The organism is Planobispora longispora (assembly GCF_016863135.1).
Classification (GTDB): Bacteria; Actinomycetota; Actinomycetes; order Streptosporangiales; family Streptosporangiaceae; genus Planobispora; species Planobispora longispora.
Map to the genome: position 1 here is coordinate 113,210 of NZ_BOOH01000045.1, position 54,269 is coordinate 167,478.

The 54,269-nt window shown below is 71.8% G+C and carries 62 protein-coding genes (1 of these 62 cut by a window edge); 33 read left to right on the plus strand and 29 right to left on the minus strand.

All coding sequences use genetic code 11. The features are described 5' to 3' along the window. Positions 1-257 carry the 5' end (the start) of a pyridoxamine 5'-phosphate oxidase family protein gene (locus Plo01_RS27105; protein WP_203893514.1) on the minus strand. It extends 268 nt beyond the left edge of the window, so only the first 257 of its 525 coding nucleotides appear in the window; it begins with the start codon at positions 255-257; its stop codon lies beyond the left edge, outside the window. Between the two features lie 209 nt (positions 258-466). On the opposite strand from Plo01_RS27105, the gene Plo01_RS27110 reads away from it, so the two are divergent. Together Plo01_RS27110 and Plo01_RS27115 are read left to right on the plus strand one after the other, a co-directional pair. Next, positions 467-928: a DoxX family protein gene (locus Plo01_RS27110; RefSeq protein WP_203893515.1), complete on the plus strand. Its 462-nt coding sequence runs from the start codon at positions 467-469 to the stop codon at positions 926-928. Between the two features lie 336 nt (positions 929-1,264). Then, positions 1,265-1,789: a chemotaxis protein CheB gene (locus tag Plo01_RS27115; RefSeq protein WP_203893516.1), complete on the plus strand. Its 525-nt coding sequence runs from the start codon at positions 1,265-1,267 to the stop codon at positions 1,787-1,789. Here Plo01_RS27115 and Plo01_RS27120 read toward each other — a convergent pair. The 5 genes from Plo01_RS27120 to Plo01_RS41235 form a co-directional block, all read right to left on the minus strand. Then, positions 1,726-3,285 carry an alpha/beta hydrolase gene (locus tag Plo01_RS27120; protein ID WP_203893517.1) on the minus strand — a complete coding sequence of 520 codons (1,560 nt, stop codon included), beginning with the start codon at positions 3,283-3,285 and terminating at the stop codon, positions 1,726-1,728. The two genes, Plo01_RS27115 and Plo01_RS27120, sit on opposite strands and share 64 nt — an antisense overlap. A 172-nt stretch (positions 3,286-3,457) precedes the next feature. Then, on the minus strand, positions 3,458-4,486 hold the full coding sequence (locus tag Plo01_RS27125) for an RNA polymerase subunit sigma-70 (RefSeq protein ID WP_203893518.1): 1,029 nt from the start codon (positions 4,484-4,486) through the stop codon (positions 3,458-3,460). Continuing rightward, a complete protein-coding gene (locus Plo01_RS27130; protein WP_203893519.1) occupies positions 4,483-6,087 on the minus strand; it encodes an MFS transporter in 1,605 nt (534 codons plus the stop codon). Before Plo01_RS27130 ends, Plo01_RS27125 begins: the two co-directional genes overlap by 4 nt. Continuing rightward, the gene (locus tag Plo01_RS27135; RefSeq protein ID WP_203893520.1) at positions 6,087-6,704 is read right to left on the minus strand and encodes a TIGR03086 family metal-binding protein; all 618 of its coding nucleotides are present in this window, start codon (positions 6,702-6,704) and stop codon (positions 6,087-6,089) included. The genes Plo01_RS27130 and Plo01_RS27135 overlap by 1 nt, the downstream gene beginning before the upstream one ends. A 421-nt stretch (positions 6,705-7,125) precedes the next feature. After that, the gene (locus Plo01_RS41235) at positions 7,126-8,337 is read right to left on the minus strand and encodes a DUF5994 family protein (RefSeq protein WP_307837408.1); all 1,212 of its coding nucleotides are present in this window, start codon (positions 8,335-8,337) and stop codon (positions 7,126-7,128) included. Here Plo01_RS41235 and Plo01_RS27145 point away from each other — a divergent pair. The 5 genes from Plo01_RS27145 to Plo01_RS27165 all read left to right on the plus strand — a co-directional run bounded on the left by Plo01_RS27145 (position 8,336) and on the right by Plo01_RS27165 (position 12,143). After that, complete coding sequence (locus tag Plo01_RS27145) at positions 8,336-8,935, plus strand: DUF5994 family protein (RefSeq protein WP_275415425.1); 600 nt, start codon at positions 8,336-8,338, stop codon at positions 8,933-8,935. The genes Plo01_RS41235 and Plo01_RS27145 overlap by 2 nt on opposite strands. A 122-nt stretch (positions 8,936-9,057) precedes the next feature. Continuing rightward, positions 9,058-9,381: an STAS domain-containing protein gene (locus Plo01_RS27150; protein ID WP_203893523.1), complete on the plus strand. Its 324-nt coding sequence runs from the start codon at positions 9,058-9,060 to the stop codon at positions 9,379-9,381. A gap of 341 nt (positions 9,382-9,722) precedes the next feature. Beyond that, positions 9,723-10,046, plus strand: a complete 324-nt coding sequence (locus tag Plo01_RS27155; protein ID WP_203893610.1) for a UBP-type zinc finger domain-containing protein — start codon at positions 9,723-9,725, stop codon at positions 10,044-10,046. A 19-nt stretch (positions 10,047-10,065) separates the two neighbouring features. Continuing rightward, the gene (locus Plo01_RS27160; protein WP_203893524.1) at positions 10,066-11,043 is read left to right on the plus strand and encodes an acyl-CoA desaturase; all 978 of its coding nucleotides are present in this window, start codon (positions 10,066-10,068) and stop codon (positions 11,041-11,043) included. Between the two features lie 140 nt (positions 11,044-11,183). Further along, the gene (locus tag Plo01_RS27165) at positions 11,184-12,143 is read left to right on the plus strand and encodes a LysR family transcriptional regulator (RefSeq protein ID WP_203893525.1); all 960 of its coding nucleotides are present in this window, start codon (positions 11,184-11,186) and stop codon (positions 12,141-12,143) included. Positions 12,144-12,193: 50 nt separating this feature from the next. Here the strand turns inward: Plo01_RS27165 and Plo01_RS27170 are convergent, their stop codons facing one another. Beyond that, a complete protein-coding gene (locus Plo01_RS27170; RefSeq protein WP_203893526.1) occupies positions 12,194-12,394 on the minus strand; it encodes a hypothetical protein in 201 nt (66 codons plus the stop codon). A gap of 624 nt (positions 12,395-13,018) precedes the next feature. Here Plo01_RS27170 and Plo01_RS27175 point away from each other — a divergent pair. The 4 genes from Plo01_RS27175 to Plo01_RS27190 all read left to right on the plus strand — a co-directional run bounded on the left by Plo01_RS27175 (position 13,019) and on the right by Plo01_RS27190 (position 15,765). Next, the gene (locus Plo01_RS27175) at positions 13,019-13,207 is read left to right on the plus strand and encodes a hypothetical protein (protein WP_203893527.1); all 189 of its coding nucleotides are present in this window, start codon (positions 13,019-13,021) and stop codon (positions 13,205-13,207) included. Positions 13,208-13,319: 112 nt separating this feature from the next. Continuing rightward, positions 13,320-13,661, plus strand: coding sequence for an STAS domain-containing protein (locus Plo01_RS27180; protein ID WP_203893528.1), 342 nt, complete (start codon positions 13,320-13,322; stop codon positions 13,659-13,661). Between the two features lie 4 nt (positions 13,662-13,665). Continuing rightward, a complete protein-coding gene (locus Plo01_RS27185; protein WP_203893529.1) occupies positions 13,666-14,787 on the plus strand; it encodes an acyl-CoA desaturase in 1,122 nt (373 codons plus the stop codon). A gap of 423 nt (positions 14,788-15,210) precedes the next feature. Continuing rightward, a complete protein-coding gene (locus tag Plo01_RS27190; protein WP_203893530.1) occupies positions 15,211-15,765 on the plus strand; it encodes a hypothetical protein in 555 nt (184 codons plus the stop codon). A gap of 21 nt (positions 15,766-15,786) precedes the next feature. Here Plo01_RS27190 and Plo01_RS27195 read toward each other — a convergent pair whose 3' ends face one another. From Plo01_RS27195 to Plo01_RS27205, 3 genes are all read right to left on the minus strand, one after another. Beyond that, positions 15,787-16,893 (minus strand): CU044_5270 family protein, encoded by a 1,107-nt coding sequence (locus tag Plo01_RS27195; RefSeq protein WP_203893531.1) that lies wholly within the window; start codon positions 16,891-16,893, stop codon positions 15,787-15,789. Further along, positions 16,890-17,402 carry an RNA polymerase sigma factor gene (locus Plo01_RS27200; RefSeq protein ID WP_239317144.1) on the minus strand — a complete coding sequence of 171 codons (513 nt, stop codon included), beginning with the start codon at positions 17,400-17,402 and terminating at the stop codon, positions 16,890-16,892. Before Plo01_RS27200 ends, Plo01_RS27195 begins: the two co-directional genes overlap by 4 nt. 148 nt (positions 17,403-17,550) lie before the next feature. Then, positions 17,551-18,210, minus strand: a complete 660-nt coding sequence (locus Plo01_RS27205; protein WP_203893532.1) for a TetR/AcrR family transcriptional regulator — start codon at positions 18,208-18,210, stop codon at positions 17,551-17,553. A 39-nt stretch (positions 18,211-18,249) separates the two neighbouring features. Here Plo01_RS27205 and Plo01_RS27210 point away from each other — a divergent pair, with 39 nt between their 5' ends. The 7 genes from Plo01_RS27210 (at position 18,250) to Plo01_RS27240 (ending at position 27,342) form a co-directional block, all read left to right on the plus strand. Beyond that, entirely contained in the window at positions 18,250-19,707 is a 1,458-nt protein-coding gene (locus Plo01_RS27210) for an MFS transporter (RefSeq protein WP_203893533.1), read from the plus strand. Then, complete coding sequence (locus Plo01_RS27215; protein WP_203893534.1) at positions 19,704-20,687, plus strand: saccharopine dehydrogenase NADP-binding domain-containing protein; 984 nt, start codon at positions 19,704-19,706, stop codon at positions 20,685-20,687. The genes Plo01_RS27210 and Plo01_RS27215 overlap by 4 nt, the downstream gene beginning before the upstream one ends. 57 nt (positions 20,688-20,744) lie before the next feature. Beyond that, on the plus strand, positions 20,745-20,882 hold the full coding sequence (locus Plo01_RS27220; protein WP_203893535.1) for a hypothetical protein: 138 nt from the start codon (positions 20,745-20,747) through the stop codon (positions 20,880-20,882). Next, positions 20,879-24,097 carry a DUF7824 domain-containing protein gene (locus Plo01_RS27225; RefSeq protein WP_203893536.1) on the plus strand — a complete coding sequence of 1,073 codons (3,219 nt, stop codon included), beginning with the start codon at positions 20,879-20,881 and terminating at the stop codon, positions 24,095-24,097. Before Plo01_RS27220 ends, Plo01_RS27225 begins: the two co-directional genes overlap by 4 nt. A gap of 139 nt (positions 24,098-24,236) precedes the next feature. Continuing rightward, the gene (locus Plo01_RS27230) at positions 24,237-25,439 is read left to right on the plus strand and encodes a sensor histidine kinase (protein WP_203893537.1); all 1,203 of its coding nucleotides are present in this window, start codon (positions 24,237-24,239) and stop codon (positions 25,437-25,439) included. 11 nt (positions 25,440-25,450) lie between these two features. Beyond that, positions 25,451-26,155 (plus strand): response regulator, encoded by a 705-nt coding sequence (locus Plo01_RS27235; protein ID WP_203893612.1) that lies wholly within the window; start codon positions 25,451-25,453, stop codon positions 26,153-26,155. 383 nt (positions 26,156-26,538) lie between these two features. Beyond that, positions 26,539-27,342 (plus strand): hypothetical protein, encoded by an 804-nt coding sequence (locus tag Plo01_RS27240; RefSeq protein ID WP_203893538.1) that lies wholly within the window; start codon positions 26,539-26,541, stop codon positions 27,340-27,342. 35 nt (positions 27,343-27,377) lie between these two features. Here Plo01_RS27240 and Plo01_RS27245 read toward each other — a convergent pair whose 3' ends face one another. After that, positions 27,378-28,919: an MFS transporter gene (locus tag Plo01_RS27245; protein WP_203893539.1), complete on the minus strand. Its 1,542-nt coding sequence runs from the start codon at positions 28,917-28,919 to the stop codon at positions 27,378-27,380. 162 nt (positions 28,920-29,081) lie between these two features. Between Plo01_RS27245 and Plo01_RS27250 the strand changes: the two genes are divergently transcribed. Next, positions 29,082-29,990, plus strand: coding sequence for a helix-turn-helix transcriptional regulator (locus Plo01_RS27250; RefSeq protein WP_239317147.1), 909 nt, complete (start codon positions 29,082-29,084; stop codon positions 29,988-29,990). Positions 29,991-30,037: 47 nt separating this feature from the next. On the opposite strand, the gene Plo01_RS27255 is transcribed toward Plo01_RS27250, so the two are convergent. The 9 genes from Plo01_RS27255 to rpmG all read right to left on the minus strand — a co-directional run bounded on the left by Plo01_RS27255 (position 30,038) and on the right by rpmG (position 34,793). After that, positions 30,038-30,943 (minus strand): LLM class flavin-dependent oxidoreductase, encoded by a 906-nt coding sequence (locus Plo01_RS27255; protein ID WP_203893541.1) that lies wholly within the window; start codon positions 30,941-30,943, stop codon positions 30,038-30,040. A gap of 167 nt (positions 30,944-31,110) precedes the next feature. Further along, positions 31,111-32,202 (minus strand): NAD(P)/FAD-dependent oxidoreductase, encoded by a 1,092-nt coding sequence (locus tag Plo01_RS27260; RefSeq protein ID WP_203893542.1) that lies wholly within the window; start codon positions 32,200-32,202, stop codon positions 31,111-31,113. Positions 32,203-32,285: 83 nt separating this feature from the next. Continuing rightward, the gene (locus tag Plo01_RS27265; RefSeq protein WP_203893543.1) at positions 32,286-32,750 is read right to left on the minus strand and encodes a MarR family winged helix-turn-helix transcriptional regulator; all 465 of its coding nucleotides are present in this window, start codon (positions 32,748-32,750) and stop codon (positions 32,286-32,288) included. Between the two features lie 59 nt (positions 32,751-32,809). Further along, on the minus strand, positions 32,810-33,562 hold the full coding sequence (locus Plo01_RS27270) for a class I SAM-dependent methyltransferase (RefSeq protein ID WP_203893544.1): 753 nt from the start codon (positions 33,560-33,562) through the stop codon (positions 32,810-32,812). A gap of 110 nt (positions 33,563-33,672) precedes the next feature. Further along, positions 33,673-33,840, minus strand: coding sequence for a 50S ribosomal protein L32 (rpmF, locus tag Plo01_RS27275; protein ID WP_203893545.1), 168 nt, complete (start codon positions 33,838-33,840; stop codon positions 33,673-33,675). 3 nt (positions 33,841-33,843) lie between these two features. Then, positions 33,844-34,143, minus strand: coding sequence for a 30S ribosomal protein S14 (gene rpsN, locus Plo01_RS27280; protein ID WP_203893546.1), 300 nt, complete (start codon positions 34,141-34,143; stop codon positions 33,844-33,846). After that, positions 34,143-34,379: a 50S ribosomal protein L28 gene (rpmB, locus tag Plo01_RS27285; RefSeq protein ID WP_203893547.1), complete on the minus strand. Its 237-nt coding sequence runs from the start codon at positions 34,377-34,379 to the stop codon at positions 34,143-34,145. The genes rpsN and rpmB overlap by 1 nt, the downstream gene beginning before the upstream one ends. Further along, complete coding sequence (locus Plo01_RS27290; RefSeq protein ID WP_203893548.1) at positions 34,379-34,624, minus strand: type B 50S ribosomal protein L31; 246 nt, start codon at positions 34,622-34,624, stop codon at positions 34,379-34,381. Before Plo01_RS27290 ends, rpmB begins: the two co-directional genes overlap by 1 nt. Positions 34,625-34,628: 4 nt before the next feature. Continuing rightward, positions 34,629-34,793, minus strand: coding sequence for a 50S ribosomal protein L33 (gene rpmG / locus Plo01_RS27295; RefSeq protein ID WP_203893549.1), 165 nt, complete (start codon positions 34,791-34,793; stop codon positions 34,629-34,631). Between the two features lie 117 nt (positions 34,794-34,910). On the opposite strand from rpmG, the gene Plo01_RS27300 reads away from it, so the two are divergent. Both Plo01_RS27300 and rpsR read left to right on the plus strand, forming a co-directional pair. Further along, entirely contained in the window at positions 34,911-36,053 is a 1,143-nt protein-coding gene (locus tag Plo01_RS27300) for a CobW family GTP-binding protein (RefSeq protein WP_239317149.1), read from the plus strand. Then, positions 36,050-36,277 (plus strand): 30S ribosomal protein S18, encoded by a 228-nt coding sequence (gene rpsR, locus Plo01_RS27305; protein ID WP_203893551.1) that lies wholly within the window; start codon positions 36,050-36,052, stop codon positions 36,275-36,277. Before Plo01_RS27300 ends, rpsR begins: the two co-directional genes overlap by 4 nt. 152 nt (positions 36,278-36,429) lie before the next feature. On the opposite strand, the gene Plo01_RS27310 is transcribed toward rpsR, so the two are convergent. Next, positions 36,430-37,137 carry a sensor domain-containing protein gene (locus Plo01_RS27310; protein ID WP_203893552.1) on the minus strand — a complete coding sequence of 236 codons (708 nt, stop codon included), beginning with the start codon at positions 37,135-37,137 and terminating at the stop codon, positions 36,430-36,432. A gap of 185 nt (positions 37,138-37,322) precedes the next feature. Between Plo01_RS27310 and Plo01_RS27315 the strand changes: the two genes are divergently transcribed. Then, positions 37,323-37,880 carry an AAA family ATPase gene (locus tag Plo01_RS27315; RefSeq protein WP_203893553.1) on the plus strand — a complete coding sequence of 186 codons (558 nt, stop codon included), beginning with the start codon at positions 37,323-37,325 and terminating at the stop codon, positions 37,878-37,880. A gap of 58 nt (positions 37,881-37,938) precedes the next feature. Here the strand turns inward: Plo01_RS27315 and Plo01_RS27320 are convergent, their stop codons facing one another. Continuing rightward, complete coding sequence (locus Plo01_RS27320) at positions 37,939-38,238, minus strand: hypothetical protein (protein ID WP_203893554.1); 300 nt, start codon at positions 38,236-38,238, stop codon at positions 37,939-37,941. A 927-nt stretch (positions 38,239-39,165) separates the two neighbouring features. Further along, on the minus strand, positions 39,166-40,014 hold the full coding sequence (locus tag Plo01_RS27325; protein ID WP_203893613.1) for an NmrA family NAD(P)-binding protein: 849 nt from the start codon (positions 40,012-40,014) through the stop codon (positions 39,166-39,168). A 169-nt stretch (positions 40,015-40,183) separates the two neighbouring features. Between Plo01_RS27325 and Plo01_RS27330 the strand changes: the two genes are divergently transcribed. The 3 genes from Plo01_RS27330 (at position 40,184) to Plo01_RS27340 (ending at position 41,994) form a co-directional block, all read left to right on the plus strand. Continuing rightward, complete coding sequence (locus Plo01_RS27330) at positions 40,184-40,588, plus strand: winged helix-turn-helix transcriptional regulator (RefSeq protein ID WP_239317151.1); 405 nt, start codon at positions 40,184-40,186, stop codon at positions 40,586-40,588. 234 nt (positions 40,589-40,822) lie between these two features. Next, entirely contained in the window at positions 40,823-41,593 is a 771-nt protein-coding gene (locus Plo01_RS27335) for an aquaporin (RefSeq protein ID WP_203893555.1), read from the plus strand. Continuing rightward, entirely contained in the window at positions 41,590-41,994 is a 405-nt protein-coding gene (locus tag Plo01_RS27340; protein ID WP_203893556.1) for an arsenate reductase ArsC, read from the plus strand. Before Plo01_RS27335 ends, Plo01_RS27340 begins: the two co-directional genes overlap by 4 nt. Before the next feature lie 117 nt (positions 41,995-42,111). Here Plo01_RS27340 and Plo01_RS27345 read toward each other — a convergent pair whose 3' ends face one another. Genes Plo01_RS27345 through Plo01_RS27355 form a run of 3 tightly spaced genes read right to left on the minus strand, consistent with a single transcriptional unit; the run spans position 42,112 to position 45,243 of the window. Further along, a complete protein-coding gene (locus Plo01_RS27345; RefSeq protein ID WP_203893557.1) occupies positions 42,112-42,459 on the minus strand; it encodes an ArsR/SmtB family transcription factor in 348 nt (115 codons plus the stop codon). A 12-nt stretch (positions 42,460-42,471) separates the two neighbouring features. Further along, positions 42,472-43,740 carry an MFS transporter gene (locus Plo01_RS27350; protein ID WP_239317153.1) on the minus strand — a complete coding sequence of 423 codons (1,269 nt, stop codon included), beginning with the start codon at positions 43,738-43,740 and terminating at the stop codon, positions 42,472-42,474. A gap of 30 nt (positions 43,741-43,770) precedes the next feature. Then, positions 43,771-45,243: an FAD-dependent oxidoreductase gene (locus Plo01_RS27355; RefSeq protein WP_203893558.1), complete on the minus strand. Its 1,473-nt coding sequence runs from the start codon at positions 45,241-45,243 to the stop codon at positions 43,771-43,773. A gap of 189 nt (positions 45,244-45,432) precedes the next feature. Here Plo01_RS27355 and Plo01_RS27360 point away from each other — a divergent pair, with 189 nt between their 5' ends. Both Plo01_RS27360 and Plo01_RS27365 read left to right on the plus strand, forming a co-directional pair. Beyond that, positions 45,433-45,597 carry a hypothetical protein gene (locus Plo01_RS27360; RefSeq protein ID WP_203893559.1) on the plus strand — a complete coding sequence of 55 codons (165 nt, stop codon included), beginning with the start codon at positions 45,433-45,435 and terminating at the stop codon, positions 45,595-45,597. A 64-nt stretch (positions 45,598-45,661) separates the two neighbouring features. After that, the gene (locus tag Plo01_RS27365; RefSeq protein ID WP_203893560.1) at positions 45,662-46,240 is read left to right on the plus strand and encodes a sigma-70 family RNA polymerase sigma factor; all 579 of its coding nucleotides are present in this window, start codon (positions 45,662-45,664) and stop codon (positions 46,238-46,240) included. 112 nt (positions 46,241-46,352) lie between these two features. Here the strand turns inward: Plo01_RS27365 and Plo01_RS27370 are convergent, their stop codons facing one another. After that, positions 46,353-47,645 carry an ArsB/NhaD family transporter gene (locus tag Plo01_RS27370; RefSeq protein WP_203893561.1) on the minus strand — a complete coding sequence of 431 codons (1,293 nt, stop codon included), beginning with the start codon at positions 47,643-47,645 and terminating at the stop codon, positions 46,353-46,355. 194 nt (positions 47,646-47,839) lie between these two features. Here Plo01_RS27370 and Plo01_RS27375 point away from each other — a divergent pair, with 194 nt between their 5' ends. The 3 genes from Plo01_RS27375 (at position 47,840) to Plo01_RS27385 (ending at position 50,197) form a co-directional block, all read left to right on the plus strand. After that, positions 47,840-48,007 (plus strand): hypothetical protein, encoded by a 168-nt coding sequence (locus tag Plo01_RS27375; RefSeq protein WP_203893562.1) that lies wholly within the window; start codon positions 47,840-47,842, stop codon positions 48,005-48,007. Positions 48,008-48,151: 144 nt separating this feature from the next. After that, a complete protein-coding gene (locus tag Plo01_RS27380; protein WP_203893563.1) occupies positions 48,152-49,681 on the plus strand; it encodes a hypothetical protein in 1,530 nt (509 codons plus the stop codon). A gap of 75 nt (positions 49,682-49,756) precedes the next feature. Further along, positions 49,757-50,197 carry a hypothetical protein gene (locus Plo01_RS27385; RefSeq protein WP_203893564.1) on the plus strand — a complete coding sequence of 147 codons (441 nt, stop codon included), beginning with the start codon at positions 49,757-49,759 and terminating at the stop codon, positions 50,195-50,197. 114 nt (positions 50,198-50,311) lie between these two features. Here Plo01_RS27385 and Plo01_RS27390 read toward each other — a convergent pair whose 3' ends face one another. Next, positions 50,312-50,923, minus strand: a complete 612-nt coding sequence (locus Plo01_RS27390; RefSeq protein WP_203893565.1) for a TetR/AcrR family transcriptional regulator — start codon at positions 50,921-50,923, stop codon at positions 50,312-50,314. 92 nt (positions 50,924-51,015) lie between these two features. On the opposite strand from Plo01_RS27390, the gene Plo01_RS27395 reads away from it, so the two are divergent. Further along, positions 51,016-51,753: an SDR family NAD(P)-dependent oxidoreductase gene (locus Plo01_RS27395; RefSeq protein WP_203893566.1), complete on the plus strand. Its 738-nt coding sequence runs from the start codon at positions 51,016-51,018 to the stop codon at positions 51,751-51,753. Between the two features lie 31 nt (positions 51,754-51,784). Here Plo01_RS27395 and Plo01_RS27400 read toward each other — a convergent pair whose 3' ends face one another. After that, positions 51,785-52,396 carry a TetR/AcrR family transcriptional regulator gene (locus tag Plo01_RS27400; protein ID WP_203893567.1) on the minus strand — a complete coding sequence of 204 codons (612 nt, stop codon included), beginning with the start codon at positions 52,394-52,396 and terminating at the stop codon, positions 51,785-51,787. Positions 52,397-52,484: 88 nt separating this feature from the next. On the opposite strand from Plo01_RS27400, the gene Plo01_RS27405 reads away from it, so the two are divergent. Together Plo01_RS27405 and Plo01_RS27410 are read left to right on the plus strand one after the other, a co-directional pair. Continuing rightward, on the plus strand, positions 52,485-53,111 hold the full coding sequence (locus Plo01_RS27405; protein WP_203893568.1) for an NAD(P)-dependent oxidoreductase: 627 nt from the start codon (positions 52,485-52,487) through the stop codon (positions 53,109-53,111). A gap of 184 nt (positions 53,112-53,295) precedes the next feature. Continuing rightward, on the plus strand, positions 53,296-54,210 hold the full coding sequence (locus tag Plo01_RS27410; protein ID WP_203893569.1) for an ABC transporter ATP-binding protein: 915 nt from the start codon (positions 53,296-53,298) through the stop codon (positions 54,208-54,210). Positions 54,211-54,269 lie beyond the last annotated feature (59 nt).

Here is a 54,269-nt window from a genome sequence, read left to right on the forward strand (position 1 = left end):
GAACACCGCGGATCGCGCGCGACGTTGCGCCCCTTGCGTGTACCCGCGCCTGTCTGGAACCAGAAGGCGCCGTCCACCCAGAGGGCGCCCACCGCGGTCACGTGCGGGCTGCCGTCCTCGTTGACGGTGCACAGCCACGTCGTACGGGCGTTCGCCGCGTCCGGTCGCGGTGCCGACCCCGCATCGAGCTTCTCGACGACGGCGGCCCAATCCACCGGCGGCAGGCCATCCGCCTCACCCAGATTGATGGTCTCCATATCCAGAACCTAGCTGCCCGCCCTCCCCCGGCAAGCGCAGTCCGCAACGAAACCCCGGATCACATGGTGGAGAAGTCGGGCGGCACGTCGCCGGGCAGCGGCGGCGCCGGCAGGGTGCCGCCGCCGATCGGGCGGACATGTGTCCCTGCGGCCTCGCCGCAGGACCCGGGGACGGAGAGGCGGACCCGTCGGGCGGCGGAGGAGGGGCCATGGTGCCCACCGCAATACGGGATGCAGCGCTCCTGCTCGCCCGTCTGGGCCTCGGCGTGGTGTTCGTCGCCCACGGCTGGCAGAAAATCGCCACCAACGGCATCGCCGGCACGGCGGCGTTCTTCGAGCAGGTCGGAGCACCTCTGCCGACCTTGTCGGCCTGGTTCGCCGCGCTGGTGGAGCTGGTGGCCGGCGCTGCACTGATCATCGGCCTGGCGGTGCCCGTCGCCGGTCTGCTGCTGGCCCTCGACATGCTCGGCGCCTACGTGTTCGTCCACGCAGGCAAGGGCCTGTTCATCGATACCGGCGGCGCCGAGCTGGTCATGGCGCTCGGCGCGGGAAGCCTGGCGCTGGCCGCGGCCGGTTCCGGCCGGTTCGGCCTGGACCACCTGCTCGCGCCCCGGCTGCGGCCCCGGCAACGCGATCGGGAACGCCACCGCGAGCACGCCGGTCGCTCCTGAGGCCGGCCCCAGGCCGCCCCGGCGGACCGTGACGTGCCGGTGCACGATCAGAACTGCCCTGTACCGCTTCAGAACTCTCCGCATGAGGCTCGGCCTGGCGTTTCGGTGCCGTAGGAGTGGATGCCGGTGCCGGTCAGGGCTTGTGCGGGATCCGGCGGGAACCCGCCTCTGGCCGGGGGCGCGGTGCGGTGGCAGGCCGTCAGTGCGCCCGGGTATCGAAGACAGTGCCCGTCGGTGTGGAGGCAGGGTGGCCGGGCCCGCTTCGCACGGAAGCAGGTGGCCGGAGTCGGACTCGCTCGGGCTGGCGTTCATATCGTCGCGCCATGTGAGGTTCACGTGGACATTCCCGAGTCGCAGCCCGCCGTCGAGGTGGTGGCGCTGGTGGCGTCGGCCGGGGGGCTGGAGGCGTTCACCGCGGTGCTGAAGGACCTGCCGCCGGATCTGCCCGCGGCGGTGGTGGTGCAGCACCACTTGGGCGGTCAGGCCAGCGTGCTACCGCGGATACTGGCCAAACGGACAGGTCACGACATGGTGTGGGCGGTGGACGGCGAGCCGGTCTCGCCGGGCCGGATCCTGTTCTGCCCGCCACGTGTGCAACTCGAGATCCTGCCGGACCGGACCTGCTCACTCACTCCGCTGGCGCCGTCCGGGAATCGTCCGCACGACGCGCTGCTGACGTCGCTGGCGGACTCCTTCGGGCCGGCGGCTCTCGGGGTCGTGCTGACCGGAGTCGGCCGCGACGGCGCCGCGGGGACGGCCGCCGGGCGGAAAGCACACCGCGGCTTCAGCCCGGACCGTTATCGGGTGGGGGCGCCGGGGCAGGTGGTGTCTTCGGCGGGCAGGACGCCGTCGAGCAGATAGCGGCCGACGGCGTCGTCGACGCAGGCGTCGGGGGTGGCGGTGAACACCCGGGAGACCAGGTGGCGGAAGGCGCCGCGCACGGTGACCATGCGGGAGCCGCTCAGGGCCCGGCGCATCGCCCGCTGGCCCGGATAGGGGGTCTTGGGGTCGCCGGAGGCCCCGACGATCAGGGCCGGGACGTCGTTGCGGATCCGGGTGGGAGGCTCGGCGGGAGAGGCCGGCCAGAACGCGCACGGGAGATTCATAGCGCGGGTCAGCGGGCCGAACAGGGGCTCGTCGGCCCGGTGGGCCCGGATGTCGCGGTAGTAGGCGCCGGCATCGCGGGAAGCCGGCCCGTCCGCGCAGGTGATCGCCATCCGCGCGCTGCCGGCCCCGCCGGTCTCCGGTGAGGACAGGTACGCCAGTCCCTCCTCCAGGGAGGGGGCCGAGGTGATCTCGGCTCCGCGGGCCGCGTCGTTGAGGATCTTGAGGTCGGCGGCCAGGGCGGCGTAGGCCTGCTCGCTGTCCCGGCCCAGGCTGAGCAGCAGGATCGCCGGGAAGACGTGGGTGTCGACCCGGTGGCGGCCGATCCGCAGCGGGGTACGGGCCGCGGCCCGGTCGACGCGGTTGACGGTGGCCAGCACCCGGGCGGTGGTGGAGCCCAGGCGGTAGCGGCCGTGGTGGCGGGCGGCCCAGCCGGCCCACTCCTTCAGCGCCGCGGCCAGGTACGGCCCCATCGAGCGGGCGTAGCCGGGTCCGGCGGCCGCGGGATCCAGGGCGCTGTCCAGGACGAACCGGTCGACGCGGGCGGGGAACAGTTGCATGTAGACCGCACCCAGGTAGGTGCCGTACGACCCGCCGAGATAGGACAGCTTCGACTCGCCCAGGGCGGCGCGGATGACGTCCATGTCGCGGGCGGTGGCGCGGGCCGAGGCGTGCGGCAGCAGCTCCCGCTGTCCCGCGCAGCGGGCGGCCAGGTCCTCGGCCTGTGCGGCGATCCGGCCGAAGCCGCGCCGGTCGTGGCCGGTCGAGCGCACGTAGTCGCCGATGGGCCACTGGCAGTTCACCGGGGTGCTGCGCCCGGTGAAGCGGGGGTCCATGCCGATCAGGTCGTAGCGGGCCGCCAGAGTGGGCTCGGCCGCCTTGAGCAGCGGCGCGTAGACCCTTCCGGGGTCGCCGGGGCCGCCGGGATTGATCAGCAGCGCTCCGCGCCGGCGCCCGGGGTCGGTGGCCTGCAGCCGGGAGATCGCGACCTTGACGGTGGGCCCGTCCGGGCGACTGTGGTCCAGCGGAACCGTGACCTCGGCGCAGCGCGCTCCGGCGGCGTCCAGGTGGGCGCCGATTTCGTCCTGGGCGTCGGCCTGGCAGCGGTGCCAGGTGATCTTCTGTTGCTCGAACCGGGCGAGCCCGCCGTCCGGGCCGGACGGCCGGGGTCCGGAGGCGGCCAGGGCGCCCGCGCCTCCGGACGAGGCGAGCAGGGCGACGGTTACGGCGGTGGCCACGGAGGTCTTTCTCATGGGGCCAGCGTCGCGACCGCGCCGTACGGCCCGCATCGGCCATCGAGCCGATCAAGGACCCGCACGTCTCGGCCGTTCGGCCAGGAGACGGCGCGCCATGGCGCGGGTCGTGCAATCGCCTGGAGGGCCTGTTCCACGTCAGGCCCCGCTGACGTGGAAGGCGGTACGGGGTTCAGCAGGTGGCGGGGAGATCGAAGGCGGGGAACAGGCCGGGGGCGAACGAGGTGATCTCCGCGATCCGGCCCTCGGCCACCCGCAGCACCTCCAGCACCTGTGCCCGGTACAGGGTGTCGCCCGGCCGGCGGAGGTAGTGCGCGACCGCCGGCTGCCGGTTGGCCCGGGTCGGCAGCCGGCGCCAATGCCCCAGGTAGCCCGGTCCGGCCGGGTCCAGGATCTCGGCGAGCGCCGCGGTGAACGCCTCACGCCCGGCCCACAGCGTCTCCCGCGTGCCGGACTCGCACGGCTGCGGCATCGGCATGGTCACGCGGATGTCCTCGTGGAGCAGTTCCGCCACGGCGCCGGTGTCGGCCCGCTCCAGCAGCGCCAGGTAGCGCTGCACGAGCGTGCGTTCGGCCTCCGTCGGGTCCGCGGCGGGCGCCCACTCCAGCCGCCGTGGCGGCAGGTGGGACCGCAGGGTGGCGCGGGCCCGGGGCAGCGCGCTGTTCACCGACGCGACGCTGAGGCCGAGCATGTCCGCGGTGTCCGCGGCCGGCCAGCCCAGGATGTCGCGCACGATGAGCACGGCCCGTTGCCTCGGCGGCAGGTGCTGGACGGCGATCAGGAACGCCAGCTCGATCGTCTCCTTCTCGATGACCGCGGCGTCGGGCTCGGCGTCGTGGGGCGCGGCCCGGTCGAGCAGCAGGTCCGGGTACGGCTCGAGCCAGGGAACCAGGTCCGGTGACCGCGCCGCCGATCCGTCCGCCGGCGCGCCGGTCACGCCCCCGGCGCGCGGCCTGCGCTGGACGCTGTCGAGGAAGTCGAGGCACACGTTGGTCGCGATGCGGTAGAGCCAGGCCCGCGCGGTCGATCTCCCCTGGAAGGTGTCACGCTTGCGCCAGGCCCGCAGCAGGGCCTCCTGCACCAGGTCCTCGGAGTCCGAGAACGACCCGACCATCCGGTAGCAGTGCACCCGCAACTCGTGCCGGTGCGCCTGCACCAGACCGCTGAACGCGGGCTCGTCGAGCACCTGCACCGGGTTCACCGGCGGTCCTCCACCGTCTGGCCGGACTCCGCCGGCAGGCCCGGCATCGGCATGTCGCCGAGGGACGGCAGATGCCCGAGACCGATCCGCGCGACCACCGCGAGCGCGAGGAAGATGACGACCGACACGATCGCGATGATATGCAGTCCATCGGTGAACGCCGCTCGCGCCGAGGCCAGCAACGCGGTGCCGGCATCGGCCGGCAGCGCGGGCACGGCCGCGACCGCACCGGCGATGTTGTCCTGGGCCGCGGCCGCGACGTCTCCCGGCACGCCGTCGGGGACGTCGATCCGGCTCCGGTAGGCGGCGCTGCCGATGACGCCGAGGATCGCCACGCCGAGCGCGACGCCCAGTTCGCCGGCGGTCGACGCCAGCGAGCCGGCGGCTCCCGCCTTCTGCGGCGGCGCCGACGACATCACCAGGAACGGCGCCATCGGGCCGACCGACGCGCCGCCGGCGTACACGACCGTGATCCCGGCGAGCAGCACCGCGAGGCCGGAGGTGTCGGGTACCCGGGTGAGCACGACCATGCCGGCCGCGGCGATGATCGACCCGGTCATGAGGATGGAGGCGGGGCGTACCTTGCGGGCGAGCGCGGGCGCGGCGTTCCCGACGATGATCATGACCGCCGACGGCAGCAGCAGCCACAATCCGGTCTCGTACGGCGAGAGGCCGGCGACCAGTTGCAGGTACAGCGTTCCCATCAGGCCGACCCCGCCCATCACGAACGCGATGAGCAGCGCGAGCACCAGCGTGGCCGACAGCGCCCGGGTGCCGAACAGGCTGAGGTCCAGCAGCGGGTTGGTGACGCGGCGCTGCCGCAGGACGAACACCGCCCCGAGCAGGAGACCGGCGGCCGACGCCGCCGCCGGCGCCGTCTCCCAACCGCCGCGCGCCAGGGTCTTGAGTCCGTAGATGAACGGCAGCACCGCCGCCACCGACAGCACCACGCTGACGAGATCCAGCCGTCGCGCGGCCGGGTCGCGGGAATCCGGCACCAGGAACGGCGCTGTCAGCAGCAGCAGCGCCATGACCGGCACCGCCATGAGGAAGATCGATCCCCACCAGAACGACTTGAGCAGCAGGCCGCCGAGCACCGGGCCGAGCACCATGCCGGCCATCAGCGAGGTGCCCCACACGCCCATGGCCGCGCCCATCTGCCTCGGGTCCTTGAACATCTCGCGCAGCAGCGCCAGGACCGACGGGATCAGGGTGGCGCCCGCGATGCCGAGCACCGCCCGTGCGCCCATCAGCATGCCCGGCGAGACGGCGTACGCCGCCGCGATCGACGCGACGAGGAACAGCGCCGCACCGCCGAGCAGCACGGTCCGCCGCCCGATCCGGTCGCCGAGGTTGCCCGCCGTGATCAGCAGGCCGGCGATGAGGAAGCCGTAGACGTCCGATATCCAGAGCTGCTCGGTGCCGCTTGCGCCGAGGTCCGCGCTCAGGTGCGGCAACGCCAGGAACGTTATGTTGACGTCGACCGCCGCGAGCATGGTCGGCAGGCACAGCACGGCCAGGCCGAGCCACTCCCGTACGGTGGCCCTGCGCGGGCGATCCGGTACCGCCGGCGCGGCGGCCGGCGCATCGTGGGCGGTCATCACCGCCGCCCGAGGTAGGCCAGCAGGCGTGCCTGCTCGTCGGCGTCCGGACCGACCTCCACCTCGGGGCCCGCCATCATGCCCCGCACGACGTCATGCCCGATGATCCTGAGCGTGGCCCAGACCTGCTGGATCTCCACCGGGTCGATCCGGTCGTCCTGGCCGGTGGCGCGGGCCAGGTCCCATCCGTGGACGACGAGCTCGGTGCATATCGATCGATCGATGCCCTCGGCGAAGGTCCACCGGCCGAACCGACCGGTGTACATCTCCTCCGCCCGCCCCCGGTCGTCGAGGTCGGCCTGCACCTGATCGCGGATCACCGCGAAGGCGCCGAGCGGATCCCGGTCGACGCCCGGGCGGGCGAGCGGCCGGCGGTCCACCTGGAACAGGTGGACTTCGTGCATCGCCACCACGTGCCCCACGAGGTCTCTCACCGACCAGTCGGTACATGGCGTCGGGTCGCCCCACTCGTCCGCGCCGACGCCTTCCAGCTTCGCGGTGAAGGCTGCGGCCAGGCTGCGGTACCGGTCGGCGGTGACACCGCACGGCCGGACGCCTCCCGGCGCGTGCGCCTCGGGTGCCAGCCCCTCCGTACCGCCCGGGCTTCCTGATGTCATATGAGCTACTCCCTGTCGCCGATATCGCTCGCCGGCGCCGACCGCCGGACCTCACACCGATATGACGGCCGGCGCCGCGGAAACTGAGCACCGCGTCCCCGGCGGGATGCTCGGCGAGGCCGAACAGGTGCACTCTCCGGGTGGAGAGCTCCATTCACTGCGCACCATCAAGCAGGCGGACGGAGGAGACGGCACGCGGACGTCCTCGGCGCCGGGGTGCGCAGACCGCGGCATGGCGACGCCGTAACAGGCCACGGCGGTATAGGCCCCCGCGGCTCCAAGGCGTGCAGCGCGTGATCACCGGCCGACGCTCTGGCTGCGCGGATGAAACGAGAGTGGATGCCTGCCGACCGGAGATCGATCCGCCGCCGAAATGGGCGGTATCTGAACCGCTCGATCCGGCCGGCAGGCGGCATGTGGGTCACGCCGACGGCGGCCTGGCGGAGGACAGGGCGTCCTGCCCAGCGGTGGCCGGCCCTCCTCCGTTCTTCCAACGGGCCAAGCTGTCGGCGGCCATCGCGCGGGGAAGGAAGTCGGTTGGCAGGTGCGCGATGGGAAGGATGTCGTCGGGAGTCAAGCCGGTGGTGTCCTGGGCGGTGAGCTTGAGGATGGCCTCAGCGGAGCCGACGGCGGTGCCCGGCGGGATGACCAGCAAGACGATCGGCTCAGCGGCCGCGAAGATCAGAGTGATCACACGGGAGTCGGCGTAGCGGAACCAGCCGACCCGGATGGCCCGCTCGCGTGCCGGGATGCGGTGCGGGATGCGTTCCCACACGTCCTGGTGCACGCCGACCCGGACCGTGGCACGGTCGAGCAGCCGGTCGACGGCGACGATGAGCCCGGGCAGTTCGGCGGTCGCGTCACAGGAGTAGGGCCACCAGGCTCCGTCCACCGCCGCTCTTCGATTCAGCACCGAGGGGAGGCTGAGCCGCAGCGGGGAATCGCCTTGATGGAGCCCGGCGGAAACGGTCCCCGGCGGCGTCAGCTGCGAAGGAAGCGTTGGCGTCATAGTCGCCTGACCTGTCCAGACCCCTGCGAACGGGGCCGTAGCGGTGGTTCGCCGGGGGCGACGCCGACCTGAGCGCCAACGCACGAAGTGTCCTCGGTATCTCCACCGTACCTCATGATTTCCGGAAACAGCCTGATGGAGTGATTTCCGGAAACGTGTTCGGCGAGCGGCCCCGGCCCGCTGGGTGTTGGCCGCAGCCGCCTTCGTGCTCGGCGCCGCTGTCGATGCCTTGCTGTCCATGGCCTCGCCGACCGGGCCTCCTCGGCTATGGCTGCCCTTGCGCAGGACGATCGGCCCCGCGCTCGTCATCACGATCGGTCTGGAGGTCCTCAAGACCCTCGGCCGCGGTGAGGAGCCCGAGCCCACACGACACCGACATCGTGTAGCGCATCGTTCACTCCAGCACTCCGGCCTGCGCGGGCGGATTCTCGGCACCCGCAGGTACAGGGTATTTCCGGAAGCTAATCGAGCATCCTCCTTCCGGAATCGGGAATTCCGGAAACCGTGAGGTAGGCTAAAGAAACCGAGGGCTTTTTGAGCGTTGACACTCAAGTCGGCGCCGCCCTCCGGTGAACCACCACCGGCCTCCTTTTTGAAGGGGGCCCGGACGGGCCAGGCGACCATGACGCCGACACTTCTTTCTCAACTCTCTCACCGCACACCGCTCAGCTCTGTCTCATCTGCGATCCCCCGGGTCGATTCCGCATTGCGGCTCGCTCTCCCCCCGGTGCCGAATCGGCGAGCGGCGATAGACGGGGCCTGGTGGCCCTATTCCCGCGACGCGGCGGCCGAGCTGCCCGATCTCATCGCCGCCGTCGACCAGCGGCTGGGCCGGACCACGCTGCGGGTAGGCGTGCACCAGGACGCGTGGCAGAGCATCCCTCGCCGCATCCCGGCACGCGGCAGGCAGGTCCGCATCGGCTGGTTCCGCCACGCCGACCCGCACGTGATCACTCTCATCTTCGCCGCCGGCGAGCCGGTCGTCTTGCTGGTCATCCCGCCCGACACCGCCGTCGGCGCCGCCCAGACCATGCTCACGTTCACCGTCCGGGACACCACCGGCCTGACCGCCGAGGACATCCTCACCCTGCCGAGCCCGTCACCCGATCCCGCGTTCGGCGTGCGGACCGCCGACAGCCCGGCCCGCTGGGAGAACGAAGGCGGATCGGTCATCGCGCAGGAGGCGCCCCCTCCAGGCGACCGACCGTCGGGACCGGCGTGAGGTCACCGTACCGCCTGCCGGCCGGATCGAGCGGTTCCGGCACCGTCCGTTCTGACGGCGATCCGATCTCCGGCCGGCAGGCGTCGGGTCTCATATCAGCTTCTCCGAACAGGAGATCTTCCATGGCCGTCATCGACACCGCCGCGCTCGGCAGAGCGAACGCCCCGGCACCGACCCTCGTGCACCTGTCGGGAGACATCGACATCCTCACCACGACTCAACTGCGCCGGCGGCTGCTGAACGCTCTCGACAACAGCACCGACCTGCTCGTCCTGGACCTGTCCCGGGTCACCTTCTGCGGGGCCGGCGGGCTCGGCTTGATGATCGACGTGCAAAGCCGCGCCCGGGCACGGGGCATCACGCTGGCCCTGACCGGCCTTCCGCCGAGTATCGCCCGGCTGCTGTGCATCGCCGGCCTGAACCGCCGCTTCCCGATCGTGGCGTGACGCCGACGGCGGTCATGGCATTCTCCGCGAAGACCGGGGTGAGTACACGGGCATCGGCGTGGCGGAACCAGTCGACCCGGATTGTGCCGCCACGTCGCGGGACGGCACCGGTCGCCCTGCCCAGCCGCGTCGCGGGCTTCCGCCGGCGAGATCCCACCGAGGCCTCCGGAGCGTGATCAGTCAGAGGACCGATTCCCGGGAGACGACCGGATGCCGGGCTCGGCAATCGCAATAGATGATGAGGTTTGCTCAAATCAGACGTTTCCACTGGTCCGCCCATCGCATTGACTCAAGGGGAACCAGCCGGTGCAACTCGCACCGCTGTCGATGAGAGGGTCGTGATGACCCTGGATATACAACTGGGTGCACAAGGCGCCGACATCCCGGCACGCGGAAGCCTGAATGGGAAGAGCGCGTGCTGTGACCACCTGGACACGGTTCCGGCCGCCGAGCACGGACCGCCGGAATGCGCGCAGTGCCTGGCCCGGGGACTGACCTGGACGAGCCTGTGGGCTTGCCTGACCTGCGGCTGGGTGGCGTGTTCCGACGATTCACCGGGCGGCCACGCGAGGAAGCACTACGAGGAGACCGACCACGCGGTGGTCGTCTCGCTGGAACCGAATACGACCTGGCGCTGGTGTTACGTACACGGACGGATCGCATGACCGAGACAGAAAGAAACTCATGACCCTCTCCCCCGAGGCGATAAAACGCCGCGCGGACTACGACGGCGACTCCCCCTTCCCCGAGGCCGTGCACGATTTCACGGCGAGCAGGTTCCAGATCGGGCTGACGGCGGCTCTCGTCGTCATACCGTTGGCCGCGCTGGGTGCAGGCGTCTGGCTGGCGTGGGGCAACGGGCTCGCGCTCCACGATCTGCTGCTGGCCGGAGTCCTCTACGTGGTCACCGGGCTGGGAGTGACCGTCGGGTTCCACCGGCTGCTCACCCATGGTTCCTTCACCGCCCGACCGTGGCTGCGGGTGGCGCTGGCGATCGCCGGGTCGATGAGCTTCCAGGGCAACGTCGTCGACTGGGTGGCGATCCACCGCCGCCATCACGCCTTCACCGATCGCCCGGGTGATCCCCACTCCCCTTACCGGTACGGCACCAGCCTGCGCGGGCAGCTGCGAGGGCTCGCCCACGCGCATCTCGGCTGGATGTTCACCGGTGATCCGACTCCGGCCGCCCGGTACGCTCCCGATCTGCTCGCCGATCCGGCGATGGTCAAGGTGGCACGCGCCTTTCCCGCCCTGTCCGCCGGATCCCTGGCACTGCCGTTCCTGGCCGGTTGGGCGATCAGCGGAAGCCTGTACGGCGGGCTGACCACGTTCCTGTGGGCCGGACTGATCCGCGTCGCCCTGCTGCAGCACATCACCTGGAGCGTCAACTCCCTCTGCCACGTCATGGGCAGCCGGCCGTTCAGAACCCGCCGTCATGATCGGGCGACGAACCTGTGGCCGCTGGCCCTGTTGTCGTTCGGGGAGAGCTGGCACAACGGCCACCACAGCGAGCCCACATGCGCCCGCCACGGCATGGACCGCCATCAGATCGACCCTTCTGCCGGGTTCATCCGTCTCCTCGAACGGCTCGGCTGGGCCGAGGCCGTACGCTGGCCCGACCCCCACCGCATGGAAAGCCGCCGGTCCGGCGCATCCGAATGAGATGAGTTCTCCAGCGTTCGGATGGGCTCGCCACTGTTCGGATGGGTTCGCCACCGTATCGTGGCCCGGCGGCCGCGAGGACCTATGGTGGAACCAGACGGTCCGCATCGGCGCCGCCCGGTGGGGAAGGGGTGGCGGGCATGGAACTGCGCCAACTCCGCTATTTCGTGACTCTGGCGGAAGAGTTGCACTTCGGCCGGGCGGCAATCCGCGAGCACATCGTGCAGTCGGCGTTGAGCCAGCAGATACAGCGACTCGAACGCGAGCTCGGGACGCGCCTGCTGAATCGCAGCACCCACCATGTCGAGCTCACCCCGGCCGGCGCCGCCTTCCTCGTCGAGGCACGTCAGATCCTCGATCACGTGGGCCGGGCGGTGCATACCGCACGCAACGTCGCCGCCACCCCGCGCACGCTCCGGGCCGGCATCGTCGACGCCGCCTACGATTCCATGCCGCAGATCCTGCGCGATGTCCAGCGGCGCTTTCCGGACCTGACGATTCACCAGGTCGAAGCCGGCACTCCCGATCAGTATCGGCAGTTGGCCGACGGACGTCTGGACATCGGGATCGGGCGCGCCTCCCAGACGCCTCCCGAAATCGCCTCCGAGGTGATCCGGCTCGACCCGCTCGGTGTGCTGGTCCCCGCCGACCACCGCTTCGCCGCCCAGGAGGGGGTGCCCGTCGCCGCGCTGTCCGGCGAACTGCTCCTTTTCGGCGAGGAAACCCGATCACCGGAGTTCAACCAGTTCGTCATCGAGCTATGCCGTACGGCCGGTTTCGCCCCCAACGTCTATGAGGGGACCGTCGAGAGCACCCGCGCCGCCGCCGACCTCGTGCTCCAGCACCGCTGTGTGCTCTGCCTCCCCGTCTCCTCTCGCACCTCCGGCCAGCCGGGCACCGTCTGGCGGCCTCTGATCGAGCCCGTGGCGCACTACCCCTGGTCGCTCCTGTGGCGTGTCGGTGACCGACCCGCCCACGTCACCGCCGTCATCGGCAGCGCCAGACAGCTCGCCCGCCGGCTCGACTGGCTGCGACCCGTCATGCCGCCCACCGGCCTGGGTGCGGCGACGGCCATCGGCGGCGGCGACGAGCCTTCCTGAGCTTTCCGGATCTCACCGCCAGAGAAGCCGAGCGGGCCGCCTCGTTCAGATCATCTTTTTCCGAGGGGATCCGTACACGTCAGCCTGATACCGGAAGAGGTTTCCCTCACCGTGAACCGAGCGGTGGAACTGCCCCCCTCGGGCATCATCGCGTCATACAGCTCGGCGTTGCCGATCTCCACTACGCCACCCGCCCTGCGGATCATCACGAGCATCATGGCTCGGATGTCGGCATCACTGGGCTCGCTCATCGTGGCCTCCCGGCTCGACCCGCCGATCGTCCCCTGCCATGCTCCAACCGGCGACACATCCACCGGCGCCGACCCCTGCGAACACCCCGGCGGCTCAGCGACACCGGCTCGCGCGACGAGAGCAGCAACACCACAGCAGAGCGGATTCCCTGAACTCGATTCCACCCTACCCCTTCCTTACATCCCCTCCGGGGTGGCATCCGGAAAAATTACGACAGTTGCCCCTACCAAAGCGTGATCCGGGCAACTTGAGCGGATAATTCAACCGATAAGCGCACGGGGCAGGCGATCGACACCGAGCCGGCGCGACGGCTCCGAACGCAGCCGGCATCGGTCAGGAGCCTGACACCGCAGCATCGCCGAACCGCACAGAAACCAGGCGTGGTCCCGGAAATGCATTCATGCCGCCGCGGCTGGCTGAAACCCTGTTTCCGCAGGCTGTCGCCGGGTTCCCGCATCCGGAGCCACGCCGTTCCCCGGAAGATCTCCCCCGAATGAGGTAGGTTGGAGATTACCGAGGACATCTCGCACGTTGGCATTCAGGTCGGCGTCGCCCACGGCGATAGACCGTTCGAGGTCCGCTGAAGGACCTGGATAGGCCAGGCGATCACAACCATGACGCCAATGCTGCTCTCTCATCTCACACCGCCGGTCGCCGCCGCAGGCACGCCCGGCCTCCGGCCGGCCGGCATCCCCGTCTCCACCCTCGCGCGACGCTCCGCCGTACCGGACGTCGGCGCTCTGGACGACGACGGCCCCGCCTGCCGGGAGAACGAGGGCGGACACCGCGCCGATCACTCGGCCACGCCCTGACTTCCCGAGCCTGACCAGGCAGCCGGCTCGAACGGCGCCGGTGTCGCGATCCGACGGCCGGCCGGCAGTCGCCTCACTTCTTCCGCTTCCTTTTCTCCGATCGGAGAATCCCATGACCGTCACCACCGTCACCACCGTCACCACCGCCTCCCCGCCCAGCAGGGGCGGCTCATCGGCTCCCACCGTCATCCGCCTGTCCGGGGAGATCGATATTCTCACCCGCCCGGCACTTCGTCGCCGTCTGCTGAGTGCCCTGCGCTACAGCACCAACCTGTTCATCCTCGACCTGTCGGAGGTGTCGTTCTGCGACGCCTCCGGGCTGGGCATGCTGATCGGCATCCAGCGCCGTGCCCGGGCGCGAGGCATCACCCTCATCCTGACCGCGCCGAGTCCGTGCGTGTCCCGGATCCTGCACATCACCGGCCTGGATCGCAGCATGCCGATGGAGGCGTGATCAGATGCGCCCTCACTCCCATGCCGAAGCCTACGACGGGCGCTCACCGTTCCCGCAGGCCGCGCCGCGCCCCGCCGTCCACACCGGACAGGTGGCGCTGACAACCGCGATCGTGCTGACCCCGTTCCTGGCGCTGGCCGCCGGCGTCTGGCTGGCCTGGGGCAACGGGATCACCCTGACCGACCTGCTGCTGGCCGTCGTCTTCTACATCGTGACCGGGTTCGGGGTCACGGTCGGCTTCCACCGGCTGCTGACCCACCGCTCCTTCACCGCCCGCCCCTGGCTGCGTGCCACCCTGGCGGTGGCCGGATCCATGAGCTTCCAGGGCAACCTCATCGACTGGGTCGCCGTGCACCGCCGCCATCACGCCTTCACCGACCGCCCCGGCGACCCGCACTCGCCCCACCGCCACGGCGCCCACCTCGGCGGGCAGCTGCGCGGCCTGGCCCACGCCCACCTGGGCTGGTTGTTCACCGACCGGCACGTCCCCGCCGAGCGTTACGCCCCCGACCTGCTCGGCGACCCGATGATGGTACGCATCGCGCGTGCCTTCCCCGCCCTGTGCGCCGCCTCCCTGCTCCTGCCGTTCGCGGCCGGATGGGCGATCAGCGGCAGCCTGTACGGCGGGCTGACCGCATTGTTGTGGGCCGGCCTAGTCCGTATCGCCCTGTTGCAACATGTCACCTGGAGCGTCAACTCCCTGTGCCACATGATCGGCAACCGGCCCCACGCCACCCGCAAGCACGACCGCTCGACCAACCTGTGGCCGCTGGCGGTGCTGTCCTTCGGAGAGAGCTGGAACAACGGCCACCACAGCCAGCCCAGCTGCGCCCGCCACGGTCGCGGCCGGCGCCGGATCGACCCCTCGGCCGCCCTCATCCGCCTGTTCGAACGCCTGCACTGGGCCGACCACGTGCACTGGCACACCCCTGGCGACCTCCAGCGTCCTCGGACCGTGGCGAGCATCCACTCCCTGCGCACCGGCACAAGCCCGACCAGCGCCGTCCCCCATCTGACCGGCCGGCGCAATGGCGCCCGCCGCGGCGACCGGCGTCGGCCCGCTACGGCGCGGAAGACGAGGATCTGGCCCCGCACGGCGCCGCCGACATCGCCTGGTGGCGGATGATCGTCCGGAGTTCGGGCGGCGCCGCCTACCTGCCGGCCTTCGACAGCCTGGTTCGCCGTCTCCGACCTCCTGGTGGGACTCGGCGCAGGCCGATGCCGCTCCGCGTCCCGCCTGACGGGTGGGCGCGGGCGGCGTTCCGGCTCAGGGAGTAGTTGAGCCGGCCGCCGGATCCTGGACGCCGGTTGCGGCTCGGGCCCCCTGACCGCTGTGCGCCCTCTCAGTCCGTCTCAGCTTCACCACAGGGTCCCCCGCATAGCGTGCGGGAGCATGGCGAGCACATCATGCGTCACCGCAGCGCCCCGGTGGCCGGGTCATGGGTGAGAACGCGCCCACCGCTCCTCCGGCGCCTGCCCGCGATGCGGCGCCGTCCATTCCTCCCGCACCGCGCGGATCAGGCCGGAACCCACCCCCGCTCCCCCGCGCGTGCGCGTGCTGGCCTACGTGGGCGCCGCGGCGTTCCTGCCGTATGCGGCCATGAAGACGACCTGGGCGCTGGGCGGGACCTTCGCCGGCGTCAGCGGGGCGCAGGCGCTGGCGACGATGGAGCGCAACGGCGCCTCCGGGATGGTGCTCACTCTTGAGCGCTGGGGCATCGACGCCACCGTGCTGCTGGCCGCGCTCGGGGCGTTCCTCATCGTCGGCCTGGTACGGCCCTGGGGGCAGACCTTCCCCCGGTGGACGCTCGCCCTGCGCGGCCGGCGGGTACCGCGCTGGCTGCCGCTGACCCCCGCGCTGGTCGGCACCGCCACGCTCGCCCCCTACGGGACGATCGGACTCGTCTACGCCGCGCTCGGCACCGCAGGCGCGGTGAACGTCTCCCGGGGAGACTTCCCCACCCCGGGAGACGCCCTGCTGGTGACCTGGATCGGGCTCGGCGCCTTCGCCGTGTACGGCATGACCCTGGCGGTGGCCGCCTGGTCCTACCTGCGCCGCACCCGGCCGGTCTGCGCGACCGCCGCAGCGGGCGGCCCGGCATGAACCACCTGCTCCGCCGCGCGGCTACGGGTGCTCGCCGGTCCAGCCCGCCTCGAGGATGGTGGTGGTGTTCCACACCGTCCCCGGCTCCAGTCCGGCCTGCATGCCGCCCGGCTCGACGACCACGCTCTCGCGCGCCAGCGCTCGGCCGGACCGCTCGTCGATGATCAGCCGTACCTGGACCACACCCTCCTCGGTGTCACCGGGCTTGGGCTGCGAGGCGCCGGCGATCGCGATCGCGGTGCCCGTGCGCCCGGCGGCGTCGGTGACCTGGCCGAGTGAGATGACCGACGGCAGGCCCGCCAGCATCCGGAAGGCCGCCGCGCGCACCTCCGGGCTCACCGGCATGTCGGTGATCAGCCCCTCGGTCACCCGGAACAGCCAGGCGTCCTCCGCCATCGGGGCGTCGGACTCGGTGTCCCTGCCCTCGTAGAAACGGAGCAGGTCGGCCTTGAGCGCCTCCGGCTCGGTCGGCAGGTTCCGCACGTCGGCCATGGTGACGTTGCGGCCGAGCCAGAAGATCTCCTCGCTCTTCGTGTGACCGGTGTACGGCTTCCCGCCGCTCTCCTTGATCGGGATCCTCTTGCGGCCCGCGAAGGTCAGCTCACGCGGCGAACCCGCCTTCTCCCAGACCGCCCGGTCGGCGTCCGTCGCGGGCTTGACCGCCAGGGTACGGCCGGAGCCCCACTGCTCCCCCGCGCCCACCCAGCTCTCGCTCTCCTGCTCTATGGAGATCACGAAACCCTCGTTGACCGGCTGGAGACTGCGGGAGCGGCTGGAAACGTGCCAGTAGTCGCCGGTGGCGGCGGGCTGGCGCTCCGCGCTGGTCGCGGCCACGAGCAACACCTCCTTCGCCGAGAGGGTGACCGGGCGCGTCGCCGCACCCGATGCCGTCGGGGACACGACGGGCGTCGGCCCCTGGGCCGGAGCGCCGACCAGCACGACCGCGGTCACGGCCGCCGCCGCGCCCGCCAGGCCCAGGCCCCAGGTCAGCGGCTTTCCGCCGCGCCGCGGCGACTGCCTGGGCTGGGCGAAGGCGTGGGCCAGCTCGGTCTGCCGGGTCCGCGGGTCGATCGGCCCATCGGCCAGATGGGCCGGGCGGGCGGCCCGCAGTTCTTCCATAGCATTCATGACAACTCCTCCACAAGCCGGGTCTGGGACGGCGTCGGCGATTCGAGCTCGGCCTGCAGGCGTTTCCTCGCCCGGTGCAGCCTGACCCGGAAGGTGGGCGCCGAGCAGCCGAGCACCTTGGCGGCGTCTCTCGGGCTCAGGCCCTGCCAGGCGACGAGGATGAGAATCTCCCGTTCGTCCTGGGTGAGCCCGGCCATGGCCTTGAGGACGCCCAGGCGCTCGGCCACCTGGTCGGCCACGTCGCCGGTGATCCACTCGCGCATCTCACGCCGGACCCCCTCCCGCCTGACCTCGGCCCTGATGGTGTCGCGCAGCACGTTGCGCGCCACACCCAGCAGCCATGGCAGGGCGTTCTGCGGCACCTGGTCGAACTTGCGCCAGGCGATGGCGAACGTCTCGCTCACGACCTCGTCGGCCACCTGCCGACCGGCGCGGCTGACCGCGTAGGCCCAGACGCGTTGCCGGCATTCGTCGTAGATGGTGGTGAAGCGCTCTCGATCGCCCGTCACCGCTCCGACCCCTCACGTGTCCCGGAAACTGCTGACAGGAGGAAGTGGTCCGGGGTCCCCGGAAGTTACCGGCCATCGCCGGAAGATTCGAACCGCCGCGGGCCCGTCCGAGGCTGGCGGAGATCCCTGAGGAGATCGCCGGCGGAGATCACAGCTCCGTGAGCAGGCGCGTGAGCGCGTCGACGGCCCACGCCTGCCATCGCGAGTGGTCCCAGCCGCGGTCGCGGACCAGCAGGTTGTACGTCTCAGGCGACAGGACCGTCAGGGCGATGTCGGCGGCGTCGTCGGCGGAGAGGCCGTCGCGCAGGACCGTCTTGCGGGCCAGCGCCTCGGCGAAGACGCGTTGCACGGCCAGCCGCTGCCGGATGTTGGCGGTCCAGACCTCGGCCAGATCGGGATCGGTCGTGGAGGCGCTGCGCACGACGTCCAGCAGCGGCGCGACGCGCAGGTAGATGTCCCCGGCCCCGGCGACCTGGCGGCGGATCTGCCCGAGCGGCTCGGGGTCGTCGAGCGCGTCGCGGACCCAGGACCGCTCGAGCGTGGGGACGGGCTCGTCGTCGCCCGCGACGGCCAGGTCGAGGGCGGTGGTGAGGATGGCTCGCTTGGTGCCGAAGGCGTAGTAGACGGTCTGCTCGCTCACCTCGGCCTTGGCCGCGATGGCGGCGATGCTCGTGGCGGTGTAGCCGGTCGTGGCGAACAGCCCGGTGGCCGCCGCGATGATGCGAGCTCGGGTGACCCGGGCCCGAGCGGCCCGGCCGTCCTCTTTCCCCGAGCCCCGCCCGCCCGCACGTCGTGGTGTTTCGTCCATGACTTGACTATAGCGCCACTCTAAAAACATTATTGGAGTGTGACTACAAAAACTTGGGGCCCAGGCGCCCTCGCGGCTCTCCTCCTGCTCACCTCGGTCGAACTCGTGGTGTTCCTCGAGGTGTCGATCGTCAATGTCGCCCTTCCGGCCATGGGCGCGGCTCTGGCTCTGGCGGATACGGGCCTCGCCTGGGTGGTCAACGCCTACCAGCTGACGTTCGGCGGCTTCCAGCTGGCAGGCGGGCGTGCCGCCGACGTATTCGGCCGGCGCCGGATGTTCCAGGCCGGCATCGCCCTGTTCACCGCGGGGTCCCTGCTGTGCGGCCTCGCACCCGACGCCGGCACGCTGCTCGCGGGCCGCGCCGTACAGGGCGTCGGCGCGGCACTCGTGGTCCCGGCCGAGCTGGCGCTGCTCTCAGCGATCTTCACCGAGCCCGCCGCCTACCGCCGCGCGTTCGGAGTGTGGAGCGCCATGGCGGCCGCCGGCGCCGGCTCCGGCGTGGCGCTGGGCGGGATCCTCACCGAGACGGCCGGCTGGCCGTGGATCTTCCTGATCAACGTCCCCATCGGTCTGGCGGCACTGGCCGCGAGCCCTCGTCTGCTCCCCGCGGACCGGCCGCCGGCCGCGCGCGGCGGAACCGGCGGGCCGCGCTTCGATCTGCTGGGCGCGCTCACCGGCACCGGAAGCCTGCTCGCCATGGTGTTCGTCGCCTCCGAGCTCCCCACCCGGGGCTGGGACGCGCTCACCGGCGCGGCGACCGCCGTCACCGTGGTGCTCGCGGTCGCCTTCCGGGCCCACCAGCGGCGCCACCCGCAGCCGATCCTGCCGCCCGCGCTGCTGCGGCGGCGGGAGGTGGGCGCCGGCACCGTGGCCAACGCCCTGGTGGGCGCCGCCCACGTCCCGGCGTTCGTGCTGCTGTCGCTGATGCTGCAGGAGGCCATGGGCTATTCCGCGATCGCCGCCGGGTTCGCGGTCCTGCCCATCGCGGCGGTCAACATGGTGACCGCCCGCACCGTGGTGCCCTGGGCGGCGGGGCGTTTCGGGACGCGCGCCGTGCTGGCCGCCGGCATGGGCCTGCTCGCGCTCGGCCTGGCCGGATACGCGGCGTTCCTGCACCCGGGCGCCGGGTTCCTCACCGCCGTCCTTCCCTCCAGTGTCGCCTTCGCCGTGGGGCTGCCGGCGGTGTTCGTCGGCTCCACCGCCTCCGCCGTACGCGCCGCACCGGAAGAGCAGAGGGGAACCGCCTCCGGACTGCTCAACACCGCCCAGCGGCTGGGCGCCTCGCTCGGCGTCACCGGTGCGCTCATGGCCTCGGCGGCGTGGACCGCCTCCCACGGAGGCACCACCGGCGCGCTCGCCGACGGGCTGCGGATCGGATTCGCCGTCGCGGCCGGTCTCGCGGTCCTCGGGGTCCTGTGCGCCCTGACCATGTTCACCCGTCACCGCGCGGACACCGCGACCGCCCCCGTCCAGCGGCGAGGAGCACTCCAGCGATGAGCACCATCCTGATCATCGGCGGATACGGCGCGGTCGGCCGCGAGGCCGCGGCCGCGCTCACCGGACGTCCGGGCATGACGGTGATCGTGGCCGGACGCGATCCCGGCCGGGCCCGCCCCGTCCCGGGGACCACCGCGATGCGCGTGGACGCCTCCGACCCCGCCGGCCTGGACAGGGCGCTGGAAGGCGTGGACACCGTGCTCATGTGCGTCGAATCCGGCAACGCCGTCGTGGCCCGCGCCTGCCTGGAGCGCGGAATCGGCTACGTGGACGTGTCGGCCTCCCGGCACGTGCTCGCCGAGATCCAGGAGCTCGACGGTCTGGCCGTGGAGCGCGGCGCGACGGCCGCCCTCAGCGTCGGCCTCGTCCCCGGCGTCACCAACCTGCTGGCCCGGATCTGCGCCGAGCGTTCACCGGCCCGGGACCTGCGCATCGGCGCGCTGCTCGGCTCCGGAGAACACCACGGCCCGGCGGCGATCGCCTGGACCCTGGACGGGCTGGGCCGGCTCGACGGCTCGTGGACGATGCGCTTCCCGGCGCCGTACGGCGATCGCACCGTCCACCGCTTCCCGTTCTCCGACCAGTACACGCTGCCCGGCACTCTCGGCACGGCCTCCGCGAGCACGGGGTTGTGCCTGGGCTCCCGTCTCACCACGAGTCTGATCGCCGCGGCCCGCCGGCCCCCCGTCGCCGGCCTGTTGTGCCGCCCCGAGGTCCGCGCCCTGCTGATCAGAGCGCTGGGGAAGATCCATCTCGGCGGCGACGGGTTCGCCGTGACGGTCCAGGCCGGCACGGTGCGGGCCGCCTTCAGCGGACGGCTGCAGAGCCGCGCCACCGGGCGCACCGCCGCGCTGCTCATCCGCCGCCTGCCCGCCCTGCCCGCGGGCGTCCGGCACATCGAGCAGCTGGTGGACCCCGTCGCCTTCCTGACCGAACTCGCCGCCGAGGGATTCGACCTCCATCTCGACCGCGAGCGATGATCGGATCCCGGCATCCGCCACGCCGGTTTGTCGGTGTGGCGATCTAATGTCCCGGCCATGACTTCAGCGACGCGGGCGTCCACGTACGCCGCGCCCTCCTCGAACGATGCCGACATGGTCGGCATGCCGCTCACCCCGCGACCGGCCACGGCGCCCGGGCTCGTCGACGCGGGCGCCGCGGAGGTCTCCCGATGACCCTCTGGACGGAGATCTGCGATCTGATCACTCGCAACCAGGTCATCCGCCTGGCCGACCGGCTGGTCACACTCACCGAGGAGGAGCGCGCCGAGCTGGGCGGGCGGTTGCCCGACCTCGTCAAGGAGCTGCGCCGTGTCCGCACCGAGCAGGTTCGCGCCGAGCATCCCGACGACTTCGAGGAGATGGCCTCCTGGGAGGTCGGCGACCTGCTCGACGAACTGGCCGACGCGCTGCTGCTGACCGGTGTCGGCGTCATCACCGGCCCGGCGGCCGCGGTGAAGTGGATGACCGGCCGCGACGTCAACCGCCGCTGGGCCGGGGATCCCAACGTCGCCCAGGTGTGCCGGGTGGCGGCCGCCCGCCCCCCGGAGTGGCGTCGCGATGTCGCGGTCCGGCTGGCCCGGCGGGTGCGCCGTCCCGCCGACCGCATCGCGCCGCTGGCCGTGGCGCTGCTGCGCGAGTCCGGCGCCGTGCCGCCCGACCACGACCCGCTGGTGGCCGCCTGGCTGACCGCGCCGAGCGTGGCCGGTGACCCGCTGACCCCCGTGCTGCTGCCCCGCGTCTTCGACGCCGACGGCGCGGGCCGCGCCCTCCGTGACGAACGGCTGGAGCCCCGGCCGACCCGCTGGCTGGCCGCCGCCGCCCGCGAGCTGCCCAGGGAACAGGCGCTCGACGGTTGCGTGAGCCGTTTCCTGCGCGGCGGCGAGGCGCAGGACCTGCGATTCTTCGTCCGGCTGCACATGCTCCTCGACCCCACGCCCGCGGAGTCCGCGCCCCGCCTGCGCGACTACCTGCGGTTGTTGCCGTCGGCTCCGGGCACGGTCGCCGAGCTGGCCGCCGAGCAGGTGCGGAGGGCGATGCCGCTCGACCACGCCGACCTGGTCGAGGCGGTCGACGCGCTCACCTTCCGGGACGAGGCCAAGTTCGCCGCCAGGGGCCTGCGCTGGCTCGACCAGGCGATCCGGGCCGATCCCGAGGTGGCCGCCGACTTCGTGACCGCGCTGACCACGGCGTACGCGCACAAGTCCTTCGACGTGCGCAACCGCGCGGTCGAGCTGACCCTGAAATACGCCGGCCTGTTCGCCGACCACACCGGGGCGATCCTGGACGGCGTCCACCACCTCCCCACCGGCCTGGGCGCGAAACTGGCCGAGCGGTTCGGCGGGGAGGTCCCGATCGAGGAGCTGCTGGAGCGGAAGGAGTTCCCGCCGCTGCCCGAACCGCCGGAGGCGAGACGGTTCCCCGAGCCGTCGATCTTCCCCTACCACCACGAGCGCTGGATCGACCAGGAGCGCTGGCTGGCGGCCTTCGTCGCCGGGATCGCCGACGACCGGGCGGAACTGCGCCGCAGGCTCGAGCCCCACGTCGAGCAGGACCGGGGCTACTGGAGGTCCAGGGAGGTGCGCACCGACCCCGACGACTGGCAGTCGGCGCTGTCCGCCGAGCTCGTCACTCCCGGGAGCGTGCCGGAGCTGCCGCCGATCGGGCCGGAGAAGTTCTGGGACGGCGCGAACCACTCCGTGGGAGTACGCGTCCTCACCCGTGGCGAGGAGCCCGACCCGGAGCCGGAGCCCCGGGGGATCACGGTGGTCGGCGGCTACCGGCCCGGCCGCTACCTCGACGACGACGCCCCGCTGCGCGCCTTCTTCATCACCTGGACCAGCGACGACGGCCCGGACGGGGCGGTGGCCTGCGAGGGCGACCGGCAGATCCCCTTCGCCGGCGGCCGGATCCACCTGAACGGCTCCCCCGCCGACGCCGAGCAGCCCTCGTCTTACGGCGGCGACGGCGAGAAGAACGAGGACGAGGACGGCTGGGACGACGAACTGCCGCATCGCCCCCATCGGCTGCGGACGAGGCCCGGCGTCCTGTACGACGACTCCGTGGAGGCCATGCCGTTCTTCGTCCTCGAGCGCGCCTACGAGCGCATGGCCGAGCTCGGTGTGGCCCCCGCCCGGATCGCGGCGATGCGGGCGGGGAAGCAGGTGCCCCCGCCGGACCCGGACGAGCCGCTCGTGCAGGTGACCGTCGTCTTCGTCCCGCCCCGGCTGCGTTCCTTCATGCCCAGGGAGCTGCCCGAGCACGACGAGTGGCGGCGGCGCAACCGGCTGCCCCACCCCAATCGCGTCTCCCCGCCCCACGATTTCCTGCTGCACCGCTACGCGGAACTCGCCGAGGCCCTCCGCGACGGCACCCTGCCGCCCGTGCTGCTGGCCACGCCGACCTGGATGAGCGGCCACCTCGACCCCGACGTGCTGGTCGACCGGCTGGAGACCTGCGCCGCCGCCGGAGTGGAGCCGCCCCCGGCCGACCTGGCGCAGGCGCTGCTGCGGTTGCCCCGGGGCAGCCACCGGGCCGCGGCCGACCGGGCCGCCGAGGTCGCCTCGGAGGCGGCGCGCTCGGCCGCCCGCTGGCTCGCCGGCGACGGCATGGCCGACCCCGAGTGCGGCCACGTGTGGCGCCACATGGTCGGCGCGTCCATGGTCGAGTTCGGCGACGGCGAACCGGAGCACTTCACCGAGGTCAGGCTGCAGCCGGTGCTGCGGGTGACGGCCCCGACCGGCCATCGGCTGATCGACGAGGTGCTGCTGCGCCAGCCGTCCGACTGGACGGCCGACGAGTACGGCGGCACGCTCGGGGCGTGGCCCGCCATGCTGCCCTCACACCGCGAGGTCGTGGCCGTCAACTTCCTGCCCTTCCTGCTGCGCGGCCGCTGGGGCACGTGGGTGACGCCCCCGGAGATCACCAGCCTGGAGATCACCCAGGGCCCGATGGGCGAGTCCACGGCGGTGATCCTCGCCTTCCTCCTGGCCGGCGGCGTTCCCGGCATGATCCCGCTGGTCCTGAGCATGGCCGCGAGGGGTGAGCTGCCCGCCGAGGCGATCGGCCGCCAGCTCGCGCTGGTGCTGCGCCGCACCTGGCGGGAGACCCGCCCCGCCATCGCGGCCCTGACCGAGCTGGCCGACGCCGGCGGCCACCACGAGGTGTGGCGCATCCTGCGCGCTCTGCTGCCCGGGATGCTGCCGGGCGAGGGACGGCGCATCACCGCGACCCACGCCGAGCTCGTCGCCTTCGCCGCCGACGTGGCGCGCTGGACCGGCGCGCGCGGGGAGATCCCGGTCGTCGCCGGGTTCGCGCGCAGCCGCCGGACGATCCGCTTCGTCCACGAGTGCAAGCGCCTTCACGCCCAGCTCGCCGGGGCCGCGCCATGACCTCTGACGACATCCGTACGCGATGCGGTGGGGCGCACCTCGGCCCGGCCCGCGCGAGCCGGTGGTATGACCCCGGGTGGAGGCGGATGTCCGACCGTGGGCAGATGCCCGATGATCTATAAGGCGATACCTTCCCCTCATGAAACGGGCTGGATGGCGGCTCGGCGGAAAGGACGTCACCGACATGGTGGCGGCGGTCGCCGTGGCGCTCCTCATCAGATACGCCATCGTTGATCCGCCGGGGCCGTCCTCGTCATGGCCCGCCTGGTCGGCCTGGCCGGTGGCGGCGGTCCTGAGCCTCCCGATCGCTCTCCGGCGGCGCCGGCCGCGGGTCATGCTCGCTCTCGCGTGCGCCGCGGCCGTGGCGGCGACCGTGGCCGGCGCCGGCGCGGCGGGCGCGATCTGGACGTCGTTCACTCCGACCGTGCTCGTGCTGTACCTGGTGGCCTCCACCACCTCGATCGCATGGTCGACGGCGGGCCTGGCAGCCTGTCTGTCCGCCGCGGTGACCGCGGTCCTGATCTTCTACGCGCAGGTGCTCCCCGGCCTCGCGCCCGCGGCCACACCGAGCGAGGTGCCGCCGGCCTGGCCGATCGAGGTCGGCGTGATCGGTGTGTTCCTGACCGTCGCATGGGCCGTCGGAGCCGTCGTGCGCTGGAAGCGGGAGACGACCGCCCGCCTCGTCCGCCACCTCGCCGACTCCGCGGTGACCGACGAGCGCCGGCGCATCGCCCGGGAACTGCACGACGTCATCGGGCACAGCATGAGCCTGATCGCGGTCAAGGCCACCGTGGCCAACCACGTCGCCGACGCCCGCCCGCAGGAGGTCCGCGCCGCGCTGGCCGTCATCGAGCAGACCAGCCGGAGCACGCTGGCCGAGATCCACCGGGTGCTCGACCTGCTGCGCTCCGACGGCGATCCCCAGCAGGCCCATGCGCCCGTGCCCGGCATGGCGGACCTGCCCGAGCTGGCCGCCCACGCCCGCTCGGCCGGGATCGAGGTGGACCTGACCGTCCGCGAAGAGGCCGCGTTGCCTCCCGCGGTCGCGATGTCGGTGTACCGGATCGTGCAGCAGGCCCTGACCAACGTCGTCACCCACGTGGGGCCCACCCGCTGCTCGGTCACCGTGGACGCCGACGGGCGGGAGGCCGCGATCGACGTCGTCGACGACGGCCCCCGCCACAGCCGGCCGCCGCGGCCGAACCACGGCGGCCACGGCCTCGTCGGCATGCGCGAACGGGTCAAAATGTACGGAGGCGCGTTCAGCGCAGGACCCCGGCCTGAAGGAGGCTTCCACGTGTCCGCCCGACTGCCCTACGACCCGGACGGCAGTGCGACGTGAGCACCGACGACATGAGCATCGGCGCCGCCCCGCACACCCCGTCCCCTCCCATCCGGGTCCTGCTCGCCGAGGACCAGGTCCTGGTCCGTGACAGCTTCAAGGTCCTCATCGACGCCACGCCGGGGATGACCGTCGTGGGCGAGGCGGGCACCGGCGCCGAAGCCGTGTTCCTGGCCCAGCGGCACCGGCCCGACATCGTCCTCATGGACGTGCGCATGCCCGACATGGACGGCATCGAGGCGACCAGACGCATCTGCGCCGACCCCGTCGGCGCCGGCACGCGCGTGCTGATCCTCACCACGTTCGATCAGGACGACTACGTGTACGCGTCGCTACAGGCCGGCGCCAGCGGCTTCCTCATCAAAAGCGCCACCGCGAGCGAGCTCCTGACCGCCATCCGCATCGTCTCCTCCGGCGAGGCGCTGCTGGCGCCCACCGTGACCCGCCGGCTCATCGCCGAGTTCCGGCACGGTCCCCGCCCCGCCCCGGTCGTGCGCGACCTCAACGACATCACCCAGCGCGAGCGCGAGGTGCTCACCCTCATCGGCAGGGGCATGTCCAACTCCGAGATCGCCGAGCACCTGCACCTCACCGTCGGCACGGTCAAGACCCACATCGGCCGTCTCCTGGCCAAACTGCACGCCCGGGACCGGGCCCAGCTCGTCATCGCCGCCTACGAAGGCGGGCTCGTCACCAACTCGGACGGCCACCGGTGACCGGTCCGCCCTTCCCCTGACAAGGACCCGTCCGCGCACGTTCACCGGCCCCGTCACCGATCCCGGGATGGCCGGCTTCAGCCCCGGAGCAGAGTCCGTCGGCCGTCGCGGCGTCGAAGGACCGGTCGTCGGACGGCGGGTTCCCGGCGGATCCGATCACCTCAAGCGGCGGCGATCCCGATCTCGATCACCTCGGCGGATCATTCGGCATCTGCCCACGGTCAGACATTCGCATCCGTCCGGGGTCGCACCACCCGCTCGTGCCCGCCCGCCAAGATGCGACCCGAGCCAGACGCGTGCCCCCTGCCTCGCCCAGCACCATATTGCTGTGCCCCGGAATACCGGTCCAGGCACACCAATACCGACAAGATGGGCAGCACGCCATGAGCATTGATCTTCAGGAGCGCATCACGCGTTGGCGGCAGACCGGCGCGGACCGGCGGGCCGCCAACGCCGCCGCCAACCTGGACCGCCAGCCCGCCTTCCCCGGCCGATGGGTGAGCGGCATCTCGCTGATCGTCGGCCCCACCTTGATCATGGTCGGGACCCTCCTGCGCTCCCAGTTCTACTTCTTCGTGCCATATCAGCTCCACGCCTACAGCCAGCACCCCACCCTCATCACCGCCGCCTACGCCTGCTTCGCCCTCGGGTTCGTGCTGCTGTGGCCGGCGGTCATGACGCTGGCCCAGCGCATCTCCGCCACCAACCCGCTGTGGGGAATGTGGGGCGGCTGCCTGGTGATGATCGGCCTGTTCACCCGGACCTTCCAGTTCGGCACCGACCACTTCGCCTTCCACCTGACCGACGTGCTCGGCCTGCAGACCATGCTGGACGGCATCGACGGCTACTACGACGCGTGGCGAGAGACGCTCTGGCACCCCTTCAAGACCATGTCCGGGCCGGCCTTCTTCGGCTGGGTGGTGCTGGCCATCGGCGCCTACCGCTCCGGCGCCCTGGGACTGGGCCGCTCCATCGCCCTGGGATTGATGTCGGCCCTCGCGCTCGGCCCCCTCAAGGGCACCGAGCCCCAGTCCTTCCTCGCCGTCGGCGGCCTGTGCCTGGCCTTCATCCCGCTGGGCGTCTCGCTGCTGCGCAACGGCCCCGCCCCGACCCGGCGCGCCATGATCTGGGTCGTCGTCCTGATCGCCGTCCACGTCCTCATGACGGGCTTCGGCCCGAGAGGCTGACGACCCGCACCGGCGGCACGTCGGCGAGCGCGGCGTCAAGCGCCCTCCGCAAGATCTCGCGCCCCCGCTCCAGCAGGAGCGGGGGCCGACTTGTCGAGGAAGAGCAGGCTGGTGAGGACTCCCAGCAGCACGATGGCGGCGTTCACCGCGATGGCCGCCTTCAGGCCGCCGAGCATGGCCGCCGTGCCGGTCCCGGCGATCGCCGACGCGGCGATCGCGCTCATGATCGGGGTGCCCATGGTGATGCCGATCTGCTGGGTCATGGTGGCCAGGCCCGTCGCCAGGCCCTGCTCACGGTCGGGCAGGCCGGAGGTGGCGGTGACCATGAATGCGACGATGACCAGCATGTTGCCGACACCGCCGGCGAAGGTGGCCGCCAGCAGCAGCCACATCCAGGAACGGTCGTCCCCCAGGCCGAGCAGGGCGACGGTGAAGACGGCCTGCACCAGGCCACCGGCGACGAGCGTGGAGCGGGCGCCGATCCTGCCGATGACCTTCGGCGCGATCGAGCCGCCGACCACGGTGCCCAGCCCCAGCACGCCGAAGGAGAGGCCGGCCGCCAGCGGCGAGAAGCCCAGCACGTTCTGCAGATAGAGCGTCAACAGGAAGACCAGGGACGTCTCCGTCAGGAACGCGATGAGCCCGGCGATGTTCCCCCAGGCGACCGTTCGCCTGCCCAGCACCGCCGGGGGCACCAGGGGTGCGGGGGCCCGCAGCTCGACGAGGTGGAACACCGCCAGCAGCAGCCCGCCCACGGCCAGCGGGATGAGGGCGCCGGCCGTACCCCAGCCGTGTTCTCCGGCCTGCGTGAGGCCGAAGACGACGGCGAGCAGGCCGAGAGTGACGCTGACTGCGCCGGGCACGTCCAGCCGCGCCCGGCTCTCCGGCCTGGACTCCTCGATCACGACAGGGGCGGCGACGAGCACGAGCGCGACCACCGGCACGTTGATGAAGAACGCCCACCGCCAGGACAGCAGGTCGGTCAGGAGCCCGCCCAGGATGGCGCCGGTGGTGAAACCGGCCGACATCAGCGCCCCGTTGAGGCCGAGCGCCCGCTCCCGCAGGGGCCCCTCCGGGAAGGACGTGATCAGCAGGGAGAGCCCGGCCGGGGTGACCGCCGCGGTGGCCAGTCCCTGGAGGACACGGGCGACGATCAGTGCTTCCGGGCTCTGCGCCAGACCGCCGACCAGCGAGGCGGCGCCCAGGACGGCGAGCCCGCCCAGGAAGATCCTGCGGCGGCCGAAGAGGTCCGCCAGCCTGCCGAACAGCAGCGTGAACCCGGCGGCGCACAGCGCGAAGGCGGTGGCGATCCACTGCAGGTGCGCCAGGGAGAATCCCAGTCCCTCTCCGATGACGGGCAGGGCCACATTGAGGATGGAGAAGTCCACGGCCAGCATGAACTGGGCGGCCAGCAGAACGACCAGCACCAGCAGCAGCCGGGGCGTGAGCCGCCGGGATGTGCCCGGCGGTGCGGTCCCGGGGGCGGAGGCGCCGATGATGCCGGTCGTGCCAGTGGTGCCACCGGTGTCGGCGGTGCCACCGGTGTCGGCGGTGTCGGTGGTGTCGGCGGTCGACATGGTCGGAAGAGCCTTTCCTCTCGGTCACTGTGACGAGAGAAGGCTCATCCACTCCCCCGCGGCCGACCAGAACCGGGCTCAGACCGGCATCCGGGAGGGTGGTCATTTCATGACCAGGCTTCCGCCGCCCCTCCGCCGTTCTCAGCACGCATCATGAAACACATGGACAGGGCGAAGGAACTGGGTGATTTCCTCAAGAGCCGGCGGGCCGGGCTGAATCCCGAGGAGCTGGGACTGAAGGCGTACGGCACGCGCCGCCGCGTGTCAGGGCTGCGCCGCGAGGAGCTGGCGATGCTCGCGGGGGTGAGCGTGACCCACTACACCCGCCTGGAGCAGGGACGGGCGGCGGGCGCCTCCGACGCCGTGCTCGGCGCGCTGGCCCGCGCCCTGCGGCTGACCGAGGACGAGACGGCCCATCTCAAGCACCTCGCCCGGCCCCCGGCGCCCACGCGGCCCGCCCCGGCCCGGCCCGAGCACGCGAGCCGCTCGGTCCGGCGGCTGCTGGAGGCGATGACCGAGGCGCCCGCCCTGGCACTGGACCGCAGGAACGACATCCTGGCCTGGAACGGGCTCGGCCACGCGCTGCTCGCCGGTCACCTCGACCCCGCGGCCCCCGGCAGCCCGGCCACGCGGCCCAACCTGACCCGGCTGCTCTTCCTCGACGGGCACTTCCGCGAGCTCTACCCGAACTGGTCCGAGGAGGCCACGCTCGCCGTCGCCTCCCTGCGCCTGGCGGCGGGACGCCACCCGGACGACCGCGGTCTGGCCGAGCTCGTCGGCCGGCTCGTCATCCAGAGCGAGGAGTTCGCCGAGCGCTGGGCCCGCCACCCGGTACGCACGTGCACCTCGGGCGTCAAACACCTCCGCCACCCGCTCGTCGGCCCGATGGAGCTCTCTTTCGACAACCTCCTCATCCCCGGCGGGTCGGGGCAGCGCATCATCGCCTACAGCGCCGAGCCCGGCTCGCCCTCCGAAGCCGCGCTGCGCCTCCTCCACCTCTCCGCCCTCGACTCCGGACCGGCGGAAACGGCCGGCGACCAGGCGGACGCGCATCCGCGTTCCACTCCCTGAATCGAATCCATCTGTCGGCACGGTGACCCGCCGGCTGTGCCGTCGCGCTACTTCGCGACGGCCTCCCGTACGGACGGGACGATCTCCCGGGCCCAGCGGGCCAGGGTGGTGAGGTCCGGGGCGCCGTGTCCGGCCGAGAAGAGAGTGAAGCCCGATGCTCCGTGCTCCAGCACGGCCCCCGTCAGTTCCTCGACCCACTGGTCCACCGAGCCGCCGAGCCAGCGGCCGTCGCGGTCGCGGGTGGCGGGCAGCGGCCGGTCGGTGATGTTCCCCGGGAAGTTGAAGACCGTACGGATCTCGCCCGGATCGCGGCCGGCGGACGCCGCCGCCTCGTCGATGATCGGCCGGGATTTCCGGTAGCGGTCGCTGAGCCAGTCGGCCGCGTGGCCGGGGATCCAGCCGTCGGCCACGCGACCGGTGGCGGCCAGGGATTTCCGGCCGACCGAGCCGGTCCACACCGGCGGCGCGGCGACGGGAGCGGGCTCGATCTGGTGCACCTGGTAGTGCCGGCCCTGGAAGGTGACCGCGGGGCCGCCGCCTGACAGCCGCTTGACCAGGACGATCGCCTCCTCGAAGGCGTCCACGGCGTCGCCGGGTGTCAGCTGCGGCACTCCCATGTCGGTGATGCGGTTCCACAATCCGCCCGCGCCCATGCCGAGCACGATCCGGCCGCCCGACAGCGCCGACAGCGACGTCACCGTCCTGGCCAGCATGGGAGCGGGCCGGGTCGGCAGGTTGGTGACGTTGGCCAGCCCCGCGATGCGCTCCGTGCGCCCGAGGATGAAGCCGAGGGCGGCGTAGGCGTCCACGCGCCCGCCGATGTACGGGTGGTCCGACAAGGAGAAGACGTCAAGACCGTCCCGGTCGGCCTGCCGGGTCATACGCAGCAGCTGGGGGATGTCGTCGAGGTCGGAATGGGCGCCGAACCCGAAGACGACGTCATGTGCGGACATTGTTCTGCCTCTCGAAGAAGATGTTCATCAGGCGTGTGCTTCCGGCGCGTGCTCGGTGCCGCGCCGGGGACCGGGCGGGACACGGCGCGGGGACCGAGCGGTACACGGCGCGGGGGGCCGGGCGGGAGACGGCGGGGCCGCCGCGGCCCGGCCGGATGCGGTCCGTCTCAGGCCGGGCCGAACTGCTCGACGAAGCGGCCGGTGAACAGGTCGGCCCCCTTGTAGGCCGAGACCGTCTCGGCCGGGACGACGGCCGGCCCGTCGGGGGTGGGCAGCTGGCCGACGCCCCCGCGCGGGCCGAGGGGCAGCAGGATCATGGGGTGGGGCAGCGGCCGGTAGGCGGCCGCCGGCTGCTCGCCGCGCAGCTGGGCGAGGATGTTCTGGGCCACCACCTCGGCGTGCTGCATCGCGTACCCGGCCATCTTGGCCTCGTCGACGTCGGTGATGTCGCCGATGGCGTAGACGTGCTGATAACCGCGCACATTGAGGGTGTCGGTGACAGGCACGTGCCCCTGGGGCGTGCGCGTCGTCAGCTCGCCGCCCGCGAGGTAGTCGCTGTTGATCCGTACGCCGTGCGCGCGGAACCAGATGTCGGCGGTGATCTCGTCCCCGGCGGTGGTGGTCACGGTGAACGTTTCCGCCTGACCGGGCCCGGTCGCCGGGGGCGTGCTCAAACCGGCGCCCAGCCGCAGGTCGATGTCCAGCTCGTCGAGCTGGCGGCGCAGTTCGTCGCGCATCTCGTCGGGGAAGGCCGGCAGGAGCCGCTCGGCCGGGTCGACGACGGTCACGTGCTTGTGCGGCCACACTTCCTTGATCTCGCCGGCCAGTTCCAGGCCGACCGGCCCCGCGCCGAGGATGAGCACCCGCTCGGAGCCCGCCAGCTCCTTGTGGGTCCGCAGCAGGTCGTCCAGGACCTCACCGGTGGAGTCGGAGGCGGGCTTGGCCGGGTAGGCGTAGCTGGAGCCGGTGGCGAGAACCAGGTAGTCGGCCTCGATCCGCCGGCCCGAGGCCAGGGTGACGCCGCCGGGGTCCGCCGAGACCGCCCGCTCGCGCACCACCGTGCCGCGCCTGAGCCACTGCTCGTAGGGGAAGAACATGCGGGGCGCCCAGTCGGGGCGCGTCAGCGCCCGCAGCGAACCGGCCGAGTTGACGAACGCGTCACGCGGGTCGATGAGGACGACGTCGGCCACCGGATCCAGCGCCTTGGCGAGCGCGGAACCACCGTAACCGCCGCCGATGATGACAACCGTACGACTCATCATTGACACTCCGACACAGAGAAGGGGTTCAGTTCGTGTTACGAACCATATTAGTTCGTGGCACGAACTGCAACCCCTCCCGGTCAGCGCGGCCGGTCCGGTTCCATGAACACGCTGGGCGCCTTGTTGTCCGCCACGACGCGGCCGAGCAGGGCCGCGAGCGCGTCGCGCTCCCCGGGCTCGAACCCGGCGGTCAGCTCCTCGATGCGGCGGCAGGTCTCGGCGTAGAACTCGTCGACCAGCTTGGCGCCGCGCTTGGTGAGGGCCACCCGGACCGCCCGGGAGTCCTGCGGATCGGGCTTGCGCTGGACCAGGCCGTTGCGCTCGCTGCGGTCGACCAGGCCGGTCAGACTCGACTTGGCCAGGCCGAGCATCATGCCCAGCTCGCTCATGCCGTACGACTGCGGCATCAGGACGCACAACAGCTGGCCCTGCTGCTGGGTCAGGCCGTGCTCGCGAGCGGATTCCGCGTACACGGCGTCCACCAGGAAAGCGGATCGCACCAGCGCGGCCACCACCCCGATCGGGCCGTCAACATTCTTACTCACCGGCCAAGGGTAACAAATTCGCAGGACGAACTACTGTTTCACTTCCGCGAAGGACTTTCTCAGCGGACGGCCACGAGGACCACGTCGTCCCCGGCCTGCCAGACCGGGCCGACCTGGCCGAACCCGGCCCGGCGGAGCAACGCGCCGTGGACGGAGGCCGACACCCGGTGGTCGCCCCCTCCTGCGGCTCCCTCCTCCCGCTCGGCCATGAGGCCGGCCAGCGCGGGTTCGGCCGCGGCCGCCCGCCACCAGGACGTCCAGTCCTCTCCGCCCCCCACTCGGGTACGGCGCAACGCCGCGGCGACGGCGGCGATCGCCGGCTGCTCGTCGTAGAGGTTGTCGGCGTTGACGAAGACCCCGCCGGGCCGCATCCGGCCGGCCAGCTCCCGGTAGACCTCCGCGAGGGTCTGAGGCGGCAGGTAGTGCAGTGCGGTCGACGACACGGCCGCGTCCAGCTCGCGATCGAGGCCGAGCAGGGCCGACCAGCCCGGCAGGCGCAGGTCGGCCTCGACGAACCGGGCGGCCCGCGGATGCACGCTGCGGGCCAGAGCCAGCAGCAGAGGATCGTTGTCCACCCCGACGATCTGCGCCGACGGCAGCCGCCGGATCACCCGCGCCGACAGCGAGCCCGGGCCGCAGCCCAGATCGAGCACGAGCGGCCGGTCACGTCCGGACAGGGAGTGGCCGAGCACGTCGCCGATCACGGTGAACCGTCTCTCGCGGTCGGCGACGTACTGTTCCTGTTGAGCGTCCCAGCGCCGCAGCCACGCTTCGGCGAGTTCCGGTCGCAGGGGTGTCGCGTCGGCTGCCATGGGCGCCTTCCTCTCCATGTCGTCTGAACATCCATGTCGCCCGAACATCCGCGTCGCCCGAACATCCGCGTCGCCTGGACGGCCGTGTCGGCGGCGCACCCGGGCATGCCTCAGTCGAGAGTGATCAGGCCGCGCTGGTAGGCGCACACCAGGCGGCGGGGCACCAGCAGCTCCCGCCCGTCCACGGTGATCGGCACCAGGTCGGGCGCGGTCGCCTTCCACCGGGAGCGGCGGTGGCGGGTGTTGCTGCGCGACATCTTGCGCTTGGGGACGGCCACGGCCTACCAGCTCGCCTTCGTGACGCCGGGCAGCTCGCCGCGATGGGCCATCTCGCGGAAGCGGATGCGCGACAGGCCGAACTTCGTCAGGTGGCCGCGGGGGCGGCCGTCGACCGAATCGCGGTTGCGGACGCGGGTGGCGGAGGCGTCACGGGGCTGGCGGGCCAGGGCGCGCACGGCCTGCGCCCGCTCCTCGGGCGTGCCGGTGCGGACGATCTCCTTCAGCTCGGCGCGGCGCTCGGCGTGGCGGGCCACGATCGCCTTCCGGCGCTCGTTAGCGACGATCTTGCTCTTCTTGGCCATCAGACCTTCCCTCCCCGGGCGCGGATGCGGGCCACGGCCGCCTCGACGCCGATCTTGTCCACGGTCTTGATCGCCTTGGCGCTGAGGGTGAGCCGGACGAAGCGGTCCTCACTCGGCAGCCAGTAGCGGCGGTGCTGGATGTTGGGGTTCCACCGGCGGCGGGTGCGCCGGTGGGAGTGGGAGACGCGGTTGCCGAAGATCGGCGCGGTCCCGGTGAGCTGGCAGTGCGCCGACATCAGGCCCTCCCGTAGCGCTGGTTGAAGCGCTCGACCCGGCCGGCGGTGTCCAGCACCCGGCTGCGGCCGGTGTAGAAGGGGTGGCTGGCCGAGGAGACGTCGACGTCGATGACGGGGTAGGTGTTGCCGTCCTCCCAGGTGATCGTCTTGGTGCTGGTGGCGGTCGAGCGGGTCAGGAAGGCGAAGCCCGCGCTCGGGTCGCGGAAGACCACGGGGCGGTAGTCGGGGTGGATGCCCTTCTTCACGGGGTCATCGCTCCTCTCGGAACAGCACGTGCTGACGGATGGTCGGGTCGTATTTGCGCAGGGTGAGCCGGTCGGGGTCGTTACGGCGGTTCTTGCGGGTGACGTAGGTGTAGCCGGTTCCCGCGGTGGATCTGAGTTTGATCACGGGCCGGAGCTCGTTTCTGGCCATGGGGTTCCTCTCGTGCCGTCTGGACGTGTAATGATAATGGGAACGATTTTCATTCCGTCAACCGATGTCCGTCCGAGGTTCCGCGGACGTCCCCGTCCGCACCTGCGAAGGAGACCCGTGTCCACTCCCGTCGTCCTCGTGGCGGGCCTGCACGCCCAGGCCCGCACCCCCGCCGTCGAGGCGCTGCTGGCCGGGCACCCCGGCGCCGTCGCGATCCACCACGACCTGCGCTCGGTGACCCGCGGGCGCGTCGAGCGCGTGGTCCGCGACGCCGTACAGGTGCTGGATCTGACCGAGGTACGGCTCGCCCACGGCTGCGTGACCTGCACCGTGCGCGAGGACCTCCTCCCCGAGCTCCTCCGGCGCGCCGCCACCGCCCCCCTGCTGGTGGTGGAGCTGTGGGACTCGGTCGAGCCGCGCTCGGTGGCCGAGGCGATCGACTGCGCGGAGGCCCACGACGCCCTGAGGCTCACCGCGGTGCTCACCGCGCTGGACGCCGCCCACATGCCCATCGACATCACCCGCGGCGACCGCCTGGCCGAGACCGGCCAGATGGCGGCCGGCGGCGACGAGCGCCACCTGGCCGAGGTGCTGGCCCGGCAGATCGAGTACGCCACCGGCCTGGTGCTGCACGGCGGAGACGAAGAGGACGCCGACCTGGCCCGCGCCGTGCTCGGTCACCTGGCGCCCGTCACCCCCGTCTTCGGCGTCGACACCCTGCCCGAGGTGACCGGCGCCGCCCTGTGCACCGGCACGCTGGCCGAGCGCGTCGACCCGGCCACCGCCCAGCTGCCCTGCGACACCCAGACCGACGAGGTCACCACGGTGGTCTGGCACCGGTTGCGCCCGCTGCACCCGGCCCGCCTGTTCGAGGCCGTCGACGAGCTGGCCACCGTCTCGGTCCGCTCTCGCGGGCGCTTCTGGCTGGCCACGCGGCACGAGTGCATGCTGGCCTGGGACGCCGTCGCCGGCATCGTCTCGGTCGAAGACGCCGGTCCCTGGCTGGCGGCTCTGCCCGAGGCGGCCTGGGACATGGTCTCCCCTGCCCGCCGCATGGCCGCCGCCCTCGACTGGGACGAGATCACCGGCGACCGCGTGCAGCACCTGGTCTTCACCGGCCCCGACCTCGATCGCGAGCGCATCCACGCGCTGCTCGACTCCTGCCTGCTCACCCCGGAAGAAGCCGTGGCCGGCCACACCGCGTGGGCCGGATACGACGACCCGTTCGCCCACATCCTCGACCTGAAGGAGATCGCATGAAGCCCCGCCGTACCCCCCGCAAGAAGAGCAACCCGCTGCGGGGAGTGAGTTACATCGACTACAAGGACGCCGACCTGCTGCGCAGGTTCATCTCCGACCGCGGCAAGATCCGCAGCCGCCGGGTCACCGGCGTCACCGTCCAGCAGCAGCGACAGCTCGCCCGCGCGATCAAGAACGCCCGGGAGATGGCCCTGCTGCCCTACGCCTCCCGCCCCCGCGGCTGACGCTTCCGATCCGGCGGGGTGCCGGCATATTCGACGTCGCGACCCTCCGTCCCGCGCCCGGAGGCGTATACCGTGTGCCCCGCCCCGGCCGGGGTGAGGGCGCCCGGCACGCCGATGCCGCCGGCGGCGCCGGCGGACAGGTGGGCGATCTCTCAGGGGGTGAAAGCGGCGCGGTGCTCACCGGCCCAGTCGGCGAAGGCGAGCGGGCACTCACCGGCGAGCCCCGGATCGTCGCCGCGCTCGTGCAGCTCGGCCACGGCGGTCAGCATGGCCCGGCTGAGCCCCGACTGCACCAGCGCCGCGCCGCGGACCACCAGCGGGAGCGTGATCGCGAACAGCACGCCGATCGCGGTGTTGAAGATCACGCCGACCAGGACGCCGTCGCCGAAGCCGAGCAGCTCGGCCGGGCCGTTGTTGTCCGGGATCCCCTCGAGGATCCACCCGTAGATCGGATAGGTCAGCCCGAGGACCGCCCCGGCCCACCAGGTCACCGTGAGGCAGAACGTCACGACGGCGATCGGGAAGTTCACGACGGCGTACAGCAGGTCCAGCCACGACTGACCGTTGGCCATCGGGTTCACCAGCCGGCGGAAGAACCCGGCGGCCCGCGGGGCGGGGCGGTAGCGCGGCCGGGCCACCGGGCGGCCGAGCACCTCGGGCAGCATCCGGCGCTCCAGGTCGGCGAAGCCCCGGGCGAGCATCATGGTCGCCGCCAGGATCGGCACGCCGATCCACACCACCACCGTCCCGACACCGGCCGAGAAGCCGACGACCGTCAGACAGAAGGCGATCAACGCCAGGGGGAAGCTGATGAGCAGGTAGCGGGTGTCGATGCCGATGCGGCGCAGGGGGGATCTCATGGAGCCAACGCTATGAGCCGCCGGACGGGAGATCGATCCTGCCGACAGGCTTCCCGGGGTAGGGCTGTCCCTACCATCCCGGATGGCATGGTCTCCGCCCCGAAGAGACCCGTCGACCGCCGGCGGGCACCGCTGTCCTGCGATATCCGCGCCCGCGCGGGCGATGGGCCCGTAGGCTGCAGTCGATGGTCGCGGGATCCGAGCACACACGCCTGATCGTGCTGCGGGGCAACTCCGCCTCGGGCAAGAGCACGATCGCCGCACGGCTGCGCGCCTGCTACGGGCGCGGCCTCGCCGTGGTCGGCCAGGACGTCATCCGCCGCGACATCCTGAGGGAGCGGGACCAGGCCGGTGCGGCCACCATCGGATTGATCGACGTGGTCGTCCGCTACGCGCTGGACAACGACTACCACGTCGTCCTGGAAGGCATCCTGTACGCCGACCGGTACGGCGCGATGCTGCAGGCGCTGCGCGCCGGCCATCGGGGCTCCAGCCACTTCTACTACCTGGACGTGCCCTTCGCCGAGACCCTGCGGCGGCACGCGACCAAACCCCAGGCCTCCGCCTACGGCGAGACCGAGATGCGGGAATGGTTCCGCCCGCTGGACCTGCTCGACACCGGCTGCGAGCAGATCATCGGCCCGGACAGCTCGCCGGAGGAGACCCTCCAGCGCATTCTGGCCGACACCGGACTCACCACCGCGCACACCCGCGCCGGCGAAGACCGCCAGGCGTTCGGATAAGGCCGTCTTGAAAGAGCTCGGCCCCGAGTGCGCGAGGCGGTGACCTTCTGCGGGATGCTCAGGAAGCCCGCCTCGCCGAAAGAAACAGCCAGAACGCTGCCACGAACAGCGTCGACGACAGCACGAGCATCACCGTGTCCGGCCAGGACCCCGGCTCCATGACGTCCTGCCCCAGGGACGCGGTGAGTCCGAAGGCAGCCAGCGACAACATGCCCCAGCCGTAGTACCGGGAGTCATGCTGACCACGCCAGAGAAAAGCCAGGCGGGGCACCCGCTTGACCACCAATGCGTAGACACCGAGGGCCGCAGCCAAACAGGAGATACCCAGCGTGATCCCCTGCGCCACTCCGATGCCCATCCAGGCCAGCTCCTTCTGCAGAAAAAACAATCACGCTTCTCAGACAGTTTGCCGAATCGTTCTCATATAGATCGAGGACGCCATCACGGCCCGGGGTCGCGGCCCCCGGCCGCGCATGCGACCCGGAGGCCGGTCATGGCAGCGCCCGAATCACCCGCCACACAGCCACCGCGCCGGCCCCGGCATGCCGCCGTCTGGAACGCTACGACTGCCTGCGCCGGAAAACGCAGGTCATCTGCGGAACGACATCTCCGGCCAAGCTCTCCGCCATATGACTGAGCCCCCACCCCTCACGCTCGACACCCTCAATCAACTCGGCCGCATCCGGCGCAGCCCAAGGGTTCGTCTTCCCGTGCTTGGAGCGCAAACGAGCCACGAAGACCGAGCGTCCCTCTCGGTGAGCCTGTCGAGCCTCCTCAAGGAGCTGCTGAAGATCCTGCTCATCGTCTCGAAACCACGCCATAGTCCAGGAAACCCTTATCGAAATTGATGTACCGAGCTCATCGGGGAGCAACGACCTAGCGCCCGGAGGGGTTCCCGTTGTGGCCACGGCTCGTGAGCCTGTGGCCCACAGCGCTGCTCGGGCCCGGGTTACGCCTGGAGGCGGCGATTCGCGAGCAGAGGCGACGGCGGCGACCTACGAACGGCTCCGAGAAGAGTTCACCTATGACGAGGAGACCTGGGTTTCCGTCGGCTTTGTGCGAGATCTGCCTCCCCAGGAGCCCCTGCGACGGGGGATCTGGTCCCTCCTGCGACGCGGCTGGCTCTCCAACGTCGCCTTCAGTACCCCTGAACACCTCGTCCAGCGCATCCGGCGCGGCCTACGGCACATCCAGTACCGCAGCGAACTCATAGACGGCTGCCTCGCCGAGACCGGCCTGGCGATCAGACCTACCTGAGCAACCCGGCCACATCACGAGTTCAACCTCAGTAATGCAGGGCGGCCGCGAGTGCCTCGGCCAGGGTCACGGGCGGGCGGCCGATCAGGCGGCGCAAGTCGCCAGAGTCGGTGTACATCTCGCCGCGGTTCATACCGCGGTCAGCGTCAGCGAGGACCTCCGCCAGCTCGGCGGGTAGGCCCGCGGCGTCCAGTACCTGGGCGAAGTCGGCCACCGGGAGGTCAGCGTAGGCACCCTGCTTTCCGGCCGCAGCGGAGATCGCGGCGGCGAGCTCAGTCAGGGTGAAGGATTCGTCGCCGCCGAGCTCGTACACGGCGCCGGTGTGGCCTTCAGTGGTGAGGACGACCGCTGCGGCCTCGGCGTAGTCGGCGCGGGACGCGGCGCTGATCCGTCCCTCGCCTGCGGCGCCGACGACCGCGCCGTTCTGCAGGATCTGCGGCAGTTGGCTGGTGTAGTTCTCCAAGTACCAGCCGTTGCGCAGCAGCACGCCGGGGATTCCGCGGTCCCGCAGATACGCCTCGGTCTCGCTGTGCGTGGCACCGATGACGGTGGTGGCCGTGTCCGCGTGCGTCGTGCTCGTGTACGCCACTAGCGACACGCCTGCGGATGCCGCGGCGTCGATCACGCGGCGGTGGTTGGCGACCCGCTCGCCCACGGGGACCGAGGCCGAGATCAGCAGCAGCCTGTCCGCCCCCGAGAATGCCTCGGCCAGGCCGTCCGTGTCCGCGAAGTCGGCGCGGCGTACCCGTGACGCCTCGGTCGGCCAAATCCTTGATCCCGGCGATGTCCCGGCCGGTCGCGATGATGTCCGCGGCCGGGATCCCGCGCCGCAGCAGTGCCTCGACGGTGAGCCTGCCCAGCTGGCCGGTTGCTCCAGTGACGACGATCGGCATGATGGTCATTCCTTCCTTCCGCGCGTGCCTCGCACGCCTGCCGCGGTCCGTCCGCCGCGGGATGGAACACAGAATGACCTGAATACTCTCTGTTGGGGAGTAGCCACTTCTTGGTAGGGTACTTACCGCAGCGAAAGCATTGAGGTGAGCCGTATGGCTGCTGTCGAGAATGCGACCGGGCCCATGCCGTCATTCGATCCGTACGAGCGCGGCTGCCCGTCGCGGGACCTGCTCGACCAGATCGGCAGCAAGTGGGCGGTCCTCGTGCTGGGCGAACTCGGCCGGAACGGGACCTCCCGGTTCGGTCATCTCCGGCAGGCGCTGGCGGGCGTGAGCGAGAAGATGCTCACCCAGACGCTGCGCACCCTCGAACGCGACGGGCTGGTCAGCCGGACCGTCTATCCAGAGGTGCCGCCGCACGTGGAGTATGGGCTGACCGCGCTCGGCCAGACGCTACGGGAACCGCTGAAGGCGCTCACGGAGTGGTCCGTGCTGCACATCGAAGAAGTCATCACCGCCCGCGAAGAGTACGACGACCGCACTGAACGCACCAGGTAATCAGCGGCGGCCAGCGGTCTGGCCATAGACGGCCGCCTCGCCGAGACCGGCCCGACAATCAGACCCACCTAAGCCACCCGGCGACATCACGAGTTCAACCACAGTATGTCCGACGAGCCGCAAGTGCCCTACCACTCACACTCCAGCCGACCTGCCAATATAGACAGCGGTAAAATCACGGGTTTCCAGTGTGATCAAGGGGAGACGATGGAACCGTCCGGTCGGAGCGGGCGCGTGAGCCCGCCGGCCCGTCGCGTGCTGGCCGAGTTCGTCGGCAGCATGCTGCTGGTGGCCGTGGTGGTCGGTTCCGGGATCATGGCTCAGACCCTGTCCCCGCAGGATGTGGGGCTGCAACTGCTGGAGAACGCCATCGCCACGGTGTTCGGCCTGGGCGTGCTGATCGTGGTGCTCGGTCCGGTCTCCGGCGCCCACTTCAACCCGGTGGTCTCGCTGGCCGACTGGTGGCAGGGCCGCCGCACCGGCGCCGGGCTCACCGCCCGCGATCTGGCCGCCTATCTGCCCGCGCAGGTCGGCGGGGCGGTCGCCGGGGCGGTGCTGGCCAACGCCATGTTCGCCCAGCCCGCGATCAGCTGGGCGGCGACCCGGCGCAGCGCGGGCCATCTGTGGCTGGGCGAACTCGTCGCCACCGCCGGGCTGGTCCTGGTCGTCTTCGGCCTGGCGCGCTCCGGTCGCACCGCGGTCGCACCGGCGGCGGTCGCCGGCTACATCGGCGCGGCCTACTGGTTCACCTCCTCCACCAGCTTCGCCAACCCCGCCGTCACCGTCGGGCGGGCCTTCTCCGACAGCTTCGCCGGCATCGCCCCGGCCTCGGTACCCGCCTTCATCGCCGCCCAGCTGCTCGGCGGCGCGATCGGCCTGCTGCTGGTGGCCGGCCTGTTCGGCCGCCCGACGGCCGGGATCGCTCAGGAAGCGGTCATGGCCCATCCGGCGGGGCCGTCCAGCCGGCCCGCCCCGCGCTCCGAGGAGAGGATCGCCGACCGATGAGCGACAAGCCCAGCGTGCTGTTCGTATGCGTGCACGACGCCGGCCGCTCCCAGATGGCCGCCGCCTGGCTGGCCCACCTGGCACGGGGGCGCATCGAGGTCCGCTCGGCGGGCTCGGCCCCGGCCGAGGCCGTCAATCCGGTCGCGGTGCGGGCCATGGCCGAGGTCGGCGTCGACATCACCGCCGAGCGGCCCAAGGTACTGACGAATGAGGCCGTGCGCGACTCCGACGTGGTGATCACCATGGGTTGCGGGGACGCCTGTCCCTTCTTCCCCGGCAAGCGCTATGAGGACTGGAAGCTCGACGATCCGGCCGGTCAGGGCATCGAGGCGGTACGGCCGATCCGCGATGAGATCCGCACCCGCGTCGAGCGGCTCATCGCCGGACTGTTGTCCTCTTGAGGCGGGACGCGCTCGTGACCGCGGGCCGCCTCGAGATCGCGAGAACCTTCCAGAACACGGGCCGCCTCAAGATCGTGGGATCCTAGATCGCGGGCCCTTCCAGATCGCGAGGTCCTTCTAGATCGCGGCGGGTTCGGCCAGCGGGGCGAACAGCGCGCCCAGCCTGTTCACCGTCTCCGGGACGATCCAGTAGTAGACCCAGGTGCCGCGCCGCTCAGAGTCGATCAGCCCGGCGGTGCGCAGCACCTTCAGGTGGTGGGAGATGGTGGGGGCGGTCAGGTCGAAGGCGTCGGTCAGGTCGCACACGCACGCTTCGCCCCCGGCGTGGGAGCCGATCATCGACAACAGGCGCAGCCGGACCGGGTCGGCGACCGCCTTGAGCAGCACCGCCAGCTCGGCCGCCTCGGTCTCGCCCAGCGGCTCGCGGGCGATCGGCGCACAGCAGGCGATGGTGGACGCGGTCATGAGGGGAGCTCCTTACTTCGACGCTGCTCTAAATGGTATGCGGTGATAGGCGGTCAACGTGATCGCGGCCAGAGCGCAGCAGGCCGCCACGGCCGCCATCACCGCGGTGTAGCCGACGACTGAGACCAGGACGGCGGCGACCAGCGGTGCGACGGCCTTGGCCGCCAGGACCGGCAGCGCCATGGCGCCGCTGATGCTGCCGTAGGCGCCGGTGCCGTACCGCTCGGCCAGGAGCGCGGGGCGGGCGATGGTCGCCACCCCGAAGCCGAGCCCGAACAGCGTCACCGCCACGATCGCCCCGGCGGTGTCGCGGCCGATCAGCGGCAGCAAGAGGGCCGCGGCGCCCTGCAGGGCGAAGATGGCGGCAGTGACCAGAGCGATCGGCCGGCGGGCCGACAGCGCGGTGCTGACCAGGCGGCCGGTGACCGACAGCACCCCCAGCAGCCCGGCCACGCCTGCCGCCAGCACCGCGGAATGCCCCAGAGCGATCAGGTAGGCGACCAGCAGCACCCCCATCACGGCGACCGCGGCGATCTGGGCGAAAAAGGCGGCGACCAGCAGCCAGAACGCCCACCCGCGCAGGGCGGCGCGCACGAGGTCGGCGCGGCGCGCCTTCGCCGATGCGCCGGTCCGGCCGCCCCGGGCGCGGTCGTGACCGGGAAGGATCAGCGCGTGCAGGGGGACGGCCAGAGCTCCGTAGACGGCGGCCAGGATCACCAGGGCGGTGCGCCAGCCGAAGGCGGCGACCAGGAATCCGGTCAGCGGGAAGAACACGCTGGAGGCGAACCCGGCCACGATGGTGATCACCAGCAGTGCCCGGGACCGCCGGGCGGGTGCGGAGACGGCCACGACGACGGCGAAGGCCGCCTCGTACAGCACCATCGCCGAGGCCAGGCCGACGAGCACCAGCACCGCATACAGCTGGACCAGGCTGGTGACCTGCGACCAGGCCAGCACCGCCGCCACGCCGAGCACCGCCCCCGCGGTCATCGGGATCCGGCCGCCGCGGGCGTCCAGCAGGCGGCCGACCCATGGGGCGGCCAGTGCCGCGGTCAGCACCGAGCAGGTCAGCGCCCCGGCGACCTGGCCGGTGCCGGCGTGCAGGTCACGGCTCATCGGGGTGAGCAGGACGGCGAAGGCGTAGTACAGCACGCCGTACCCGGCGGTCTGGGTGATCGCCAGGGCCGTGACCAGGCCCGCGCCGTCCCGGCCCCGGTTCCCGCCGCGTCCGCCGGCGGAAGGATCAGGAGCCGAGGCGGTGGACGGGGTCAGCTTCCGCACTCGATCACCATACGGCGAGGCGTCCGCGCGTCAGCCGCAGCAACCGCCGCTCCCGCCCGTTTCCCCATCGACCAGCGGCAGCGGGCCGGCCAGCAGGCCGCCGCCGACGCCGGTGGCCAGCCCGACCCGGGACTCCTGGGCCTCGGCCAGGCCGGAGGAGCACACGCCGGTCTCCGGCAGCTCCAGCCGCACCTGCCGGGCGGCCTCCCAGTCCCCGGCCAGGGCGGCCACCACCGAGCGCACCTGCTCGTAGCCGGTGGCCATCAGGAAGGTCGGGGCGCGGCCGTAGCTCTTGACCCCGACGGCGTAGTAGCCCGCTTCCGGGTGGGCCAGCTCGTCGGCGCCGTGCGCGGGCACGGTGCCGCAGGAGTGGTGGTTGGGGTCGATCAGCGGGGCCAGCGCCCGGGTGGAGCCGAGGATCGCATCCAGGTCCAGACGCAGTTCGCTCGCGATGGTGTGGTCGGGACGGTAGCCGGTGGCGGCCACGATCCGCTCGGCCGCCACCTTCCGCTCCTCCCCCGACGGATCCCGGCTGATCACCGTCACGCTCTCGCCGTCGGCGGTGAGGGTGTGGGTGAAGAAACCGGTCAGCAGCGTGATGCGGCCGGACTCGACCAGCGCGTGAAGCCGGGTGCCGAGCGCGCCCCTGGCCGGGAGCGCGTCGGCGGCGCCGCCGCCGTAGGCGCGGGTGGCGTCTCCGGCGCGGATCGCCCAGGTGACGCGGGTCGCGGGGACTTCCTCGGCCAGCAGGGCCAGTGCGAGCAGGGTGGTGGCGGCCGAGTGCCCGGCGCCGACGACCAGGGTGTGCCTGCCGGCGTACCGCTCCCGGTCGGCGCCCAGCACGTCGGGCAGGGCGTGGTCGATGAAGGAGGCGGCCTCGGCCTCGCCGTGCGCGGGCAGGCCGGAGGCGCCCAGCGCGTTCGGGGTGGCCCAGGTGCCGGAGGCGTCGATGACGGCGCGGGCGGCGATCTCGGTGCCGTCGGCGAGGCGGATCAGGAAGGGGGCCCGCTCCCGTCCGGCGGTGCGCAGGCGGTCGTATCCGGCCCGGCTGATGCCCTCGACCTCGGCGTTCAGGCGCAGGTGACCGGCGATGGCCGGATGGGCGGCCAGCGGTGTCAGGTACTGCTCGACGAGTTCGGCGCCGGTGGGCAGCCACTCGGGATCCGGCGCGCTCCAGCCGTGCGCGTCCAGCAGGCGGCGGGCGGCCGCGTCGATGTCGTACTTCCACGGGCTGAAGGTGCGCACGTGTCCCCACTGGGCGATGGAGGCGCCGACCTGGGCCCCGGCCTCCAGCACCAGGAAGTCCAGGCCGCGCTCGGCCAGGTGGGCGGCGGCGGCCAGGCCGACCGGCCCTGCGCCGATCACCACCACCGGAAGGCGCTCCAGGCGCGCGTCGACGGCCCGCGCCGGACCCGCCTGCCCGGCCGGCGCGCTCTGCGTGGCCGGTACGGCCAGCGCGCTCTGCTCGGCGGGGACGGCCGGGCCGCAACATCCACCACTCATGATCGTTCCTCCTGGGTCGGACAGTCGTTGTGATTCGAAGGTTGTCTAAGTAGCATTCAGTCTGTCACCTTGATTAGAGAGATGTCAAATTAGACAGCGACCTAACCAAATGGACCTCTCCGATGCGTCCTTCCGCCGGATCCGCCGTCTACCCCACTGAAGCCGTTTCCCGAAACCGGAGGATCCGCCATGACCACGACCGACACCACCGCCACCGCCACCGCCACCTGCTGCTCGGCCACCACGCTGCAGACCTGCTGCGCGCCCGAGGACAAGGCCGCCTGCTGCGGCGCCCCGGCCGACGCCTCGACCGGGGCGGCTCCGGCGGCGCCCGGCGGCTGCGGCTGCCGGTAACCCCCTGTCCACGCCCGAGGCCGGGCCGACCGGTCTCGGGCCCGCTTCCGAAAAGAGCAAGACCATGACGACACCCGCCCACCCGGCCTCCGACATCGCGGCGATCACGCGGATGCGCACCCGCCTGGTCGCCTTCGTCGCCGCCCGCGTCGACCGGCCCGACGAGGCCGAGGACATCGTCCAGGAGGTCCTGGTGCGCATCAGCCGCAGCGCCTCCGAACTGCGCGACGCCGGACGACTGGAGGCCTGGGTCTACCAGATCACCCGCAACGTGATCATCAACCACCACCGGGCGGCCGTCCGCGCCGGACGCACCCGGGCTCGCGCGGCCTTCGATCGCACCCTGATCGCCGAGACGGCCGATCCCGGCGCGCTGAGCGCGCTGACCGGCTGTCTGGCGCCGATGCTGGCGCGGTTGCCGGAGCGCGACCGCCAGGCCATCACCATGGTCGACTATGACGGGCTGACCCAGGCCGAGGCCGCACGGCGGCTCGAACTCTCGGTACCGGGGATGAAATCGCGCGTCCAGCGGGCCCGGGCCCGGCTGCGCACTCTCCTGCTGGCCTGCTGCCGGATCGCCGTCGATGCCCGGGGGGACGTGCGTGAGGTGCTGCGGCCCGCGGGCCCGTGCCCGTGCGGCTGACCCGCCCCACTCCTGCCGGGGCTGACGCGTGAGTCGTCCAGGGTCTGCGGACGCGGTCGCCGAGGCGGCCTTCCAGACCGGCTGCGGGGTTCGGGCGGCCGCAGGCGCCGGGTCACATCAGGTAGCGCAGCCACAGGTACGGCGCGGCCAGCGCGACGGTCACCGCCGTGACGACGAGGCCGTACCTGGTGAACTGCCAGAAGCTGATCGGCGTGCGGTTGCGCGCCGCGATGCCCAGCACCACCACGTTGGCCGCCGCGCCCACCGCGGTGGCGTTTCCGCCCAGGTCGGCGCCGAAGGCCAGCGCCCACCACAGCACCTGGGCCGTCTCGTCGCCTCCGCCTGCCTGCACCAGGTCGGCGACGATCGGGCTCATGGTGGCCACGTACGGGATGTTGTCCACGACGGCCGACAATCCGGCCGAGGCGCCCAGCAGCCCCATCGTGGTCAGCTCCAGCCGGCCGGCGGTGGCACCGACCGCGGCCCGCGACAGCTGTCCGATGACGCCGGTCTCGACCAGGGCGCCGACCATGACGAACAAACCGGCGAAGAAGGTCAGGGTGGGCCACTCCACCTCGGCGATCGCGTCCTCGGTGGTGACCTTGGTGGCGGCCACCAGGATCCCGGCGCCCAGGACCGCCACCACCGACGGCTCGTAGTGCAGCACCGGATGCAGCACGAAGGCCGCCATCACCAGCGCGAGCACGGCCAGGCTCTGCCACAGCAGCCGCCGGTCGGCGATCGCCTCGCGCTCGTCCAGCGCCATGATCTGCGCCGCCCGCTCCGGGTCGTAGCGGAAAGACCGGCCGAACATCACCCAGCACAGCCCGACGAACACGACCATGAGCACGATCACCATGGGCGCCATGTGCACGAGGAAGTCGTTGAAACTCAAGCCGCCCCGGCCGGCGATGATGATGTTGGGCGGATCGCCGACCAGGGTGGCGGCCCCGCCGATGTTGGAGGCCATCGCCTCGGCGATGAGGAAGGGCGCCACCGGCAGCGCCAGACGCTCGCACACCAGCAACGTCACCGGCGCGATCAGCAGCACGGTGGTGACGTTGTCCAGCAACGCCGAGGCGCCCGCGGTGATGAGCACCAGCAACACCATCAGCCGGAACGGCCGGCCGCGGGCTTTCTTGGCGGCCCAGATCGCCAGGTACCCGAAGACGCCGGTCTGCTTGAGCACCCCGACGATGATCATCATGCCCAGCAGCAGGAAGACGACGTTCCAGTCGATGCCGGCGTGCGCGGAGAAGAACGCCGCCCGCGCGTCGGTGGCGTGAATCAGCAGCATGAGGCCGGCGCCGCCGAGGGCGGCGGCGACCCGGTGGATCCTCTCGGTGGCGATCAGCGCGTACGCGCCCAGGAACACCGCCACCGACACCCAGGCGAGCACGCTCATCCGGCCGGCGCCCGCTCCGGCAGCGCCCGCAGCGTGACCGCGCCGGCCGGCCGACTCCGCTCTCGCACGGCACATCTCCCCTCTGCGGGTCATGACATGCCGACCAGACTTCCCGGCTCACCTGCCGTCACCGTATCAAGCGCCGCTCTCCGGCGGGATCGGCCCGGTTTTCTGTCGGAGGCCGTCCCTAAGCTGTGGTCCGTGGGCGTAGCCGGAACGACCGGTGCCGAACCGCCGCCAACCACCTGACCGGCGCACTCTCCCTGATCACCCGGATCGCCGACGGGCGGAGTCCCGACCCGGCCGAGGTCGACGCCACGCCCTTCGCCGCGCTGCTCGGATACCTGGGGCGGCAGCCCTAGGGAGGTCCGCCCGGTCGACCGTCGCGAAGTGGATGATCCAGTGACATACAAGCGGAATTCAAGCGCAAGCGGTCATAGTGCCGCATACCGCCCGGCGATCACCGGGCGGTATGCGATGTCCGGCCCCTCCACGAGGAACCCCCTTTGCCTGCCGCCCAGCACCACGACGCCCTCACCCCCCGCCTCATCGGCGCACCGGTCTGGCACGACCGCATGCTCCACGAGGCGGGCATCCCGGTCCACGACGTTCCGCTGGTGTCGGTGGGCGGCGGCCTCGGCTCCTTCACCCTGCTCGACGTGCTGCGGATCTGCGGGGTGCCGGCCTCGGCCATGAGGGTGCTGTCGAACAGCGACACGCCCTGGCAGACCTGGGAATACCTGACCCGTGTCTCCCAGCTCCCGCCGGGAGAGCGCATCCGCTCCGACGCGGGGGCCCGGCCCGACAACATCTGGGGTTTCCCCTCCTACGCCGTGCACGAGGCCTGGCGGGACAGGTCCCCCAAGCTGCTCTGGCAGGTCCTGGTCGAGCCGGTCTTCGCCGACTTCTTCAGCCCCAGGGCCTCGACGGTCTTCGCCACGGTCAAGCGCGAGGCCGACCGCATCGCGTACGGGGACATGCTGATCAAGGGGCAGGTGCGGATGGTCCGCCGCCGCGACGGCGGCGGCTACTTCACCCTCCTCACCCCGCCTCCGGGCACGTCGCCGGCCAAGCGCGTGGCGATCCGCTCCCAGTACGTGCACCTGGCGGTCGGCTACCCGGGCCTGAAGTTCCTGGAGGACCTGCAGTGCTTCCGGGAGACCTACAACGACTACCACCGCGTCGTCAACGCCTACGAGCCGCACGAGCACGTGTACGAGTTCCTCAAGACGAGGCCGGGCACGGTGGTGGTGCGCGGCGCCGGGATCGTCGCCTCCCGCGTGCTGCAGCGCCTGATGGACGACCGTGCCCGGTACGGCCTGCAGACCCGGATCGTCCACCTGTTCCGCACGTACGTGACCGGCCCGCACGGTCGCGGCCCGCTGATGCGGCGCAAGGGCGGCGACGGCTGGGCCTACCAGGCGTTCACCTTCCCCAAGTCCGCCTTCGGCGGCCAGCTGAAGGCGCAGTTCGACCGGGCCGACGGGCTCAGGCGCGCGGAACTGTACAAGACCGTCGGCGGGACCACCACGCCGAAGCTGCGCCGCTGGCAGGAGCAGATGCGGCAGGGCCGGGAGGGCAACTGGTACCACCCTCTGCAGGCCGTGGTCCACAAGGTCGAGCCGGCCCCGGACGGGCGGCTGGTCAGCTTCGTCAGCCACGGTGACGGAAGTCCCGGCCACCACGTCTCGGACTTCATCATCGACTGCACCGGGCTGGAGGCCGACATGCCCGAGCACCGGGTCCTGGCCGACCTGCTGGAGCACGGCGGCGCCCGGCGCAACGGCGCGGGCCGCCTGACGGTCGAGAAGAGCTTCGAGGTGAGCGGTACGGCGAGCGGGAACGGCGCGCTGTACGCCTCCGGCGCCGCCACCGCCGGCAACCACTTCCCGGCGGTGGACAGCTTCCTGGGCATGCAGACCGCCGCCCTCGACATCGCCGCCGACCTCGCCCGGCGCGGGTTCTGCGCCGAGCTGGGACCGGCGAGGTCGATCAGCCAGTGGTTCAGGTGGGCCACCGGCCGCCCTCCGGCCTGATCCCGCGCCCCCTCTCCCCGCCCGAACCGCACCGCACCGCACCGCACCGCACCGCACCGCAAGGAGCAGCACGCCGTGATCCCGACCCTCGCCGGCCGCCTGCAGACCCGGATCTTCCTGCTCGCCACCGTCGGCGTGGTCCTGACGGCGCTGGTCGTTCCGGTGCTGCCGGGCGGCTCCGGTTCCCTGGCCGAGACGTATCTGACCGCCTACCTGATCCTGCTCGCGGCCGCCGTCGCGGGCCTGGGCTGGGAGCTGCTCTACCACCTGCTGATGCAGTTCCGCTGGGACAAGGACTGGCCCACTCTCTTCGGCCTGGTCACGATCGTCCCCGAGGGTCTGCTCATGTGGACGCTGCTGGAGCGAGGGCTGATCCCCGGCATCGACGGCCCCGTGCCCTTCTCCACGTTCGCGACCATGTTCGCCGTCGTCTGGACGGGCCAGTGGCTGTTCGCCAACGGCCCGATGCGGGTGCTCTCCGTCCAGTGGCGGCTGCGCGGCGGCCGCCTGTTCTGATGGCGGCGGCATGGGCCTGATCGTCATCGGACCGGCGGTGACCCTACGGCCTGATCGTCATCGGGCCGGCGGTGACCGCCTACGGCCTGGCCACGCACGGGCTCAGGACGAGGCTCAGGAGGGCGGCGCCAGCGAGCGCAGGTAACCGCCGACCGCGACGAGGGCGGCACGCAGCCGCTCCGGGTCACGGGTCGTCTTGGCCAGCAGCAGTCCTCCCTGGATCATGGCGAGTACGGCGTAGGCCGGCTGCTCGGTGTCGAGCCCCGGCGTGAGCAGACCGCGTTCCCGCAGCCGGTCCAGCATCGTGCGCAGATGCGCCGCCCAGCTGTCGAACGCGCGGGCGAGATCCTGCCGCGCCGCCTCGTCGGTGTCGGCGAGTTCGGCGGCGAGTGATCCGATCGGGCATCCGACGTGGCAGTCCATGGCCTGCTGGTGGGCCACGAGCGTCTCGAACCAGGCGTCCAGGCTCGCCCAGGAGTCGATCCGGGACAGCCCTTCCTCGACGCCCTCGACGAGCGACGCGGCCTGCCAGGCGATGACCGCGCGGACGAGCGCCTGCTTGTCGGCGAAGTAGTGGTACAGCTGGCTCTTGCTGGCCTCGGCGGCGGCCAGCACCTGGTCGAGGCTGGTGGCCTCGACGCCCTGGCGCTCGATCAGCCCGGCCGCGCCGACCACGATGCGCTCCCGGGTGCGCCGCCCACGTGCGGTCTTCGGTTCCTCCGGCACGTCACCACCGTACCACCGAACTGGACCGCGCAGTCCAATTGTGTTTAGAGTGGACCGTACAGTCCAGTTCTTGTCGTGGAATTGAGGTCCTCATGCAGCTCACCGGTTCGCGCGCTCTCGTCACCGGCGCCACCTCCGGCATCGGCCGCGCCATCGCCGAGGCGTTCGGGCGCGAAGGCGCCCATGTGCTCGTCGCCGGGCGCGACGCGACGCGCGCCGCCGAGGTCGTCGAGGGCATCACCGCCGGAGGCGGCGCCGCCTCGCCGGTCATCGCCGACCTCGGCGCCCCGGACGGGGTCGCCGCCCTCATCGAGGCGGCCAAGGCGCACGGCTCGATCGACGTGCTCGTCAACAACGCCGGCATCTACCCGATGGGCGGCACCGCGCAGACCGACGAGGAGACGTTCGAGGCCGCCATGGGCCTCAACGTGCGGGCCCCGTTCTTCCTGACCGCCGCGCTCGCCCCGCTGATGGCGGCGCGCGGACACGGCCGGATCATCAACGTCAGCTCGATCGCAGCCCACCTCGGCACTCCCGGCATGGCGCTGTACGGCGCGTCCAAGGCCGCCCTGGAACTGCTGACCAAGGCGTGGGCGGCCGAGTTCGGACCGGCCGGGGTCAACGTCAACGCGATCGCGCCCGGCCCGACCCGCACCCCCGGCACCGCGCCCATGGGCGCCGGGCTGGACGAGTTCACCAGCACCTTCCCCGCCGGCCGGCCGGCCACGCCGGAGGAGATCGCCGCCGCCGCCGTCTATCTCGCCGGTGCGGGGGCGGCGTTCGTGCACGGCGCCACCATCGTCGTCGACGGCGGGCGGCTGGCCATCTGAGCCGGACCGCGTCACGGCCGCCGTCGCCGACTCAGCCCTCCGTCGGCCGCAGACCCAGGAACAACGTGGCGAGCACCTCTTCCGCCAGGTCGTCCGGGTCGTCGGCGTAGCCCTTCGCCGCGAGTTGGTCGTCGACGATGAGAGCGCTGATTCCGTGCACGGTGGACCACGCCGTCAGCGCCAGCGCCGCCGGGGCGGCAGAGACGACGTGGCCGTCGGCCTGCGCGCGCACGACGGCCGCCCGCAGCACGTCGAAGGCCCGGTTGGACGCCGACAGCAGATCGGGGTGCTGGGATTTGTCGGCCAGTGACGGATGGGTGAGCGCCCGGAAGGTGTTCGGTTCCCGGCGGGCGAAGGCGACGTAGGCCAGACCCGCGGCGCGGAAGGCCGACAGCGCGTCCTCGGCCGAGTTCACGGCCTCGGCCAGCGCGGCCGCCAGCCGCTCGTAGCCGACCGCCGCGACGGCGGCCAGAAAGCTCGTCGCCGTCGGGAAGTAGCGCGCCGGCGCGGCGTGGCTGACTCCGGTCACGCGTGCCGCGCTCCGGATGCCCACCGCCTCGATTCCCCCCTCCTCCAGGAGCTGGAGGCCGGCGTCGATCAAGGCCGCCCGCAGGTTCCCGTGGTGATACGTCCGCTCGGCCATCGGCACTCTCCCAATGTTGACACTGTCTATATTGGCGGTTACGTTCCCATGTTGACGCTATCAACATAGGAAGCCATCTGGAGGTTCGATGAGAGTGACCCTGCTCGGCGCCACGGGCGCCACCGGCGCCCTGGTGCTGCCGATCCTGGAGCGCGATCACGAAGTGACGGTCCTGGCCCGCCGGCCGGATCGCGTGACCGCGAGCTCGCCGGGCACCCGGCTGCACCGAGGCGACGCGACCGACCCGGCCGCCGTTCGCGGCGCCGTCTCCGCCGCCGAGGCGGTGATCACCCTGGTCGCCGCACCCCGCGGGGACGCCCCGGGCACTGTGCGCTCGCAGGCCACCGGCGTCCTGCTCTCCGCCGCCCAGGAGGTGGCGCCCGGCGCGCATCTGGTGCTGGTCTCCGCCCTCGGAGGCGCCGCCAGCGCCGGGCAGCTGTCCCGGTTCGGACGGATGATCTACGCTGCGGCCGTGGGGCGCGAGCGCCTGGCCGAGGTCGACCGTCAGGAACGTCTCGTCACCGGCACAGCGCTTTCGGCGACCCTGGTGCGGCCGCCGAAACTCGACGACGAACCCGCGACCGGAATCCTGGAGGTCACCGGGCGGGTCAAGGCGTCGCAGTCCCTGCACCGGGCCGATCTGGCGAAGTTCCTCGCCGATGTCATCCATCGCCGGCCCCCGGGACCGCAGGCGGTGACCGTCGTCTCCAGATAACGCGCCCACGGCGGCGGCGCCTCCGTCCGCCTCGGCCGGGTGGCAATCCACCGATCGGTTGATCCGGCGTCCCCACCGTTCGGCAGACAGGCCCCGTCTGCTGGCCGGTGTTGGAGGAAGTGCTGGTCGTAGCACGCTTAGTGCAGCCGGACAACGACGGATCAAGCCCGGAGAGGACACGGAGATGCCAGCAGTGATCGAGGTGCGCAACCTCCACAAGCGCTACGCCGACAAGGTCGCGGTCGAGGACGTCTCGCTGACCGTGCAGGAGGGTGAGATCTTCGGGATCCTCGGCCCGAACGGCGCCGGCAAGACCACGAGCGTGGAGTGCATCGCGGGTCTGCGGACGCCGGACCGGGGTGAGATCGAGGTGCTGGGACTGGATCCCCGCCGGGATCGCGCCGAGCTGACCCGGGGCCTGGGCGTGCAGCTGCAGGCCGGTCAGCTGCCCGAGCAGCTGCGGGTCGCCGAGGCCCTGGAGCTGTACAGCTCCTTCTACCCCGACCCGGCCGACTGGCGCGAACTGCTGGAGGGCCTGGGTCTGGCGGAGAAGGCGAAGACCGCCTACGGCAAGCTGTCCGGCGGCCAGAAGCAGCGCCTGTCGATCGCGCTGGCGCTGGTGGGCAGCCCGCGGGTGGCGATCCTCGACGAGCTCACCACGGGCCTGGACCCCCAGGCCCGGCGCGACACCTGGGAGCTGATCGAGAACGTGCGCTCCCGCGGGGTGACGATCGTGCTGGTCACCCACTTCATGGAGGAGGCCGAGCGGTTGTGCGACCGGCTGGCGCTGATCGACGGCGGCCGCGTCGTCGCGGTGGACACCCCGGCCGGTCTCACCGAACGGGCCCGCATCGAGCAGCGCATCCGGTTCCGTCCGTCCAGGCCGCTGGCCGACCACCTGCTGACGAGCCTGCCCGAGGTCTCCGGCGTCACCCGCCGGGGCGAGACGGTCATCGTCACCGGCAACGACAACGCGCTCAACGCCGTGACCACCGTGCTGGCCCGCAACCAGATCGTGGCCGAACGGCTGCGCATCGAGCAGGCGAGCCTGGAGGAGGCGTTCGTCCAGCTGACCGGCAGCCGCCTCGGTTCCCACTAGACGTCCGATCTGCAGCCCGCCCCCCTCGCGCGAAGAGACGAAGAGACGAAGAGAGGCCA

Coding starts and splice junctions, on each gene's coding strand:
- Plo01_RS27370 (WP_203893561.1), bottom strand. CDS start 47,645: ATGAGCGTGCTCGCCTGGGTGTCGGTGGCGGTGTTCCTGGGCGCGTAC.
- Plo01_RS27120 (WP_203893517.1), bottom strand. CDS start 3,285: ATGAGAAAGACCTCCGTGGCCACCGCCGTAACCGTCGCCCTGCTCGCC.
- Plo01_RS27345 (WP_203893557.1), bottom strand. CDS start 42,459: ATGACCGCGTCCACCATCGCCTGCTGTGCGCCGATCGCCCGCGAGCCG.
- Plo01_RS27235 (WP_203893612.1), top strand. CDS start 25,451: ATGAGCATCGGCGCCGCCCCGCACACCCCGTCCCCTCCCATCCGGGTC.
- Plo01_RS27250 (WP_239317147.1), top strand. CDS start 29,082: ATGGACAGGGCGAAGGAACTGGGTGATTTCCTCAAGAGCCGGCGGGCC.
- Plo01_RS27405 (WP_203893568.1), top strand. CDS start 52,485: ATGAGAGTGACCCTGCTCGGCGCCACGGGCGCCACCGGCGCCCTGGTG.
- Plo01_RS27320 (WP_203893554.1), bottom strand. CDS start 38,238: ATGGGCATCGGAGTGGCGCAGGGGATCACGCTGGGTATCTCCTGTTTG.
- Plo01_RS27155 (WP_203893610.1), top strand. CDS start 9,723: ATGACCCTGGATATACAACTGGGTGCACAAGGCGCCGACATCCCGGCA.
- Plo01_RS27230 (WP_203893537.1), top strand. CDS start 24,237: ATGAAACGGGCTGGATGGCGGCTCGGCGGAAAGGACGTCACCGACATG.
- Plo01_RS27150 (WP_203893523.1), top strand. CDS start 9,058: ATGGCCGTCATCGACACCGCCGCGCTCGGCAGAGCGAACGCCCCGGCA.
- Plo01_RS27260 (WP_203893542.1), bottom strand. CDS start 32,202: ATGAGTCGTACGGTTGTCATCATCGGCGGCGGTTACGGTGGTTCCGCG.
- Plo01_RS27220 (WP_203893535.1), top strand. CDS start 20,745: ATGACTTCAGCGACGCGGGCGTCCACGTACGCCGCGCCCTCCTCGAAC.
- rpsR (WP_203893551.1), top strand. CDS start 36,050: ATGAAGCCCCGCCGTACCCCCCGCAAGAAGAGCAACCCGCTGCGGGGA.
- Plo01_RS27185 (WP_203893529.1), top strand. CDS start 13,666: ATGCGCCCTCACTCCCATGCCGAAGCCTACGACGGGCGCTCACCGTTC.
- Plo01_RS27355 (WP_203893558.1), bottom strand. CDS start 45,243: ATGAGTGGTGGATGTTGCGGCCCGGCCGTCCCCGCCGAGCAGAGCGCG.
- Plo01_RS27225 (WP_203893536.1), top strand. CDS start 20,879: ATGACCCTCTGGACGGAGATCTGCGATCTGATCACTCGCAACCAGGTC.
- Plo01_RS27130 (WP_203893519.1), bottom strand. CDS start 6,087: ATGACCGCCCACGATGCGCCGGCCGCCGCGCCGGCGGTACCGGATCGC.
- Plo01_RS27395 (WP_203893566.1), top strand. CDS start 51,016: ATGCAGCTCACCGGTTCGCGCGCTCTCGTCACCGGCGCCACCTCCGGC.
- Plo01_RS27365 (WP_203893560.1), top strand. CDS start 45,662: ATGACGACACCCGCCCACCCGGCCTCCGACATCGCGGCGATCACGCGG.
- Plo01_RS27270 (WP_203893544.1), bottom strand. CDS start 33,562: ATGGCAGCCGACGCGACACCCCTGCGACCGGAACTCGCCGAAGCGTGG.
- Plo01_RS27330 (WP_239317151.1), top strand. CDS start 40,184: ATGGCTGCTGTCGAGAATGCGACCGGGCCCATGCCGTCATTCGATCCG.
- Plo01_RS27310 (WP_203893552.1), bottom strand. CDS start 37,137: ATGAGATCCCCCCTGCGCCGCATCGGCATCGACACCCGCTACCTGCTC.
- Plo01_RS27110 (WP_203893515.1), top strand. CDS start 467: ATGGTGCCCACCGCAATACGGGATGCAGCGCTCCTGCTCGCCCGTCTG.
- Plo01_RS27240 (WP_203893538.1), top strand. CDS start 26,539: ATGAGCATTGATCTTCAGGAGCGCATCACGCGTTGGCGGCAGACCGGC.
- Plo01_RS27160 (WP_203893524.1), top strand. CDS start 10,066: ATGACCCTCTCCCCCGAGGCGATAAAACGCCGCGCGGACTACGACGGC.
- Plo01_RS27145 (WP_275415425.1), top strand. CDS start 8,336: ATGACGCCGACACTTCTTTCTCAACTCTCTCACCGCACACCGCTCAGC.
- rpsN (WP_203893546.1), bottom strand. CDS start 34,143: ATGGCCAAGAAGAGCAAGATCGTCGCTAACGAGCGCCGGAAGGCGATC.
- Plo01_RS27205 (WP_203893532.1), bottom strand. CDS start 18,210: ATGGACGAAACACCACGACGTGCGGGCGGGCGGGGCTCGGGGAAAGAG.
- Plo01_RS27400 (WP_203893567.1), bottom strand. CDS start 52,396: ATGGCCGAGCGGACGTATCACCACGGGAACCTGCGGGCGGCCTTGATC.
- Plo01_RS27255 (WP_203893541.1), bottom strand. CDS start 30,943: ATGTCCGCACATGACGTCGTCTTCGGGTTCGGCGCCCATTCCGACCTC.
- Plo01_RS27165 (WP_203893525.1), top strand. CDS start 11,184: ATGGAACTGCGCCAACTCCGCTATTTCGTGACTCTGGCGGAAGAGTTG.
- Plo01_RS27170 (WP_203893526.1), bottom strand. CDS start 12,394: ATGAGCGAGCCCAGTGATGCCGACATCCGAGCCATGATGCTCGTGATG.
- rpmG (WP_203893549.1), bottom strand. CDS start 34,793: ATGGCCAGAAACGAGCTCCGGCCCGTGATCAAACTCAGATCCACCGCG.
- Plo01_RS27215 (WP_203893534.1), top strand. CDS start 19,704: ATGAGCACCATCCTGATCATCGGCGGATACGGCGCGGTCGGCCGCGAG.
- Plo01_RS27410 (WP_203893569.1), top strand. CDS start 53,296: ATGCCAGCAGTGATCGAGGTGCGCAACCTCCACAAGCGCTACGCCGAC.
- Plo01_RS27180 (WP_203893528.1), top strand. CDS start 13,320: ATGACCGTCACCACCGTCACCACCGTCACCACCGCCTCCCCGCCCAGC.
- rpmB (WP_203893547.1), bottom strand. CDS start 34,379: ATGTCGGCGCACTGCCAGCTCACCGGGACCGCGCCGATCTTCGGCAAC.
- Plo01_RS27195 (WP_203893531.1), bottom strand. CDS start 16,893: ATGAATGCTATGGAAGAACTGCGGGCCGCCCGCCCGGCCCATCTGGCC.
- Plo01_RS27135 (WP_203893520.1), bottom strand. CDS start 6,704: ATGACATCAGGAAGCCCGGGCGGTACGGAGGGGCTGGCACCCGAGGCG.
- Plo01_RS41235 (WP_307837408.1), bottom strand. CDS start 8,337: ATGGTCGCCTGGCCCGTCCGGGCCCCCTTCAAAAAGGAGGCCGGTGGT.
- Plo01_RS27360 (WP_203893559.1), top strand. CDS start 45,433: ATGACCACGACCGACACCACCGCCACCGCCACCGCCACCTGCTGCTCG.
- Plo01_RS27175 (WP_203893527.1), top strand. CDS start 13,019: ATGCTGCTCTCTCATCTCACACCGCCGGTCGCCGCCGCAGGCACGCCC.
- Plo01_RS27340 (WP_203893556.1), top strand. CDS start 41,590: ATGAGCGACAAGCCCAGCGTGCTGTTCGTATGCGTGCACGACGCCGGC.
- Plo01_RS27245 (WP_203893539.1), bottom strand. CDS start 28,919: ATGTCGACCGCCGACACCACCGACACCGCCGACACCGGTGGCACCGCC.
- Plo01_RS27315 (WP_203893553.1), top strand. CDS start 37,323: ATGGTCGCGGGATCCGAGCACACACGCCTGATCGTGCTGCGGGGCAAC.